Source organism: Pseudomonas sp. GD04158 (genome assembly GCF_029834875.1).
In the GTDB taxonomy this organism is placed as follows: domain Bacteria; phylum Pseudomonadota; class Gammaproteobacteria; order Pseudomonadales; family Pseudomonadaceae; genus Aquipseudomonas; species Aquipseudomonas hydrolytica.
The window spans coordinates 55600-112679 of sequence record NZ_JAODYT010000005.1 but is presented as its reverse complement, the minus strand read 5'-3'; the positions used below and the strand labels follow the sequence as shown (position 1 = coordinate 112679).

The 57080-nt window shown below is 61.3% G+C and carries 50 protein-coding genes (2 of these 50 only partly in view); 26 read left to right on the top strand and 24 right to left on the bottom strand.

What is annotated here, in order from left to right; all coding sequences use genetic code 11:
- From N7333_RS03775 to N7333_RS03760, 4 genes are all read right to left on the bottom strand, one after another.
- On the bottom strand, positions 1-2981 hold the 5' portion of the coding sequence (locus tag N7333_RS03775; RefSeq protein ID WP_129482748.1) for an efflux RND transporter permease subunit. 199 nt of this gene lie to the left of the window's left edge; only the first 2981 of its 3180 coding nucleotides appear in the window; its start codon is at positions 2979-2981; the stop codon falls past the left edge of the window.
- Positions 2982-3008: 27 nt separating this feature from the next.
- On the bottom strand, positions 3009-4247 hold the full coding sequence (gene mexE / locus N7333_RS03770) for a multidrug efflux RND transporter periplasmic adaptor subunit MexE (protein WP_012018579.1): 1239 nt from the start codon (positions 4245-4247) through the stop codon (positions 3009-3011).
- A 170-nt stretch (positions 4248-4417) separates the two neighbouring features.
- Positions 4418-5959 (bottom strand): Fic family protein, encoded by a 1542-nt coding sequence (locus N7333_RS03765; protein ID WP_129482747.1) that lies wholly within the window; start codon positions 5957-5959, stop codon positions 4418-4420.
- Positions 5960-6144: 185 nt separating this feature from the next.
- Positions 6145-7059, bottom strand: a complete 915-nt coding sequence (locus tag N7333_RS03760) for a LysR family transcriptional regulator (protein ID WP_003246923.1) — start codon at positions 7057-7059, stop codon at positions 6145-6147.
- Positions 7060-7276: 217 nt separating this feature from the next.
- On the opposite strand from N7333_RS03760, the gene N7333_RS03755 reads away from it, so the two are divergent.
- The 3 genes from N7333_RS03755 (at position 7277) to N7333_RS03745 (ending at position 10519) form a co-directional block, all read left to right on the top strand.
- Entirely contained in the window at positions 7277-8299 is a 1023-nt protein-coding gene (locus N7333_RS03755; protein WP_003246922.1) for a zinc-dependent alcohol dehydrogenase family protein, read from the top strand.
- A 60-nt stretch (positions 8300-8359) separates the two neighbouring features.
- Positions 8360-9253: a chemotaxis protein gene (locus tag N7333_RS03750; protein WP_003246921.1), complete on the top strand. Its 894-nt coding sequence runs from the start codon at positions 8360-8362 to the stop codon at positions 9251-9253.
- A 396-nt stretch (positions 9254-9649) separates the two neighbouring features.
- On the top strand, positions 9650-10519 hold the full coding sequence (locus tag N7333_RS03745) for an AraC family transcriptional regulator (RefSeq protein WP_129482746.1): 870 nt from the start codon (positions 9650-9652) through the stop codon (positions 10517-10519).
- A gap of 65 nt (positions 10520-10584) precedes the next feature.
- Here N7333_RS03745 and mgtE read toward each other — a convergent pair whose 3' ends face one another.
- The gene (gene mgtE, locus N7333_RS03740) at positions 10585-11970 is read right to left on the bottom strand and encodes a magnesium transporter (RefSeq protein ID WP_129482745.1); all 1386 of its coding nucleotides are present in this window, start codon (positions 11968-11970) and stop codon (positions 10585-10587) included.
- A gap of 552 nt (positions 11971-12522) precedes the next feature.
- Positions 12523-13728 (bottom strand): FAD-dependent oxidoreductase, encoded by a 1206-nt coding sequence (locus N7333_RS03735; protein WP_129482744.1) that lies wholly within the window; start codon positions 13726-13728, stop codon positions 12523-12525.
- Positions 13729-13848: 120 nt separating this feature from the next.
- On the opposite strand from N7333_RS03735, the gene N7333_RS03730 reads away from it, so the two are divergent.
- Positions 13849-15348, top strand: a complete 1500-nt coding sequence (locus tag N7333_RS03730) for a PLP-dependent aminotransferase family protein (RefSeq protein WP_129482743.1) — start codon at positions 13849-13851, stop codon at positions 15346-15348.
- Between the two features lie 33 nt (positions 15349-15381).
- Here the strand turns inward: N7333_RS03730 and N7333_RS03725 are convergent, their stop codons facing one another.
- Positions 15382-16635 carry an OprD family porin gene (locus tag N7333_RS03725; protein WP_129482742.1) on the bottom strand — a complete coding sequence of 418 codons (1254 nt, stop codon included), beginning with the start codon at positions 16633-16635 and terminating at the stop codon, positions 15382-15384.
- A 412-nt stretch (positions 16636-17047) separates the two neighbouring features.
- Here N7333_RS03725 and N7333_RS03720 point away from each other — a divergent pair, with 412 nt between their 5' ends.
- On the top strand, positions 17048-17374 hold the full coding sequence (locus tag N7333_RS03720; RefSeq protein ID WP_129482741.1) for a hypothetical protein: 327 nt from the start codon (positions 17048-17050) through the stop codon (positions 17372-17374).
- Entirely contained in the window at positions 17371-17790 is a 420-nt protein-coding gene (locus N7333_RS03715) for a DUF1810 domain-containing protein (RefSeq protein WP_129482740.1), read from the top strand. Before N7333_RS03720 ends, N7333_RS03715 begins: the two co-directional genes overlap by 4 nt.
- Positions 17791-17792: 2 nt before the next feature.
- On the opposite strand, the gene pdeM is transcribed toward N7333_RS03715, so the two are convergent.
- From pdeM to N7333_RS03695, 4 genes are read right to left on the bottom strand one after another with little or no spacing between them, the layout of a single operon-like run.
- The gene (pdeM, locus tag N7333_RS03710) at positions 17793-18473 is read right to left on the bottom strand and encodes a ligase-associated DNA damage response endonuclease PdeM (RefSeq protein ID WP_129482739.1); all 681 of its coding nucleotides are present in this window, start codon (positions 18471-18473) and stop codon (positions 17793-17795) included.
- Between the two features lie 13 nt (positions 18474-18486).
- Positions 18487-21099, bottom strand: a complete 2613-nt coding sequence (locus tag N7333_RS03705) for a ligase-associated DNA damage response DEXH box helicase (RefSeq protein ID WP_279858499.1) — start codon at positions 21097-21099, stop codon at positions 18487-18489.
- Complete coding sequence (locus tag N7333_RS03700; RefSeq protein WP_129482737.1) at positions 21099-22757, bottom strand: ATP-dependent DNA ligase; 1659 nt, start codon at positions 22755-22757, stop codon at positions 21099-21101. The genes N7333_RS03705 and N7333_RS03700 overlap by 1 nt, the downstream gene beginning before the upstream one ends.
- Positions 22754-23761 carry a ligase-associated DNA damage response exonuclease gene (locus N7333_RS03695; protein ID WP_003246911.1) on the bottom strand — a complete coding sequence of 336 codons (1008 nt, stop codon included), beginning with the start codon at positions 23759-23761 and terminating at the stop codon, positions 22754-22756. Before N7333_RS03695 ends, N7333_RS03700 begins: the two co-directional genes overlap by 4 nt.
- A 329-nt stretch (positions 23762-24090) precedes the next feature.
- Here N7333_RS03695 and N7333_RS03690 point away from each other — a divergent pair, with 329 nt between their 5' ends.
- The 3 genes from N7333_RS03690 to N7333_RS03680 all read left to right on the top strand — a co-directional run bounded on the left by N7333_RS03690 (position 24091) and on the right by N7333_RS03680 (position 27174).
- On the top strand, positions 24091-24411 hold the full coding sequence (locus tag N7333_RS03690) for a c-type cytochrome (protein ID WP_012018592.1): 321 nt from the start codon (positions 24091-24093) through the stop codon (positions 24409-24411).
- A gap of 91 nt (positions 24412-24502) precedes the next feature.
- Entirely contained in the window at positions 24503-24979 is a 477-nt protein-coding gene (locus N7333_RS03685) for a (2Fe-2S)-binding protein (RefSeq protein WP_041773080.1), read from the top strand.
- A gap of 2 nt (positions 24980-24981) precedes the next feature.
- A complete protein-coding gene (locus N7333_RS03680; RefSeq protein ID WP_129482736.1) occupies positions 24982-27174 on the top strand; it encodes a molybdopterin cofactor-binding domain-containing protein in 2193 nt (730 codons plus the stop codon).
- Positions 27175-27215: 41 nt separating this feature from the next.
- On the opposite strand, the gene N7333_RS03675 is transcribed toward N7333_RS03680, so the two are convergent.
- Positions 27216-28352: an XdhC/CoxI family protein gene (locus N7333_RS03675; RefSeq protein ID WP_252576767.1), complete on the bottom strand. Its 1137-nt coding sequence runs from the start codon at positions 28350-28352 to the stop codon at positions 27216-27218.
- A 232-nt stretch (positions 28353-28584) separates the two neighbouring features.
- On the opposite strand from N7333_RS03675, the gene N7333_RS03670 reads away from it, so the two are divergent.
- A complete protein-coding gene (locus N7333_RS03670) occupies positions 28585-29487 on the top strand; it encodes a LysR family transcriptional regulator (RefSeq protein ID WP_252576766.1) in 903 nt (300 codons plus the stop codon).
- Here the strand turns inward: N7333_RS03670 and N7333_RS03665 are convergent.
- A complete protein-coding gene (locus N7333_RS03665; RefSeq protein ID WP_012018597.1) occupies positions 29484-30005 on the bottom strand; it encodes a DinB family protein in 522 nt (173 codons plus the stop codon). The genes N7333_RS03670 and N7333_RS03665 overlap by 4 nt on opposite strands.
- Positions 30006-30328: 323 nt before the next feature.
- Between N7333_RS03665 and N7333_RS03660 the strand changes: the two genes are divergently transcribed.
- Positions 30329-32032 carry an ABC transporter ATP-binding protein gene (locus N7333_RS03660; RefSeq protein WP_129482734.1) on the top strand — a complete coding sequence of 568 codons (1704 nt, stop codon included), beginning with the start codon at positions 30329-30331 and terminating at the stop codon, positions 32030-32032.
- Positions 32033-32058: 26 nt separating this feature from the next.
- Here the strand turns inward: N7333_RS03660 and N7333_RS03655 are convergent, their stop codons facing one another.
- A complete protein-coding gene (locus N7333_RS03655) occupies positions 32059-32994 on the bottom strand; it encodes a LysR family transcriptional regulator (protein WP_012018599.1) in 936 nt (311 codons plus the stop codon).
- Positions 32995-33149: 155 nt separating this feature from the next.
- Positions 33150-34052 carry a LysR family transcriptional regulator gene (locus N7333_RS03650; protein ID WP_129482733.1) on the bottom strand — a complete coding sequence of 301 codons (903 nt, stop codon included), beginning with the start codon at positions 34050-34052 and terminating at the stop codon, positions 33150-33152.
- Positions 34053-34179: 127 nt separating this feature from the next.
- On the opposite strand from N7333_RS03650, the gene N7333_RS03645 reads away from it, so the two are divergent.
- The 3 genes from N7333_RS03645 (at position 34180) to N7333_RS03635 (ending at position 37083) form a co-directional block, all read left to right on the top strand.
- Positions 34180-35010, top strand: coding sequence for an oxidoreductase (locus tag N7333_RS03645; RefSeq protein WP_129482732.1), 831 nt, complete (start codon positions 34180-34182; stop codon positions 35008-35010).
- 33 nt (positions 35011-35043) lie between these two features.
- Positions 35044-35304 (top strand): DUF2790 domain-containing protein, encoded by a 261-nt coding sequence (locus N7333_RS03640; RefSeq protein WP_129482731.1) that lies wholly within the window; start codon positions 35044-35046, stop codon positions 35302-35304.
- Between the two features lie 1197 nt (positions 35305-36501).
- Positions 36502-37083 (top strand): hypothetical protein, encoded by a 582-nt coding sequence (locus tag N7333_RS03635; RefSeq protein WP_279858497.1) that lies wholly within the window; start codon positions 36502-36504, stop codon positions 37081-37083.
- A gap of 151 nt (positions 37084-37234) precedes the next feature.
- On the opposite strand, the gene N7333_RS03630 is transcribed toward N7333_RS03635, so the two are convergent.
- Positions 37235-38032, bottom strand: a complete 798-nt coding sequence (locus N7333_RS03630; protein ID WP_081672366.1) for an inositol monophosphatase family protein — start codon at positions 38030-38032, stop codon at positions 37235-37237.
- A 709-nt stretch (positions 38033-38741) separates the two neighbouring features.
- Here N7333_RS03630 and N7333_RS03625 point away from each other — a divergent pair.
- The 8 genes from N7333_RS03625 (at position 38742) to N7333_RS03590 (ending at position 48962) form a co-directional block, all read left to right on the top strand.
- Positions 38742-38945 carry a hypothetical protein gene (locus N7333_RS03625; protein WP_279858496.1) on the top strand — a complete coding sequence of 68 codons (204 nt, stop codon included), beginning with the start codon at positions 38742-38744 and terminating at the stop codon, positions 38943-38945.
- 607 nt (positions 38946-39552) lie between these two features.
- On the top strand, positions 39553-39993 hold the full coding sequence (locus tag N7333_RS03620; RefSeq protein ID WP_279858495.1) for a hypothetical protein: 441 nt from the start codon (positions 39553-39555) through the stop codon (positions 39991-39993).
- Between the two features lie 77 nt (positions 39994-40070).
- Entirely contained in the window at positions 40071-40298 is a 228-nt protein-coding gene (locus N7333_RS03615) for a hypothetical protein (RefSeq protein WP_279858494.1), read from the top strand.
- 837 nt (positions 40299-41135) lie between these two features.
- Positions 41136-42398 (top strand): TolC family protein, encoded by a 1263-nt coding sequence (locus tag N7333_RS03610; RefSeq protein ID WP_279858492.1) that lies wholly within the window; start codon positions 41136-41138, stop codon positions 42396-42398.
- Complete coding sequence (locus N7333_RS03605; RefSeq protein WP_279858491.1) at positions 42395-43855, top strand: efflux RND transporter periplasmic adaptor subunit; 1461 nt, start codon at positions 42395-42397, stop codon at positions 43853-43855. Before N7333_RS03610 ends, N7333_RS03605 begins: the two co-directional genes overlap by 4 nt.
- On the top strand, positions 43852-47001 hold the full coding sequence (locus N7333_RS03600) for an efflux RND transporter permease subunit (protein ID WP_279858490.1): 3150 nt from the start codon (positions 43852-43854) through the stop codon (positions 46999-47001). The genes N7333_RS03605 and N7333_RS03600 overlap by 4 nt, the downstream gene beginning before the upstream one ends.
- A 145-nt stretch (positions 47002-47146) precedes the next feature.
- Positions 47147-47479: a DUF2790 domain-containing protein gene (locus N7333_RS03595; protein ID WP_074918664.1), complete on the top strand. Its 333-nt coding sequence runs from the start codon at positions 47147-47149 to the stop codon at positions 47477-47479.
- 157 nt (positions 47480-47636) lie between these two features.
- Positions 47637-48962, top strand: a complete 1326-nt coding sequence (locus tag N7333_RS03590) for an OprD family porin (protein ID WP_279858489.1) — start codon at positions 47637-47639, stop codon at positions 48960-48962.
- A 178-nt stretch (positions 48963-49140) separates the two neighbouring features.
- Here N7333_RS03590 and N7333_RS03585 read toward each other — a convergent pair whose 3' ends face one another.
- The 6 genes from N7333_RS03585 to N7333_RS03560 all read right to left on the bottom strand — a co-directional run bounded on the left by N7333_RS03585 (position 49141) and on the right by N7333_RS03560 (position 54058).
- Entirely contained in the window at positions 49141-49584 is a 444-nt protein-coding gene (locus N7333_RS03585; protein ID WP_003246746.1) for a DUF411 domain-containing protein, read from the bottom strand.
- Positions 49574-50416, bottom strand: coding sequence for a cytochrome c (locus N7333_RS03580; protein WP_003139525.1), 843 nt, complete (start codon positions 50414-50416; stop codon positions 49574-49576). The genes N7333_RS03585 and N7333_RS03580 overlap by 11 nt, the downstream gene beginning before the upstream one ends.
- Positions 50417-50425: 9 nt before the next feature.
- Positions 50426-51517 carry a copper resistance protein B gene (locus tag N7333_RS03575; protein ID WP_003246748.1) on the bottom strand — a complete coding sequence of 364 codons (1092 nt, stop codon included), beginning with the start codon at positions 51515-51517 and terminating at the stop codon, positions 50426-50428.
- On the bottom strand, positions 51507-51818 hold the full coding sequence (locus tag N7333_RS03570) for a hypothetical protein (RefSeq protein WP_003246749.1): 312 nt from the start codon (positions 51816-51818) through the stop codon (positions 51507-51509). Before N7333_RS03570 ends, N7333_RS03575 begins: the two co-directional genes overlap by 11 nt.
- A gap of 12 nt (positions 51819-51830) precedes the next feature.
- Positions 51831-53663: a copper resistance system multicopper oxidase gene (locus N7333_RS03565; RefSeq protein WP_279858488.1), complete on the bottom strand. Its 1833-nt coding sequence runs from the start codon at positions 53661-53663 to the stop codon at positions 51831-51833.
- A 188-nt stretch (positions 53664-53851) separates the two neighbouring features.
- A complete protein-coding gene (locus N7333_RS03560) occupies positions 53852-54058 on the bottom strand; it encodes a co-regulatory protein PtrA N-terminal domain-containing protein (RefSeq protein WP_003246751.1) in 207 nt (68 codons plus the stop codon).
- 283 nt (positions 54059-54341) lie between these two features.
- Between N7333_RS03560 and N7333_RS03555 the strand changes: the two genes are divergently transcribed.
- From N7333_RS03555 to N7333_RS03540, 4 genes are read left to right on the top strand one after another with little or no spacing between them, the layout of a single operon-like run.
- Positions 54342-54602, top strand: coding sequence for a membrane protein (locus N7333_RS03555; RefSeq protein ID WP_003246752.1), 261 nt, complete (start codon positions 54342-54344; stop codon positions 54600-54602).
- Between the two features lie 44 nt (positions 54603-54646).
- Positions 54647-55483, top strand: coding sequence for a DUF692 domain-containing protein (locus N7333_RS03550; protein ID WP_004374664.1), 837 nt, complete (start codon positions 54647-54649; stop codon positions 55481-55483).
- A complete protein-coding gene (locus N7333_RS03545) occupies positions 55480-56274 on the top strand; it encodes a DNA-binding domain-containing protein (RefSeq protein WP_061239410.1) in 795 nt (264 codons plus the stop codon). Before N7333_RS03550 ends, N7333_RS03545 begins: the two co-directional genes overlap by 4 nt.
- 50 nt (positions 56275-56324) lie before the next feature.
- Positions 56325-56639, top strand: coding sequence for a hypothetical protein (locus N7333_RS03540; protein WP_004374672.1), 315 nt, complete (start codon positions 56325-56327; stop codon positions 56637-56639).
- Between the two features lie 19 nt (positions 56640-56658).
- Here N7333_RS03540 and N7333_RS03535 read toward each other — a convergent pair whose 3' ends face one another.
- Both N7333_RS03535 and N7333_RS03530 read right to left on the bottom strand, forming a co-directional pair.
- Complete coding sequence (locus N7333_RS03535; RefSeq protein ID WP_003246756.1) at positions 56659-56859, bottom strand: heavy metal-associated domain-containing protein; 201 nt, start codon at positions 56857-56859, stop codon at positions 56659-56661.
- Positions 56860-56956: 97 nt separating this feature from the next.
- Positions 56957-57080: the end of a UvrD-helicase domain-containing protein gene (locus tag N7333_RS03530; RefSeq protein WP_033725463.1), read on the bottom strand. Its footprint extends 1304 nt past the window's final position; the window shows 124 of its 1428 coding nt (coding positions 1305-1428); its start codon lies beyond the right edge, outside the window — the gene reads right to left on this strand; the stop codon is at positions 56957-56959.

Below are 57080 nucleotides of genomic sequence, written 5' to 3'. Positions count from 1 at the left end.
ATGATGAAGGCGATGGATGTCATCAGGATCGGGCGCAGACGCAGGCGGCAGGCTTCCAGCACCGCTGCGACGCGGTCGAGACCCTCTTCCTGTTTCTCCTTGGCGAACTCGACGATCAGGATGGCGTTCTTGCAGGCCAGGCCCACCAGCACGATCAGGCCGATCTGGGTAAAGATGTTGTTGTCGAGCCCGGCAATGATCACCCCGGTGATGGCGGTGAAGAGCACGATGGGCACGATCAGGATCACCGCCAGCGGCAGGCTCCAGCTTTCGTACTGGGCGGCCAGCACGAGGAAGGCCAGCAGCACGCAGAGCGGGAAGATGAAGATCGCGGTATTGCCGGCGAGGATCTGCTGGTAGGTCAGATCGGTCCACTCGAAGGTCATGCCGATCGGCAGTTCCTCATTGAGCAGCTTGGCGATGGCCGCCTCGGCCTGGCCCGAGCTGTAGCCCGGCGCGGCGGCACCGTTGATCTCGGCGGTGAGGAAGCCGTTGTAGTGCATCACCCGATCGGGACCTGCGCTGTCATCGACCTTGACGAAGGTCGACAGCGGCACCATCTCGCCACGGTTGTTGCGCACCTTGAGCTGACCGATCTGCTCCGGTTCCAGACGGAATTGCTGATCGGCCTGGACGTTGACCTGGTAGGTGCGGCCGAAGCGGTTGAAGTCGTTGGCGTACAGCGAGCCCAGGTACACCTGCAGGGTGTCGAAGATGTCGCTGATGGCCACACCATGGGTCTTGGCCTTTTCGCGGTCGATGGCGGCATCGACCTGCGGCACGTTGACCTGGTAGCTGGTGAACACCGACATCGGGTTCAGCTCCGGCAACTGGCGGGCCTTGTTGAGGATGTTCTGGGTCTGCACGTACAGCTCGTCATAGCCCAGGTTGCCACGGTCCTGAATCTGCAGGCGGAAGCCACCGATGGTGCCCAGGCCCTGTACCGGCGGCGGCGGGAAGATGGCGAGGTAAGCCTCCTGAATCACACCGAACTGGCCGTTGAGCTCGGCGGCAATGGCGCCGGCAGACAGGCTCTCGTCCTTGCGCAGGCCGAAGTCCTTGAGCGTGACGAAAACGATGCCGCTGTTCGGGCTGTTGGTGAAGCCGTTGATCGACAGACCGGGGAAGGCCACGGTGTTTTCCACGCCCGGATGCTTGCTGGCGATTTCGCTCATGCGCTTGATCACCACTTCGGTACGGTCGAGCGTCGCTGCGTCCGGCAACTGGGCGAAGGCCACCAGGTACTGCTTGTCCTGCTGCGGCACGAAGCCGGTCGGGGTGCTGGAGAAGCCCAGGTAGCCGAGCACCAGCAGGCCGCCGTAGACCAGCATGGCGATGCTGCTGCCACGCAGCACGCGGCGCACGGTGCCGACGTAGCGGTTGCTGGCGCGCTCGAACATGCGGTTGAACGGGGTGAACAGCCAGCCGGCGAACAGCCTGTCGAGCAGGCGCGAGAATCCATCCTTCGGTGCGTGATGGTCCTTGAGCAGGATGGCGGCGAGGGCTGGCGACAGGGTCAGCGAGTTGATCGCCGAGATCACCGTGGAAATGGCGATGGTCAGGGCGAACTGCTGATAGAACTGGCCCGAGAGACCGGAGATGAAGGCCGTCGGCACGAACACGGCGCACAGCACCAGAGCGGTGGCGACGATGGGGCCGGTCACCTCCTTCATGGCCTGGCGGGTGGCCTCGACCGGGGATTTGCCCAGGGCGATGTTGCGCTCGACGTTCTCCACCACGACGATGGCGTCGTCCACCACGATACCGATGGCCAGCACCAGGCCGAACAGCGACAGGGCGTTGAGCGAGAAGCCGAACATGTGCATGACCGCGAAGGTGCCGATTAGCGATACCGGCACGGCAGCCAGGGGGATGATCGAGGCGCGCCAGGTCTGCAGGAACAGCACGACCACCAGCACCACCAGCACCACGGCTTCGAGCAGGGTGTGCACCACCGCCTCGATGGAGCCGCGCACGAAGATGGTCGGGTCATACACCACTTCGTAGTCCATGCCTTGCGGGAAGGACTTCTTCAGTTCGGCCATGCGCTCGCGCACCGAGTCGGAAATCTCGATGGCGTTGGAGCCGGGGCGCTGGAATACCGGGATGGCCACGGCCGGCTGGTTGTTCAGCAGCGAGCGCAGGGCGTACTGGTTGGAGCCCAGCTCGACGCGGGCAATGTCGCGCAGACGGGTGATTTCGCCGTTGTCGCCAACGCGGATGATGATGTTCTCGAACTCTTCCTCGGAGACCAGGCGGCCCTGAGCGTTGATCGACAGCTGGAAGCTGTTGCCGGCATCGGAAGGCGGTGCGCCGAGGGCACCGGCGGCGACCTGGCGGTTCTGCTCGCGGATGGCGGTGACCACGTCGGTGGCGGTGAGTCCACGCGAAGCTACCTTGTTCGGGTCGAGCCACACGCGCAGCGAGTAGTTGCCCATGCCGAACAGCTGCACGTCGCCGACGCCGTCCAGGCGCGCCAGCTCGTCCTTGACGTTGAGCGCGGCGTAGTTGGACAGGTAGAGCATGTCGTAGCGCTGATCCGGCGAGGTCAGGTGCACCACCATGGTCAGGTCCGGGGAGGCCTTGTCCACGGTCACGCCGAGACGCTGCACTTCGGTGGGCAGGGTCGGCATGGTGCGGGTGACGCGGTTCTGCACCTGCACCTGGGCGTTGTCCAGATCGGTGCCGAGGGCGAAGGTCACGGTCAGCGTCAGGCGGCCGTCGATGGTCGACTGCGACGACATGTAGAGCATGCCCTCGACGCCGACGATGGCCTGCTCCAGCGGCGAGGCGACGGTTTCACCGATCACCTTGGGGTTGGCACCGGGGAAATCGGCACGCACCACCACGGTGGGCGGCACCACTTCCGGGTATTCGCTGATCGGCAGCTGGAACAGCGAGATGGCGCCGCCGATCAGGATCAGCAGCGACAGCACCGCGGCGAAGATCGGCCGCTGGATGAAGAATTGCGAGAAATTCATGGGTCTTTCCTCTGGGCGCGGGTTGGATCAGCCGCGCGGCGAGCGAGCTTCGATTTTTTCGGCGGCGATGCGCGGGGCCTGGCTGCCATCGACGGCCTGGCGCATGCGGGCCAGCTGTTCGAGGGTGCTGTCATCGGCCATGGATACCGGCTGCGGGTCGACGATGGAGCCGGGCATGGCGCGCTGCAGGCCGTTGACCACGATCTTCTCGCCTTTGCTCAGGCCGCTACGCACGATGCGCAGGCCTTCGAGCTTCGGCCCCAGTTCGATGGAGCGATAGGCCACGGCATTGTCCTCGCCCAGCACCAGCACGTACTTCTTGCCCAGATCGGTGCCGACCGCCTCGTCCTTGATCAGGGTGGCGGCGTAGGGCTTGCTGCCCACCAGCTTGAGGCGGGCGTACAGACCGGGGGTGAAGCGGCCGTCCTGATTATCGAACACGGCGCGACCACGAATGGTGCCGGTACGCGGGTTGACCTGGTTGTCGAGAAAGTCCAGCTGACCCAGGTGCGGGTGGCCGGCTTCATCGGACAGGCCCAGGTACACCGGGCTGGCGCCGCGGGCGTCGGCGCCGGACTGGCGGGCCAGCTCGACGTACTTGAGGAAGGCGCGCTCGTCGGCGTCGAAGTAGGCGTAGACCTTGTCGGTGGAGACCACCGAGGTCAGCAGGCTTTCGCCGGCGCCGACCAGGTTGCCTTCGGTGATTTCGGCGCGGCTGACGCGACCGTCGATGGGCGAGGTGATGCGGGTGAAACCGAGGTTGAGGCGGGCGTTGTCCAGTTCCGCCTGGATCGCCGCGACCTGCGCCTGGGCCTCGGTGGCGGCGCTGGCGCGGGCATCGGCGAGTTCCGCGGAGATGGCGTTGCTCTGGCGCAGGCGTTCGCCGCGGCGGGCTTCGTTGGCGGCGCGCGCCTGGTTGGCACGGGCCTGCTGCAGCTGGGCTTCGAGGCGCTTGACCTCGGCCTGGAACGGACGCGGATCGATCTGGAACAACAGGTCGCCTTTCTTCACCAGGCTGCCTTCGCTGAAGGCGACGCGGTCGATGTAACCGGAGACGCGCGGGCGAATCTCGACCGATTGCGGCGCTTCGAGACGCCCGGTGAACTCATCCCATTCGTTGACCGGCTGTTCGATCACTTCGGCCACGCTGACCTTGGCCGCGGGCATCTGGTTTTGCGCCTGCGGCGCCTGTTCACAGCCGCTCAGCAGGACCAGGCCGGCGAGGGCGAGGGGAAATATCCAGATGTTCTTGTGTAGCTGTTCCATGGGTGACTCCGCCAGACGGATTTGTGAATGGGCGGAGTCTGCTGCGCGGCATGGCCAGCGACGAATCGAATGCCATGAAGTTGAATATCAGTGCTAATGATTATTGGCAGCTCATGGCGATGTTGCAGCCCGCCGCTTCGTCCCTGGCAAGGGCCCGGCTGCAGTTGCGCTCATTCATCGCTCTGTTCTGGCGGCGTTTCGAAGGCCGAGCGCACGGCCTCCACGACCCGCTGCGCGCGCTGGGCGTCCTCCAGCTGCGGGTAGGCCTTCTTCAGCTTGCCGGACAGCTGCCAGCCGTTCTCCCTGAGCGAGCGGATGATGCGATTGGCGTCCTGATCCGGCATTTCCAGCACCTCTTTCAGGCGCTCCTGGGCACGCTGGAAAACTACCAGCACTCGCGCTTCATCCGCCATCTCGGTGCGCACGGTGTGTTCGATGACCTGTGCGGTGTACAGCACGTGTTCGCTCAGGTCCGGATAGCGCCAGGCGAACAGGGCGTCGTCGTAATCGTCGAACACCAGGTTGCTCTGGGTGCCATCCTCGTAGGCCTTGAGCTCGCCAAAGCGGTAGGCCGCGGCATAGCGCTGCATGAAGGGCCGCGAAAACACCTCCAGCGTGCGGTCGTAGCGCGCGCGAAAGTCGATCGAGCTGGTGATCGTGGCCGATACGGGCAGGATCACGCCGTCAGGCAGCGCCTTGTCACGAATCAGCACGTCGTTGATCAGGAAGCGGTGCAGCCGGCCATTGCCGTCACGCATCGGGTGGATGTAGACGAAGGCGAAGGCGATAGCTGCGGCTCGGGCCAGCGGTTCGGCGCCGCGGGTGGCCGTCTCGAACGCTTTCAGCCCGTCGAGCAGCTGCGCCAGGTGGTCGAAGGGCGGGGCGATGTAATGCACGATGTCCTCGCGCATGGTGGCCTGGCCGACGAACACCGGCGAACGCCGCAAACCCAGGCCGAACGCTTCGCTGCCGAGAATGCCCGCCTGTAGTCGCTGCAGGCTCTGGTTGCCCAGCGGATCCTCGATATGCCCGCAGTACCTGGCGATCACCTGGGCGAAACGCTGGATGCGGTCGGCCTGGTCCTGCTCTTTCTCGATCAGGAAGCTGGCGCGGGATTCCTTGAACGTCAGCCAGGTAGCCGTGCGCAGCAGGATGTCTGCGCCGAAGGCCTGATTCAGTTCGCGCAGTGCCGCATCCAGGTCGAACTGCAGCGCCTGCTGCAGTGCCTCGGTACGGCGGATCAGCGGGCAGAAGTGCGGTGTGCCGGGCAGATTGTCGTTGATGCGCCAGCGCCGCGCGCGCAGCGGCTCGACCCGGGTCAGGTAGTGCTGCGCCGAAATCGCATCGACGTAGCCACCGTTGGTGACGTCCGGCACATCCAGGCGCTGCCCGGTCAGCCACTCATAGAGGAAGCCGGTGCGGCGGGCATACTGGCCGAACGGCGCTTGCCGGCACCAGGTTTCGATGGGCTCGGGGCCGACGGCGGCGAACAGGCGGGCGAAGAACTCAAGGTGAATTTCCTCGTACTTCAAGCCGAACTCGAAATGGCCGGCGAAGCTGTCCGCTGGCTGGTAGCTGGCCGGATACCTGTTTTCGATAAGGCCGTCGCTCTCGCGACTCATCCGCGAGCTGCCGATCAGCGACTCGACACGCAGGGGCTGGACCGGCGCAATACCGTAGCGTTCGGCCAGTGCCTTGAAGCCAACCTGCATGAGTGAATTCCTTAATTGGAGTGAAAAATCGATAACAAAAAGCCGTTGCCGCGCGAAAACGATAATCCTCGCCGCACAAAAACGCTAATGGATAGTTGGATTTGACAAGAAATCGTTGGTTCTAGTCGAAAATAATAACGAGCTAGTGCCGGCACGCCCGATGAGCCGCGAGCGGCAGGGCAGGCTTACAGGCTGTCCGGATCGCCGCAGAACATCTGGATGCGCGAACGCAGCCAGCGTTCGGCCGGATCGTTGTCCTGAGCACCGCGCCAGGCCATGTGCAGTTCGAACGAGGGGGTTTCCAGTGGCAGCTCCTCGGCGCGCAGGCCGCCGGCGGCCGTCAGGGCGGCAGCGGTGTAGTCCGGCACGCTGGCGACGATGTCGGTTTCCGCCAGCAGACTGGCCAGGCCGTTGAACTGCGGCACGGCCAGTACCACATGGCGTTTGCAGCCGACCTTCTCCAGTTCCTCATCGATGAAGCCGGTGAGGTCGCCCGCGTAGGACACCAGGGCATGAGGGCGGGCGCAATAGTCCTCGAGGCTCAGCGCGCCGGGGGCGGTGTCGGCGCGCAGCAGTTTGGCCTTGCTGCGCCGCAACACCTTGCGTTTGGCATTGGCCGGCAGCTCCTCGGTGTAGGACACGCCCACGGAGATTTCCCCGGAAGCGAGCAGCCCCGGCATCATCAGGTAGTTGGTGCGACGAACCACCAGAACCACGCCCGGGGCCTCGGCGCGCAGACGGCGGAGCAGGGCGGGGAGCAGGGCGAACTCCACGTCGTCGGACAGGCCAACACGAAACACCGCCTTGCTGGTGGCCGGGTCGAAGTCGGCAGCGCGACTGACCGCGGTGGAAATCGAGTCCAGTGCCGGCGAGAGCAGGGCGAAGATTTCCTGCGCGCGGGGTGTCGGCTCCATGCTGCGGCCGGTGCGCACGAACAGGGGATCATCGAACAGGGTGCGCAGGCGGGCGAGGGCGGCACTGATGGCCGGCTGGCCCAGGAACAGCTTCTCCGCAGCCCGGGTAACGCTGCGCTCGTGCATCAGGGTCTCGAAGACGATCAGCAGGTTCAGGTCGAGGCGACGCAGGTCGTTGCGGTTCATCCGGGTACCATCCGAGGAAAACGGGCCTTGTCAGCACGGCGTGGCAATGAGAGCCTTTGCCTGGGCAATAGTACGGGCAGTGCGTGACGGAATGAAAGTCGCCGAATCACTGCCAGGCATGAAGACTATCGATGGAGTCTGATAGTGCTGCCGACCCACAGCGGATAGAGTCCACAGTCATTGAAGTGTTAATCCGCGATCAAGCTCGAGGTAAGCGATGTCCCGCATGATCCGTTTCCATAAGTTCGGCGATGCCGAAGTACTCCAGTACGAGGAGGTTCCAACGCCCGTGCCCGGCCCAGGTGAAGTGCTGGTGCGCGTGCAGGCCGTTGGCCTTGGCTGGAAAGACGTGCTGTGGCGGCAGAACCTGGCGGCCGAGCAGGCCAAGCTCCCGTCGGGCATCGGCTTCGAACTGGCCGGCAGCGTGGCCGCGCTGGGCGAAGGCGTCAGCGACTTCGAAGTCGGCACCGCCGTGGCCGGTTTCCCGGCCAGCACACCGAATCGTTATCCGACCTGGGGTGATCTGGTGCTCATGCCCGCTCACGCCCTGACCCGTTATCCCGACGTGCTCAGCCCGGTCGAGGCCAGCGTTCATTACACCAGCCTGTTGTTCGGCTATCTGGCGCTGAATGATCTTGCCCACCTCAAGCCGGGGCAGCACGTGCTGATCACCGAGGCCAGCCATTGCATGGCGCCGCAGACCGTGCAACTGGCCAAGGCGCTGGGCGCCAAGGTCATCGTCTCCACCGGTTCGGCCGATGATCGCGAGTTTCTCCGCGGCCTCGGCGCCGACAAGGTGATCGTGACCGAGGAGCAGGACCTGGTTCTGGAGGTGGAGCGCTACACCGAAGGCAAGGGCGTCGAGATCATCCTCGACCAGTGTGCCGGTCCGCAGATGAAGCTGCTGGGCGACATCGCCGCGCCACGTGGCAAGCTGATCCTGTACGGGATCAACGGCGGCAACGACACGGCGTTCCCGGCCTGTGCGGCGTTCAAGAAGCATCTGCAGTTCTTCCGTCACTGCGTGCTGGATTTCACCGGTTGCCCGGAGCTGGGCATCGAGCCCAACAACGAGGCCGTGCAGCGAGCGCTCACGCACATCAACCAGATGACTGCCGACCGTCTGCTGACGCCGGTGATCGACAAGGTCTTCGCTTTCGAGGACTTCGTCGCGGCTCATCGCTACATGGAAACCTGCCCGAATCGTGGGCGAGTGGCTCTGCAACTGGCCACGGATTAAAGTCCGTGGCCTTGCGGTCGCTATATCCAGCAAGCCTACCGTTCGTTCAAGGATCGTTTCATGAGTCTCGTCACCGGTGACGCGCTATCGCTGTTGTTGTTTCGTCTGCATAGCGGCAGGTTGCTGGGGATCAACCTGCTCAAGGTCAACGAGATCATTCCTTGCCCGGCTCTGACCAAACTGCCCAATCGCCATCCGCACGTGCGCGGCATCGCCACGCTGCGCGGTTCGGCACTGACGGTGATCGACCTGGCCCGCGCCATCGGCGAACGCGGTGTTTCCAGCGAAGACGAAGGCTGCCTGATCGTCACCGAAGTGAGTCGTTCGCGGCAGGGGCTGCATGTGAAGAGCGTCGAGCGCATCGTGCAATGCTCGACGCGTGACGTGCGTCCGCCGCCCGCGGCTGCCGGCAACCGCGCCTTCATCACCGGGGTGACGCAGATCGACGGCGCCATCGTGCAGATCCTCGATATCGAGAAGGTGCTGCACGACATCGCGCCGGCGCTCGACCAGGCGCCCATCGAGGGCTTGCTCGAGAGCAGGGACCAGCAGTTGCTGCAGGGGCGCCGAGTGCTGCTGGTGGACGATTCCCAGGTTGCGTTGCAGCAGACACTCAACGTGCTGCGCCAACTCGGCCTCGACTGCACGGCCGTGCGCAGTGCCCAGGCGGCGCTGGAGCAGCTGCATGATTATCAGCAGGCCGAGATGCCGTTCGAACTGCTGGTCTCGGATATCGAGATGCCGGAAATGGACGGCTACAACCTAGTGCGGGAAATCCGCCGCAGCGCCGATATCGCCGCCACCTACGTGCTGCTGCATACCTCGCTGGACAGCACCATGAACACCGAAAAGGCCCGCTCGGTGGGCGCCAACGCGGTGCTGACCAAGTTCTCCTCGGTGGACCTGACCCAGGCATTGCTGGACGCCTTCCGGCAGATGGACGGGCGCTCCTGAGCGGGATGATCCTTGCTGCCGGGCGGCAAGGACTGGCCTGATCGGTTACCTGACTCCAGCTCGACCCCCTCTGTGTTCAATCGCTTGAGCGCTTGCCCGGCTGGCGTGAGTTCGTCTGCGCCGAGCTCGACGCCGGGCGAACACACCCCTGTGCGTTGAGTGGCCAGCCCTGCCGAAGCCGGACGGCCAGGGGCGTCGACAGCGAGGCGGCGCCGAAACGGCCGTGGCTGCGTCCGCGCGGCAGATTCTGGGGGCGCCACTTCCAGCCAGCCAGGGGTTGTCATGGCGCATTGAGATTGAACTGAGCGGCTGGGGCGATAGTCCCAGAACAGGGGCGTGCGAGCCCCCTCGTTCGTTCCGTTCATCTCAAACAATCAGGATCAGGTCATCTTTCCCATGGATGTGCTTTCCGAGTTCTTTGAACGTACCACTTTGCAAGGGCGTCTGTTCTTTGCAGGCGCGGTTGAAGGGACCTTGGTGCTGGACAAACCACCTGGCATGGCGTTTATCCATGTGATCGAGCGCGGCGGGGTGGACATGGTCCAGCCTGGTCTGCCTCGTGTCGCCATCAACGAACCCAGCGTGCTGTTCTGCCCCAGCACCTGTTGCTACCAGTTGCACGTGCGTGACCCCGCTGGTCTTGAGCTGATCTGCGCCTCGTTCCAGTTCGGGCGTAGCGGTCAACAGCCTTTCCCTCTGGGGCTGCTGGAGACCCTGGTGTTTCCCCTGGCCGCCCTGGAGCAGCTAGGCCCGGTGATCGCCACCCTGGTCAACGAGTTCCGCAATCCGGCACCGGGCCGCAGCAAGGCGCTCAATCTGTTGTTCGAATACGTCTTCGTGCTGCTGGTGCGCCGTGCGGTCAACCAGGGGCGGATCACCAGCGGCTTGCTCTTCGCTCTGCAGGATGGCCGCCTCGGGCCGGCGCTGCTCTGCATTCACCAGGAGCCGGCGATACAGTGGAGCGTGGAGCGCCTGGCGGATCTGGCGAAGATGTCGCGCTCGAAGTTCGCCGCTTTGTTCACCGAGGTGATGGGCATGGCGCCCATGGCCTACGTCACCGCGTGGCGCATGAAGGTGGCGCAGGACATGATGCGCGACGGTGTGCCGATCAAGATCGTCTCCGATGCGGTCGGCTACAGCTCGCAGGCTTCATTCTCGCGAACCTTCGCGCAGCAGGTCGGCCTGCCGCCGGGTGAATGGCTACGCCAGGCCGTCCATGAGCCGCCACCGCAGCTGTCGGCGCGAATCTACCGCAACTGGCCGTAAAGGCGCCCGCATCTGGCCATGCCGGTCTACCGAGCAATGGCCAGGTGCGGAGCGTGTTCGTATGCTCAGCCCGCGGCCTGGGTCAGCAGATCGCCGAGCAAGGCGTAGGCGAAAGCGAAGTAGATGAATACGCCGAGCAGGTCCATAACCGAGGTGATCAGTGGCGAGGACAGCGTCGCCGGATCGGTGCCGATGCGCCGGGCGAGGAACGGCAGTAGCGCACCGATGACGCCGCCGAGTACCGTGCACACCAGCATGCTCAAGCCCACCACCATCAGTACGTCGAAGCCGACACCTTTGGCGAAGTAAGCCAGTACCACTTCCAGTGCCGCGATGGCGACGCCCAGCGCGGCTGCCACCGGCAGTTCATGCTTGATGATCAAGCCCACATCGCGCCATTGCAGCCTGAGATCGCCTAACGCCATAGCTCGGATTACCAGGGTGGCCGACTGGCTGCCGGTGTTGCCGCCCATGTCCACGATCGGGGCGATGAAGGCGGCCAGCACGATGACCTGGGTGAGAAGCTCCTCCTGCGCCGCAACGAAGGTGCTGGTCACGACGCCGAAGAAGGTCAGGATCACCAGCCAGAACACGCGCACCTTGAACATCTGCCGCAGCGGTGAGGCCAGTACGTCCAGATCCTGGGCGCCCAGGCTGGCCGTACCCCCGAAGCGGGCGAGCTGGGTGGCGTCCTGCTCCTTCTCGATGTCCATGGCATCGTCCACCGTGACGATGCCGATCATGCGCTCGCCGCCATTGGTGACCGGCAGCGCGAGCAGGTCGTAATGACGGATCAGCTCGGCGGCCTGCTCGCGTGTCCAATGGGCACGCGCGAAAACCGGATCGCGGCGCATGATCGTGCCGATGCTGGCCTGCGCATCGGCAAGCACCAGGTCGCGCAACGACACGGTACCGCTGAGGCGGTGCTCCTGGTCGAGCACGTAGAGGCTGTAGATGGTCTCCTTGTCCGGAGCGGTGGCGCGCACATGGGCCAGTGCCTCGGCCACGGTCATCTGCGGAGATACATGGACGTAATCCGAGGTGGTCACCGAGCCGACCGTGCCTTCGGCATAAGCGGCCAGGCGTAGGATGTCGTCGCGCTCGACCTTGGCCAGGGCTGGTAGCAGCTTGTGCTTGTCCTGCTCGCCGAGACGGTTGTAGAGGTCGGCACGGTCGTCCGACGGCATGTGTTCGAACAACTGCACCACGGCTTCGCGGGACATGGCGCGCAGCATGCTGTCCTGGCGCTGTTCGGGCAGATGGACGAAAAGCTCGGCGCGTGTCGGCGCAGCCAGAGTCAGCAGCAGGGCGAGCGCCTGCTCCGGGGGCAGTACATCCAGTGCTTCGGCCAGGTCGGAGGGATGTGTGTGTCTGACGAAGCTGGCAAAGCTCGCGGCATCCAACGAGCGGGACAGGGTGCGAATCGAGAACAGCAAGTCTTCGCGGTTCATGGGCATGCTCCTTTGCGGCCTTTGGCAGCCGCAGGCATGCCCGGTCAGTCAGACCATGGACAGGCCCCGGTGCCCGCAGGCCGATAACGGGTAAGGAAGGGGATGTAAAAAGGGCAAGATCGACTAGGTTCGGGGTCCATGACGCTCTCCAGCGGGTTGATGAAGGCCAGGGCTCGAGCCCCGACGGTGTGGCGTCGCTTGTTACTTCAGCGCGGATGCGCGGCCGCTATCGCCAACGGCTTCGTTGGCGAACACCAGCTGACCGCACTGCGGCATGAAGGGGAGGGAGTGGTTGGAGACGACCGAAGATCGATCGCTGCATGCCACTACCTGCCAGGCCGGCAAGGTAGTGGCGAGGAGGGACTCGCGGTTACCTTGCCTGGGGTAGGTCGATACGGGATCGACTATGGGAACTGTCCATGGCAAGAACTCCTGGAATTCGAACGGGCGGGATCTTAGGTCTTGCATGGATGCCTGACAACTTTCCCGCGCTCCATAATGCACGCCGTTCAGCTTGGGTTTAGGCGCGGCGGGAGGGCGCCGCGCCCGTGCTCAAGCCACCACCGGAATCAACGGGTCGGCCGCGGCCAGGGCGACGGCCCGCTCGGCTTGTGGCGGATAGATCCACTGGGTGTTGATCTGGGTCTTGAGCTCCTTGCCTTCCTTGCCCGTCAGCACCACCTTGCGCTCCCAGCCTTCGGTGAATACCGCGCCCCAGGCGCCGAGGTCCAGGCAGGTGACGTACTTGGGTTGACGGTAGGGAATCGGCTCGACACCGAGCAGATCCGCCGCGGCGTTGTTGCCGGCCGAGCGACCGAGGGCGATGGCGTGCTGGCAGGTCATCAGCGCATGGTTGCCAAGGTCGTCCACCGCGGCATACGCGGTATCGCCCGTGGCGTAGACGGCGTGCTGGCCCAGTACCTTCAGGTTGCGGTCGACGTGCAGGCGGCCGAAGGCATCGCGCTCGCCGTCGATGTGCTGGGTCAGTGACGAGGCTTTCACCCCTACGGTCCAGATCACGGTGTTGGCCTCGATGCGTTCGCCGTTGTCGAGCTGCACGCCTTGAGCGTCGACCATCGACACCGGGCTGCCCAGCTTCCAGGTCACACCCAGCGTGTCACTGGCTTCGGCGATCACCGAGGCGATCTGCTCGCCCATGACGCTGCCGACCTGCTTGCCCATATCGACGACGATGACGTGGAGGTCGGCCTCGTCACCCAGAATGGCGCGCAGCCGCGCCGGCATCTCCGTGGCCGTTTCGATACCGGTGAAACCGCCACCGACCACCACCACGGTATTACGCGCCTGGCTGGCCGGCTTGTGGCGCAGGCCCTGCAGATGGGCTTCGAGCCTTTGCGCCGACTCGAGGCTGTCGACATCGAAGGCGAAGCGATCGATGCCAGCCAGCGGCGGGCGCGCCACCTGGCTGCCGGACGCCAGGATCAGCCTGTCGAAGCTCAGTTCGGCCTGGGCGCCGCCTGCGCCGCGATAGATAACCCGCTTGCCCGCCGCATCGATGCGGGTAGCGCTGCCCGGCACGAACCGCACGCCGACCGCATCGAACAGCGGCCCGAGCGGGGCTACGGCGGTGGAAACGTCGGCCTCGTAGAAGCGCGGACGCACGCGCAGCTCGGCCTGTGGGGCAAGCAGGGTGACGTCCACATCCAGGCGTTTGTGCTGGTCCAGCAGGCGGATCGCGCTCAGGGCACTCCACATGCCGGCGAAGCCGGCACCGATGATCAGGATTTGCTGTTTCACGTTGTGATTTCCCGTAGTGAGTGAAGGTGTTGGCTGACTGCGGAAAGGATTCTGCCGCTGGCTTGGATCAAGGTATTGATCCATTATTCGTGAAAACAAGTGATCCACTTTGGAGCCGACATGCCGCTCGAGAAGGCTGCGCCACAGGTGGTGTTCCTGCCGCTGGGAACACCGGAGGAGGGAGCCAGCCTGCAGGGCTGGCTGTACGAGTCGCTGCGCCGCGCGATTCTCGGTGGCCGTCTGCCGGCAGGCAGCAAGCTGCCCAGCACGCGCGCCATGGCCGAGCACTACGGCCTGGCCCGCGGCACGGTGCAGGCGGCCTATCAACAGCTGCTTTCCGAAGGCTACCTGCAGGCACGTACTGGCAGCGGGACGCGGGTCAGCGAGGTGCTGCCGGACCCGACGCTGAATGCGGGCTACGTTCGGCGCAAGGTGGTCGCCAAGGTGGAAGAGCAGCGCGTCGCCCCCGAAACGCCCTGGCTGAAACGTCTGGCCGAGATCGAGCCGATCTTCTCTCGGCGAACGTTGCCAACCGGCGTGCGTCCGTTCTTTCCTCACCGTGGCGATATCAACGCCTTTCCCATCGACCTGTGGCGCAAGCTGCACACGCAGCAACTGCGCAGCTCGCGCCTGACCATGCTGCTCGATTCGGATCCGGCGGGCTTGCCCTCGCTGCGCGAGGCCATCGCCGGCTACCTGGCCATCGCCCGTGGGGTACAGGTTTCGCCGCAGCGCATTCTGGTGCTCGGCAGCGTGCAGCAGGGCCTGGATATCTGCCTGCGCTTGCTGGCACCAGGCGACTCTCAGGTCTGGATGGAAGACCCGGGTTATCCCGGCGCGCGGCAGTTGATGGACATCTCCGGTATCCGCCGCGTGGACGTGCCAGTGGACCGAGCCGGCATGCAGGTGGAAGAGGGCATGCGCTTGGCGCCTGGCGCGCGCCTGGCCTACGTCACGCCCTCACGCCAGGCACCACTGGGTGGTGAGCTGTCGCCGGCGCGGCGCCTGGCCTTGCTGAAATGGGCGGCAGAGCAGGGCAGCTATATCTTCGAGGACGACTACGACAGCGAGTACCGCTTCATCGCCAAACCTATTCCGGCGTTGCGCTCCATGCCGGGCGCCGAGCACTCGGTGATCCTGGCCGGCACGTTCAGCAAGCTGCTGTTTCCGGCCATTCGCCTGGCCTACCTGGTGCTGCCTGAACATCTGACGGAGAGTTTCACCCGCGCGGCGGCGCTGATGTCGCGTCATGCCAACAGCCTGGCCCAGGCAGTGCTGGCCGACTTCATTCATGAGGGGCATTTCGATCGTCACGTGCGGCGCATGCGCAAGATCTATGCATCGCGGGCCGATGCCTTCGCCGAGGCGGCGCACAAGCACTGGCAAGGGTTGATCGAGGTGCCGGAAATTCGCGCGGGCATGGATATCGCCTGCCATTTGCAGGTCGAGAACGAGCGGGAGGCTTTTGCCCGTTTGCAGGCGGCCGGCGTCGATGCCTTGCCGCTGTCGCAATACTGCGTCGGGGTCAGAGCACCGGGCTTGGTGATGGGCTTCGCGCCCTATGCGGAATCTGCCATCGAGGATGCCGCCAGGGCCGTTGCGCAAGCCCTGCGCGGCTGAGAACTGCCCCGGCCGAGGCCGGGGCAGGCGCCATCAGAGGATGCTCAGCGGGTATTCGATGAAGGCGCGAATCTCGTTGAGATCCGGGCCGACATCGGTGCTGGAGCGGTAGATGGAATTGCGCAGACGCAGGTGCAGATCCTTGGCCGCACCGCTTTGCACGGTGTAGCTGACCTGGTTGAAGATCTCGCGCTCGGTGCCGTTGTTGTCGCTGCCGGTATCGATGTTGTCGCCGCGTACGTAGGCGAACTTGTAGCGCAGCCCCGGCGCGCCGTACTGGGCGAAGTCCAGCTCGTAGCTGGCCTGCCAGGAGCGCTCGTCCTTCAGGTTGAAGTCCGAGTAGTAGGAGTTGGCCAGGTAGATGCTGGCGCCGCCATCGCCGTAGTCATAGGCGAAGCCGGCATCGCCGCTGTTGCGCTGGTGCGCGACGATGAAGGCATGGGCGCCGATGCTGTACTTGGCCGCCAGGCTCCAGATGGTGTTGCGGTCCCCCTGGCCATCGCCGCCGAGATCGATTGCGGCCACCGAACCGGTGTCGTACTTGGTGCGGTAGATGTTGAAGTCGAAGTTCAGCGCCTGATCCGCAGCCAGTGCCAGGTTGTAATTGAGGTTGGCGTAGTAGCGCTTGTACATGTCCTCGAGATCGGCGTGGTAGACCGCCAGGCTCAGGTCATCGCTAAGGGTGTAGCTGCCGCCGAGCACGTCGATGCTCTTGAGGCGGTTGGGGTCGCGTGCCGAGTCGCCCATCGGGCTGTCGGCGGTGAAGCGACCGGCATTCAGTTCCAAACCTTCGATCTCGTTGCTGGTGACCAGCGTGCCGGTGAAGGATTGCGGCAGCAGGCGGCTGTCGTCATGGGCCAGAACCGGCAGGGAAGGGAACTGGTTGCCGTACCTGATCACGGTATTGGAGACGCGCAGCTTCACCGCGGCACCGGCCTGGGACAGTTCGTCCACCGGACGGCCTTCGCTGTCGGTATCGAAGAATGGGCGATAGTTGCGGCCACGACCGCTGTCGAGCTTGATGCCGAGCAGGCCGAAGGCATCGACACCGAAGCCGACGGTGCCCTGGGTGAAACCAGACTCGAAAGTGGTGATGAAGGCCTGGCCCCAGGTCTTGGCGTCGGCGGCGTTGTCCTTGTAATCACGGTTGAAGTAGGCGTTGCGCAGCAACAGATTGAGTCTGGCGTCCTCGACGAAACCCTGGGCTTCGGACTGGCTGCTCGCATGAGCCAACTGGCCGCCAAGCGCGAGGCTGCAGGCCAGCGCGAGACAGTGCTTCTTGTGCATGGGTGCTCCCGGTGTTGGTGTGCTTTCTTGTCAGGCCTCGCAGCGAGGCAGGACCTGGTCCGGACGGACCGTTTAGAGATATCACCGAGACGGTGCAGGCACTATTGATGGTGGTCGATGATCACTATCGATTCGCTCGATGACGCGCAGTCAGCGAACAGCGCTAGTCTGCACACCGATGAAGATTCCAGGGGCAGTGGTTCTCCACAGACCATTGCCCAGGCTCCGCTTCATCTCCTTTGGTTACGAGTTGCGGCCGCACCGGATATCCGGCGCGGCCTTTTTTTTCGTCCAGGATGCAGCGGGCCGCGGATGCGTAGCTGCGGGCAAGGCGATGGCCGGCAGCCCAACGCGTCAGAACGTCTGAAGGGCGCATCTGTCAGTTGATAGGTCACCCTCAGGAGTAGTTGCCATGAACAAACACACCGATAACGACCTCCACGACTGGCAGCGCTATGTGTCGCTCGGCAGCGGGCTGGCGCTGCTGGGCTCCGGTTTGCGGCGCGGCGGCTTGCTGGGCGTAGCCGGTGCCGCGCTGGGCGGATGGTTGCTGTCCCGCGGCCTTGGCGGGCATCACCCGCTCAAGCGCGCGGCTCTGGCCGACCCACTCGCGCCAGGTGCCGAAAAGGCCCGCTACGCGCACATGCCGCTGGATTCCGAAGTGCACAGCCCGGACTTCGCCACGCAGAGCGCACTGCCCGATACCACGCCGATGGGGCACGAACGGTCGGCGCGATGAACGAGCCGTTCGATCTGGCGCGTTTCGTCGAGGCGCAGCAGCGCGATTATCAGCAGGCCCTCGACGAGCTGCGTGCCGGCGCCAAGCGCAGCCACTGGATCTGGTACGTGTTTCCGCAGCTGCGCGGCCTGGGCCGCAGTGAAATGGCCGAGCACTACGGCATCTCCGGCCTCGACGAGGCGAGGGCCTACCTGGCGCACCCGCTGCTGGGCCCCCGCCTGGAAGATTGTGCCCGGGCGCTGTTGCTCCATCGCGCCCGCCCGGTACGGCAGATCATGGGCTCGCCGGACGACCTCAAGTTGCGTTCGAGCATGACCCTGTTCCAGGCGGCCGCACCCCAGCAGCCGCTGTTTACCGAGGTGCTGCAGGCGTTCTACGACGGCGAGCAGGATGCTGCGACCTTGCAGCGTCTGTAGCCTCAGGGCGCGCTGTGCTGGACGGGCCAGATACCGCCGTCGCCGACCACCACGATGCGCTGATCGGGTTCTGCACGAAAGGTCATGCTGCCGGTGAAGCTGCCGAAGGCGGGCAACAGGCTGACTTCGTTACCCAGGACGAAGCAGGGCAGGCGCAGACGCTGCCGCCCCTTGCCGTGCAGCAAGTAGGCCGGATGCAGGTGGCCGGCCAGCACATGATGACTGGCGTGCGCGCGAGGTTCGTGCTGCAGGGCGAAGGGGCCGAGCAACAGCGGTTCTTCCACCACTGCGATGCGCAAGTCTTCCGGCGGGTCGCCCGCACGTTTGTCGTGGTTGCCACGCACCAGGGTCATGGCCAGCTCGGCATGCCGTTCGCGCCACTCGGCCAGCGCCGCCAGGGTGGCCGGCGTGCGTGAGCCGGGGGCATGGAGAAAATCACCGAGAAAGATCAGCTGGCGACAATCGAAACGCTGCAACAGGGCGTCCAGCCGCTGCAGGTTGGCGGCGGTAGTACCCTGTGGCACCGGCTGGCCCAGGGCGCGATAGGCGGCAGCCTTGCCGATGTGGATGTCGGCGATCAGCAGCACCTGCTGCTGCGGCCACCAGATGGCCTTGTCCGCCAGGAGCCAGAGTTCGGCGCCGGCCAGCGACACGATCAGATGGCCGGGGTGGTGCTCGCTCATGAAACCTCTCTAGTCAGCGGCGTTTTTTCGGGCGCTGCGCCGGTGGCCGGGGCAGGCCGTCCTTGCCCTGACGCGGAGAGCGGCCTTTGCGCGGCGCCGGGCGCTCGTCGTCGATGGCGAATGCCGGGTCCTGATAACCACCCGGGCCGGCGGCCTGCTCCAGATCGGCCACCATGCGCCGGATACGGTCAGCGAGTTTCTCCGAACTCAGGCTTTCGCGAAAGCGTTCCACCAGCAGGGGGAAGGCGAACGGCGTGGCGCGCTTGACGGTACGGATATCCAGCCGGCGCGATTGCAGACGCTGCAGGGTGTGTTGCAGGCGCTGCACGTCCAGCTCCTGGCGCAGCACTTCTTCCTGGGCCTGGCCGAGCAGCAGGTTGCCCGGGTCGTACTGGCTGAACACGTCGAAGAACAGTCCACTGGAGGCCTGTAGCTGGCGGGTGCTCTTCGGCGCGCCGGGGTAGCCGCTGAACACCAGGCCGGCGATGCGGGCGATCTCGCGAAAGCGCCGGCGCGCCAGCTCCCCGGCGTTGAGGCTGGCGAGCACGTCGGAGAGCAAGTCGTCCGTGCTGAACAGCGCGGGCGTGAGCCGCGCGGCGAAATCCACCTCGCTGGGGCACAGCAGCTCCAGGCCATAGTCATTGATCGCAATGGAAACGCTCAGCGGTTGTTCGCGGGCCAGGCGCCAGGCCAGCAAGCTGGCCAGCCCCAGATGCACCGAACGACCGGCGAAGGGGTAGAGGAACAGATGCCAGCCTTCGCGGGACTTGAGCACCTCCGCCAGCAGGGTGGCGGCGCCGGGCAGGGCGGACCAGGCCTGCTGCACGTCGAGCAATGGGCGCAGCAGCTGCATCTCCGGGCCGACGTATTCTTCCTGGGCAGCGGCGTCGAGCTTGGCCAGCACGGCGTCCGCCAGTTCGCTGGAGAGCGGCATGCGTCCGCCGTTCCAGCGCGGGATCGCGGCCTTGCGGCTGGTGGCGCGGCGCACGTAGACGGTCATGTTTTCCACCCGCACCAGTTCCAGCGGGCGACCGGCGAAGAGGAAGGTATCGCCGGGGCGCAGACGGGCGATGAAACCTTCCTCGACGCTGCCCAGAGAGCCTCCGCCACCGCCCTTGCTCCAGTATTTCACCGCCAGGCTGGCGTCGCTGACGATGGTGCCGATGCTCATGCGATGACGCCGCGCCAGGCGTGCATCGGGCACCTGCCACAGGCCGCTGGCGTCCGGCTCGGCGCGGCGGTAATCGGGGTAGGCGGTCAGCGAATGGCCGCCGTGGCGGATGAAGGCCAATGCCCACTGCCACTCGTCATCGCTGAGGCTGCGGTAGGCCCAGGCGCTGCGCACCTCGGCCAGCATGGCATCGGCGTGGAAACCGCCGCCCAGGGCCATGCTCACCAGGTGCTGGACCAGCACGTCGAGCGGTTTGTCCGGCGAAAGCCGTGCCTCGACCTTGCGCTCGGCCACGGCGCTTTGTGCGGCGGCCGCTTCCAGCACTTCCAGGCTATGGGTGGGCACCAGCGTGGCGCGGGACGGGCGCCCCGGGGCATGGCCGGAGCGGCCGGCGCGCTGCATGAGGCGGGCCACACCCTTGGGTGAGCCGATCTGCAGCACCCGTTCCACCGGCAGGAAATCCACCCCGAGGTCCAGGCTCGAGGTGCAGACCACGGCTTTCAGTCGGCCTTCCTTGAGCGCCTGTTCGACCCAGTCGCGCACCTCCTGCGACAGCGAGCCGTGGTGCAGGGCGAGCAGGCCGGCCCAGTCCGGGCGCGCCTCGAGCAGGGCCTGGTACCAGCTTTCCGCCTGCGAGCGGGTGTTGGTGAACACCAGTGCGGTGCTGCTGGCCTCCAGCTCCTCGACCACCTGCGGCAGCATGCGCAGTCCCAGGTGCCTGGCCCAGGGAAAGCGCTCCAGGCCGGCCGGCAGCAGGCTGTCGATGCGCAGATCCTTGGCCAGCTTGCCCTGCACCAGGCGCCCGGCGGGCATCAGCACCTCGCGGGCATGTTCGAGATTGCCGAGAGTGGCGGACAGCGCCCATACCAGCAGCGACGGATGCCAAAGGCGCAGGCGTGCGAGGGCCAGTTGCAGTTGCACGCCGCGCTTGTTGCCGAGCAGCTCGTGCCACTCGTCGATCACCACCATGCGCAGGTGGGCGAAGGCGTCGCGGGCATCGGCGCGGGTCAGCAGCAGGGTCAGGCTTTCCGGCGTGGTGATCAGCGTACTCGGCAGCTTGCGGCTCTGCCGGGCGCGTTCGGCACTACTGGTGTCGCCGGTGCGCAGGCCGATGTCCCAGGGAATCTGCAGTTCATCCAGCGGCGCCTGCAGGGCGCGCGCGGTGTCGGCGGCGAGCGCGCGCATCGGGGTGATCCACAGCACCGTCAGCGGCGCCATGACCGGTTTCTTACGCGGGCGAGGGCTGGTGGTCTCGGCAGGAGAGGGCGTGGCGAAACGCTCCAGGGCCGCGAACCACAGGGCGTAGGTCTTGCCGGCTCCGGTGGAGGCGTGCAACAGGCCGGACTCGCCTGCCTTGACCGCCTGCCAGACCTCCCTCTGAAAGGCGAAGGGCTTCCAGCCGCGCTGGGCGAACCAGGCGCCGGATAGGCTGCGGCGGCTAACGGGTTGATCCATCAGAGCAGCCCTTGCAGCGTGGCCAGGGTGTCGGCGTCCTCCACCCGCTTGTCGGTACGCCAGCGCAGCATGCGCGGAAAGCGTACGGCGACGCCGCTCTTGTGCCGCTTGGACAGGGCGATGCCCTCGAAACCCAGCTCGAACACCAGGGTCGGAGTGACGCTGCGCACCGGGCCGAATTTCTCCACGGTGGTTTTGCGGATGATCGCATCGACCTTGCGCATCTCGTCGTCGGTGAGGCCCGAGTAGGCCTTGGCGAAGGGCACCAGCACGCGCTCGCCAGGCGTGGAGTCGTCCCACACGGCGAAGGTGTAGTCGCTGTACAGACTGGCCCGGCGACCGTGGCCGCGCTGGGCATAGATCAGCACCGCGTCGACGCTGAACGGGTCGATCTTCCACTTCCACCACAGGCCCAGATCGCGGGTGCGGCCGACCCCGTACAGGGAGTCGCGGCGCTTGAGCATCATGCCTTCTACGCCCAGCTCACGGGAGGCTTCGCGCTGGCGGGCAAAGTCCTGCCAGTCGCGGCCGGTGAGTTGCGGCGAGAGCTGCAGACGGGCATCGCCGACCTCCGCCACCAGCAGTTCCAGGCGGGCGCGGCGCTCGTCCTGGGGGCGCGAGCGCCAGTCTTCGCCACGCCATTCCAGCAGGTCGTAGGCCAGCAGCGCGGCGGGTACCTCTTCCAGCAGTTTCTTGCTCAGGGTCTTGCGGCCGATGCGCTGTTGCAGCAGGGCGAAGGGCTGAATGCCGAACACCGCGCCGCTGCCTGGGGTGGGCTCCTTCCAGGCCACCAGCTCGCCATCGAGCACGCTACCGTCCGGCAGCGCCTCTGCCAGTTCGCGCAGCTCCGGGAAACGCTCGGTGATCAGCTCCTCGCCGCGGGACCACAGCCACAGGCGCCCGTCGCGCTTGACCAGCTGCGCGCGAATGCCGTCCCACTTCCATTCCACCAGCCAGTCGCTGGCCGGCCCCAGCTGAGCGTCGAACTGTTCCAGCGGCTGCTGCAGCGGATGGGCGAGGAAGAAGGGGTAGGGCTGGCCGCCGCGCTGGGCGTGTTCGTCCTCCGACTCGGCGGCGATCAGCGCCAGGTAGCGCTGTGCGGTCGGCCGATGCGACAGATCGGTGTACCCCACCAGCCGCTGCGCCACACGCTTGGCGTCGATCTGCGCCAGGCCGGCCAGGGCACGGGTCACCAGCAGTTTGGAGACGCCGACGCGAAAGGCGCCGGTGAGCAGCTTGAGGCTGACCATCAGGCTTTGTCGATCCAGCTGCGCCCATAAAGGTGGCAGACGCTCGGCCAGCTCCGCGGGCGGCAGGCCGCGCAGGGGCAGCAGTTGTTCTTCCAGCCACCAGGCCAGCCCCTGTTCGGAGGCGTGCTGCGATTCGGGCAGGAGCAGGGCGATGGTTTCCGCCAGATCGCCGACGGCCTGGTAGCTCTCCTCGAACAGCCAGTCGGACAGGCCGGAAAGCCGGGTGGCCAGCTCGCGCAGCACCCGCGTCGGCACCACCTGACGTGGGCGGCCGCCGGCCAGAAAGTACACCGCCCAGGCCGCATCCGCTGACGGCGCTTCGGCGAAATACTCCTGCATCGCCTGCAGCTTGGCGTTGCTCGAGGTGGTGGCGTCCAGCCGCGCGTAGAGTTCGGCGAAGGCTTTCATGGGCTCGGCTCCACGTCGTCTTCATCGCCGTATTCGGTCTGGAAGGCGCGGGCATCGAGGCCTTGCTCGCGCAGATGACGCACCAGCACGTTGACCTGGCCATGGGTGACCATCACCCGTTCGGCACCGGTCTGCTCGATGGCCCACAGCAGGCCGGGCCAGTCGGCGTGGTCGGAGAGGGCGAAGCCGCGGTCCACGCCACGCCGCCGGCGCGTGCCGCGCAGCAGCATCCAGCCGCTGGCGAAGGCGTCGCTGTAGTCGCCGAAACGGCGCATCCAGGTACTGCCGCCGGCCGAGGGCGGCGCGAGGATCAGCGCCTGGCGCAGCAGCGGGTCGTTCCTGGCGATATCACCGGCGTAACGGGTTGGCGGCAGGTGTACGCCGCCGGCGCGATACACCTCGTTCAGTGGCTCGACGGCGCCGTGCACCAGGATCGGCCCGATGCTGGCGTCGATGCCGTGGAGAATGCGCTGGGCCTTGCCGAAGGCGTAGGCGAACAGCACGCTGGCCTTGCCGGCGGCGGCATTGGCGCGCCACCAGGCGTCGATACCGGCGAAGATCTCGGCCTGCGATGGCCAGCGGTAGATCGGCAGGCCGAAGGTGGATTCGCTGATGAAGGTATGGCAACGCACCGGCTCGAAGGGTGCGCAGGTGCCGTCCGGCTCGACCTTGTAATCCCCGGAAGCGACCCAGACTTCGCCCTGGTATTCCAGACGCACCTGCGCCGAACCGAGCACGTGCCCGGCGGGATGAAAGCTCAGGGTTACACCGTGGTGCTCGAGGCGTTCGCCGTAGGCCAGGGTCTGCAGGCGGATATCGTCGCCCAGGCGCGAGCGCAGAATGCCTTCACCGGGCGCCGCCGCCAGATAATGACCATTGCCGCGGCGGGCGTGATCGCCATGGGCATGGGTGATGATCGAGCGTTCCACCGGTCGCCACGGATCGATGTAGAAATCACCGGGCGGACAGTAAAGACCTTCGGGACGGGCAACGACCAGATCCATGAAATCCTCTTGGTGGCTTGCTAGAGCTTAGAACGCCCGGGAGGAGATTAGGTTCGGATTTCAGGCGGGGCCAGGCTCAGCTGGGCATCTGCCGTCTCGGCAAGCACGGCCGAACTCCAATCGCCGAAGCATGCTCAGTGGCCTGCGCCCTGTCGATCGACCGATGAGAGAGCAGAATGCGGGTTGCCATGAAAGGTCGTCTGACCTGCCCGGGCCATGCCAACGCCTGAGTATTAAGTTTGCCTTCAAGGCTCTTGCACCATTGTGCGGTTTTCCGAAGCGTAACGGCTATCTAGTCTTCTTCCGATGGATAAGACGAGGAGATAGCTATGCGCAAGATCCCTGTTGTTACTGCCATCACAAGCGGTCTGTTGTTGCTACCGATGGCCCATGCCGATGTAACCCAGTTGCTGCAGAACAACGCTTGCACGGCATGTCATCAGCCTGCAGCACGCACAGTGGGCCCTTCCTGGCAGGAGATAGCGCAACGTTACGGGGACGGCAGCAAGAGTGCCGAACAACTTGGCAGCAGCATAAAGAGTGGTAGCTCAGGCTCTTGGGGCGCCATACCTATGCCTGCGCAGGCCCAGCTCAGTGATGCCGATGCAACGAGCATCGCTGAATGGATTTTGACTGCACCTCACCAGTAAAGACGGCACCTTCCCATAACACTGACCCGCCAGATGCGCCCCCGAGCGCCTCGAGGAGGCGGGCTCCAATCGGATTAGCGAGGACTCCCTCATGGCCCACATGATTAAGGTCAACGGCAAAGAGCACCAGGTGGATGTCGATGACGATACCCCGCTACTGTGGGTGCTACGCGATGTGCTCGGGATGACCGGCACCAAGTTCGGATGCGGCATGGCATTGTGCGGCGCATGCACCGTGCACATGAATGGAAACGCGGTGCGCTCGTGCATTATGCCGATCAATGCGGTGGTGGGTTCCGAGATCACGACCATCGAAGCGATTGGGGAAACGCCGGCCGGCAAACGCATACAGGACGCCTGGTTGGCTCATGAGGTGGTCCAGTGTGGCTACTGCCAGTCGGGTCAGATCATGTCCGCCAGCGCTTTGCTGGCGCGCAATGCCAATCCAAGCGACAGCGACATCGACGGCGCGATGGCCGGCAATATCTGTCGCTGCGGAACCTACGTACGCATACGCGAAGCCATCAAGTCTGCTGCCGGGCAGCCCGTTGCGCAGGTGGAGGGGTAATCATGAACAGTTTGCAGGACTTCCCCATGAAAACCTCGTCCCAAGAGCCCCTGGCCCTGAGCCGGCGTCATTTCCTCAAAGCCAGTGCTGCGGTCGGGGGCGGGCTGTTGATCAGCTTCTCGCTGCCCCCGCTGATGCGCGATGCTCAGGCTTCGACAGGGAGGAGTTTCGCGCCCAACGCCTATGTCCGTATTGATCGCGAAGGCGGTATCTACCTCACGATCCAGCCAGTGGAAATGGGGCAGGGGACTTACACCTCCATGCCAGCGCTGATTGCCGAAGAGCTTGAAGTCGGCCTTGAACAGGTGCACATCGAGCATGCGCCAGCCGATGACAAGCGTTATCCAAATCCCATGCTTGGTTTCCAGGTAACCGGTGGCTCGACCTCGGTACCCGGCAACTGGAAACCCCTGCGCGAGGCAGGAGCTGCTGCTCGGGTACTACTTGTCGCCGCTGCCGCCCAGCAATGGGGAGTCGCGCCTGACAGTTGCAGAGCTGAGGCAGGCGAGGTGTTGCATCCCTCCAGTGGACGCAAGTTAGGCTACGGCGAACTGGTGGACGCCGCGGCCAAACTGCCGTTGCCGGAAACGATTCCGCTGAAGGATCCCAAGGATTTCAAGCTTATAGGCACACCGGCCAAGCGCACCGATTCGCCTAGCAAGGTCAATGGCACGGCGGTGTTTGGCATCGACGTACACCCCGAGGGTATGAAGGTGGCAGCGATCACCATATGCCCCGTGGTCGGCGGAACACTCGATGCGGTCGACTCCGCCCCGGCGATGGCTGTGCGTGGGGTGCGCGAGGTGATTCGCACCGATAATGCGGTAGCGGTCATCGCCGATCACATGGGCGCAGCGCGCAAGGGCTTGGCTGCTCTGCAGATCAAGTGGAACCCTGGGGCGAATGCCCAGCTTTCCAGCGCGCAGTTGTTGAGCGATATCCAAAAGGCTTCAGAGCAAGCGGGAGTCGAAGTCCGCAACGATGGCAATGCCGAAGAGGCGCTGCAGAAAGCGGCAACGCGACTGGACGTGGTCTATCAGGTGCCGTTTCTTGCTCACGCCTGCCTGGAGCCGGTCAACTGTACCGTGCATGTCCGCAAGGATGCCTGTGACATCTGGGTGGGCATTCAGGTGCCAGCTCGCGCCAAGACAGCTGCGGCAGAGTTGACCGGTCTGCCCGAGGAGGCCGTGCAGGTTCACAACCATCTCATCGGCGGAGGGTTTGGCCGGCGCCTGGAAATCGATTTCGTGATCCACGCGGTGAAGATCGCCAAGCAGGTCGATTACCCGGTCAAGGTCATCTGGTCTCGCGAAGAGGATACCCGCCACAGCACGCTGCGACCGTTTCATTACAACCATCTGAGCGCCGGACTGGATGAGCAGAATCGTCCAGTAGCCTGGACGCACAAGGTCACCGGCGGCTCCATCCTGGCACGCTGGGCCCCACCGGCCTTCGTCAATGGCATCGACCGCGATGCCGTGCGTGATGCCAGCGGGCCGTATGCATTCCCCAACGTCAAGGTGCAGTACGTTCGTCATGAGCCGCCGGCTGGTATCACCCCGGCCTTCTGGCGCGGCGTCGGCCATACGCAGAACGCCTTCATGGTCGAGGGCCTGCTCGATGAGCTGATCCATGTCGCCAAGGCCGATCCTTTCGAGTATCGCTATCCGCTGCTCCAGGAACATCCACGCGCAATCAAGGTGTTGCAGCTGTTGCGAGAGAAGTCCGATTGGGACAGCCCCCTGCCACAGGGCCATGGCCGCGGCCTGGCACTGACCTACTGCTTCAGCACCTATGCGGCGCAGGTGGCCGAGGTCAGCGTGAGTGCCAACGGCGATGTGCGGGTACTGAAGGTCACCACCGTTGTCGACTGCGGCATTCCAATCAATCCCGATAGCGTGGTGGCGCAGATTCAGGGCGGAACCTTCTTCGGTCTTACCGCGGCGCTGTTCGGCGATATCACCTTCAAGGATGGCCGCGTGGAGCAAGGCAACTTCGATACCTACCGGATGCTGCGGATCAATGAGGTTCCAGAGCTGATCACGCATACGGTTGAAAGCAGCGAGGCCCCGGGTGGCCTCGGTGAGGTTTCGACGGTGACTATCGCTCCGGCCGTGGTCAACGCCATATACGCCGCAACCGGCAAGCGCTTGCGCAGTTTGCCCATTAACACGCAGGAGCTGCGTACTACCTGACTGAGTTCAGATGGCCGATAGCGGATCGACAGGGAGCATGGTCAGCCGCGCAGGGTGGGCACGCAATCGTGAATAGGTGCTTCACGCATCCTGAGCATGCCCCCCTGGCGTCCGTTCGTATACGCGGTCAGTTCCGACAACACCGATAGCGCCACGCTCTCGGGCGTGTCGCCGCCTAAATCCAGGCCCATGGGGTAATGCAGGCGCTCATAGCCCGGATAATGCCGACTTGAGGGGCCGATATCGGCGAGTAGCCGCTCGGTGCGGCTACGTGGGCCCAACTGGCCGATGTAACGTGGCCGCATGCGCAGTGCGTGCTCCAACCAGTGCCTGTCCTGGCGGTAGCTATGCGACATGATCACTACTGCAGCTGCATTGAGTATCGCGCCCAGGTCCGCTTGTTGCTCCAGCTCCAGATGCACCACCTGAACGGCGCCGGGAAAGCGCTCCTTGCGAGCAAAATGCCTGCGGGCGTCAATCACCGTAACCTGCCAGCCGTGCTGGGAAGCCAGACTTACCAGCGGCTGCGCATCGTGACCCGCACCGAAAACTACCAATCTAGGAGGCGGCATCAGGTACTCGAACAGCACCTCCACCTCGCCACCCTCCAGGCTATAACGCTGGCGGGCCGAGCGTTGATGCAGCATGACGGCCCGCAAGTCGACCTCCAGCGCTTTCGCGAGGGAGTCCTGGCGGATGCTTAGGTGCACAACACCGGTTGGATCGATCGCGACTCGGTCGGCCAGGCGAACGCTCTCATCGCTGCTCGCGATCACTGTGGCAAGAGCCGCCGGAGCGCCCAGTCTGTGGACTTGCCGCAACAGACAGAGCGGCAAAGGTACTGCGTTGTGTTGAACTCGCTCCAACAGAATATGGACAGTGCCGTTGCAGCCCAGGCCGAAGGTCAGATCCTCTTCCTCGTCGGCTTCGTCACCTTCGGCACCGGTACTGTAAGTGCGGACTGTGGGTTTGCCTGAATCGGTAAGCCACCAGGCTTTGCTGATGAGATCACGCTCCAGACAGCCGCCGCTCACCGTGCCGACAGCACCACCGGCAACCGGGATTAGCATGCGCGCGCCAGGGCGGCGATATGCAGAGCCTTCCACCTTCACCACGGTCGCCAGCACAGCGTCCTGCTTATTCGCCTCCAACTCATCCGTCGCCAGCAACAACTGCATTATGTCTGTCATGACGCCTCGCCGCTTATTCGGTCATTGCGTCGAGTATTGCCCAGCACATGTCGCACCATTAGCCATCGCAACTGCATGACGCTTTAAGAGAGCCTTAACAATGTGGGAGCGCCGGCCTGCCCTCTGGCTTGAACTGCAGCAACCCACACAGGCAAATTGAAGAGCGTGCAGAAAGGTGGTGCTTTAATGCTTGTCAGGTTGCACTCCACGAGGTCCGCCCATGAATCGCAACGATTTACGCCGTGTCGATCTGAACCTGCTGGTGATCTTCGAAACGCTGATGTTCGAGAAGAATCTCACCCGCGCAGCAGAAAAGCTGTTCCTGGGCCAACCCGCGGTCAGCGCCGCTCTGGCGCGATTACGTGATCTCTTCGACGACCCGCTGTTAGTACGCAACGGGCGCGGCTTCGAGCCAACGGCACGCGCACTGGCAATTCTCAAAGAGCTGCAGCCGGCAATGGATACCATCTCCTGCGCGGTCAGCAGGGCCCGCGAATTCAATCCGGCCACTAACCGGGACACGTTCCGCATCGGCCTGTCCGACGATGCAGAGTTCGGACTGTTCCCTGCGCTGCTTAATCAATTGCGGGAAGAAGCGCCAGAAGTCGTGATCGTCGTTCGGCGCGTCAACTTCCTTCTCATGTCGCCCATGCTGGCCTCGGGAGAAATTTCCGTTGGAGTCAGCTACACCGCTGAACTGCCTGCCAACGCGAAACGCCGGAAACTGCGTGAGTTGAAGGTCAAGGTGCTAAGAGGCGATAGTCGTCCTGGGCCGCTGACGCTGGACGATTACTGCGCACGGCCGCATGCACTGGTGTCCTTTTCGGGCGATCTGACTGGCAATATCGATAACGACCTGGCCAAGTTGGGGCGCTCGCGCCGGGTCGTACTGGCGGTACCGCAATTCAGCGGGCTGCGCTCTATTCTGGCCGGGACGGAATTGCTGGCATCGGTGCCCGATTACGCCGCTGCGGCCTTGATCGAAGGAACCCACCTACGCGCCGACGACCCTCCGTTTCCGATAGTGACGTCGGATCTGTCCATGGTCTGGGGTGGGGTAACCGACAATGACCCCGCCGAGCGTTGGCTCAGGAGCAAGATAGTTGAGCACATGAGCGGTTAGCAGTTAGTCAACGATCCGGGCTGCGCTTCGGTCAGATACACACAAAGGTCTGTCATCGGGGGCATGGCCGGTATCTCGAAGTACATCTGCACGAGCCAGCCTCTGTGATAGGTCGCATGATTGACGAGATGCAAAACCATGGCTTCGGCAGTCATGTTGCCGCGATTGCCGGAGACGAAGGCAAAATCGATGCTACGGGCCAATGTCGCTTCGCTCTGCCTGGCATACCACTCAATGAGCCAGTTATCGACCTCCAGTTGAGCTTGACGCAATTCGGAGAGGTCTGGATAGGGCATCGCCTGACGTGACGTGAAACCATGCTCACGGCCTTCCAGGTGGGCTTGCCAGATTCGATCCACCACGTACATATGGTTCAGCACTGCAATGATGGTCTTGATAGGGCCTGCATGTTCGCGAGTGAGTTCCTCGGCGGGGAGTTCAGCGACACTGTTCAGAAAAAGCTTGTCTGCCCAACGCTTGTATTCGATGAGCATGCTGCCCATGGCGGTATTGGCCATGATGAGCCCTCCCAAAAGTCGAGCGGTATCTTTGGTTTCGCGCAAGCCACACGGGTATGGCCGAGGCTCTCAATCAGATCGATCGCGAGCAGATGGAGTGTAGGTACATCACAGACTCACGTCAGGCCTGAGCGACAAGCGAACTGTCGGTTCTGCACCTCGAAATTCCCCGGCGTACTGAAGCCCAACTGATCAATCGCTCTATTCGTAAGTAGCACTTAAAAGCCTCTGAGCTTCCAGGCGTATTGTTCAATCAGCGTCTGCAGTCGACCATCTTCGCCCAAGTCGCGCCGCTGCGATTGAACAGTCTTCGGAGGAACGTTATGGACGCTTACGTCAGACCCATAGCCTATCGCAGGGTGCTTGGTTTCGTAGCCAGCCTCTGGATGCGTCGTAGTGGATACTTCTTTCTCGGTCTGACATTGACGCTGGCCGCCACGGGTTTCGACCTCTTGCTACCCTGGGCATCCGCGCGGTTGATTGAAGGTGTGGCCGAGAGTGCTGACCAGGCGCTTGTCTGGCAGAGCTGGGTAGTGCTTCTGGTGGCCTTTGCGGGGTTTGCGATCAGCCGGAATCTCGCCCACCGTCTATGGATTCCGCTGGCCGCTCGAAACATGCAAACAGTTCTGCTGCAGGGATTCGATCATGTTCTGTCGGCGCCAGCCGATTGGCATGCGACCCAAGCCACCGGCGAGACGGTAAGACGCATACGTCGCGCGATGGACGGGTATGACGCCGTCACTGACGCGACTACCATCCATCTCGGGCCCGCACTGGTGGTGTTGCTTGGCCTGATCGTCATGATCGGCTGGCGAGAGCCTATTGCCGGTGTCTTGGCACTGCTGGTTGCACTGGCCTTCATAGCGAGCAATCTGCTGGTGGGTATGCATTGGATTCGGCCGGCCAGCTTGCAGGCCAATGCTACGGACAGTCATCTCAGCGGAATCGTCGCTGACGTTCTGGCCGCTTCGGTAACGATCAAGGGATTTACGGCAGAACGACGTGAAAGCAATCACATGGAAGAAATTGCCAGACTCTGGGGTAGGTCGTCAGCCACTGCCTGGCGGCGTTTCGTCGATCTGGGGCTGGTGCAAAATCTCCTACTGCTTCTGTTGTTGACGGGTTTGAGCGGCGTAGCGCTCTACACATGGGCGAGGGGCGAGACGGGGCCAGGCGATGTCGCTTTTGCCGTAACGTCTTTTCTTCTGATGGCTGGCTACCTGCGGGGCTTCGGGGAAAACCTGCGAGTTGCGCAGAAGGGCCTGGAGGATGCAGCAGATGCCCTGTTGCTGACGGCTTTGCCGCGAGAGGAAACGCGCGAGCCAGTTCTTGTCGATCTTTCCTGGCGAGGAGAAGTGGTGTTCGATGGGGTGAGCTTTGCCTACCCCCAGGGACGGGTATCCGTGTTGAATCGCCTGGATTTACAGATCAAGCCAGGCGAAACAGTCGCCATTGCCGGCGCCAGCGGGTCTGGAAAGTCCACCATTGCGCGTTTGCTGCAGCGCTTTTACGAGCCTTCAGCTGGGCGCATTCTGCTGGATGGTCACGATATTGCGCAGCTGCCGCTGGCTACGCTGCGACAGCAAGTTTCAGTCGTAACCCAGGAGCCCACGCTTCTGAATCGCTCGATCTGGGAGAACATTGCCTATTCGCGCCCGACGGCCAGCAAGGCGGAGGTGATCGCTGCGGCCAAAGCCGCCTGTGCGCACGACTTTATCCTGCAGTTACCGCATGGCTATGAGACGCAGGTCGGTGCTTACGGCGCGCGTCTCTCCGGCGGTCAGCGCCAACGTTTGGCATTGGCGCGCGCGCTCCTGGTAGATGCCCCCGTACTGATAATGGACGAAGCGACCTCTGCACTCGATCCACAGACCGAAGCCGAGGTGCTGGCGAGCATCGCTGCCTTACGTCCGCAGCAGACCCGTATCGTAATTGCCCATCGGCCTGCGGCCATATTGGCGGCAGATCGAGTCGTGTGGATGAATAAGGGCAGGGTGAGCGAAAACTCGACCAGCGTGCTGTTCTGAAGCCTGCCGTGCGGCATGAATGAGGTTCAGAGCAGTAGCGGTGCTTCGATCTGCTGCTGATGCGTGGCGTCACGCTCGTGGCGCAGAAAGTCGATCAGCGCACGTAGTTTTGCGGGAACGCGGCGACGGTCGGGGTAATAGAGGTGAAGGGCAGGGAGGGTAGGGCTCCAATCGGCCAGCAGACGCACGAGTCGCCCCTGTGCCACCAGCGCCTCGATGTAACCGTTGATCATGTAGGCAACTCCCAGCCCCTCCAAAGCGGCACGCACGAGAATTTCCGAGTCGTTGAGTATCAATCTGCCTCTCGGTGTCAGATCGTACTTTTCATCACCGCGAGAAAAATTCCAGCGCTCGATCTGGCCGCTCGTGGTGTGGCGGTAGCCGATGCAGTTATGCATCGTCAACTGCTGGGGATGCGTCGGTACGCCGTGCTGCACCAGATAAGTAGGCGAGGCAATGACCTGCGCCTGAAGCGTAGGGCCGACAGCGATGGCAACCATGTCTTTTTCGACTGCGTCGCCGAAGCGGATGCCTGCGTCGAAGCCCTGGCTCACGATATCAACCAGAAGATTCTCCACCCGAATTTCCAGGTTGATCTCTGGGTAAGCCGCCATGAAGCGCCGTAACACGGGTTGCAGAATGATCAGATAGGCTGCTCGCGGCACGTTGATCCGCAGCAGGCCTGATGGGTGATCGGCTTCACGGCCCAGTTCCTGGGAGGCCGATTTGAGCAGCTCGAGCGCTGGCTGCACGCGCTCCAAATAACGCTCGCCGATTTCGGTCAGGCAAACGCTGCGGGTAGTGCGGTTGAAAAGCACTAGCCCAAGACGCTGTTCGAGGTTGCGAATGCTCTGGCTTACCGCCGAAGGCGATACTCCGAGTCTCACTGCCGCTGCAGAAAAACCTTTTTCCTCAGCAACGGCAATAAAGGTGAGCAAACCATCTAGGTGGTCTTGACGCATAAGCCGCTCCGGCATCGTTCGGGAGCCGAATGTACTTTATTGCCAGCGTGCCGATTATGCAGATGAGCTTAATAGGGCATGCGGCTAGCTCAGCTGGAATTACAACTAACATATTATTAGAACGGGTCAGTGGAAATTGCCAGCGCCGAATGGGCTCATGAGCCATGTCGACGAGTGTCTCGGGCGAATTCGATGAAGGCCTTGAGCGCCGCCGGAACCTGTCGTCGGCTCGGATAGTAAAGGTGCAATCCGGGATAGAAAGGGCACCAAGACTCCAATACCTGGATCAAGCGCCCCGAAGCGAGATGTTCGCTGACCATGCCCTCGAAAACGTAGGCCAGGCCAACGCCCTGAAGCGCCGGGTCAACCATGAGACCTACGTCGCTCAGAATCAGAGGTCCCTCCACATCGATTTCCAGCTCTACGCCGGCCTGAGAGAACTCCCAGCGATAAAACGAACCGCTGGGAAATCGATGGCGGATGCAAGGTATGCCGTGCAGGTCCTGGGGTTTCTGTGGAGTAGGGTGTTGCCGTAGAAATTCTGGCGAGCCCACGACCACCGAGCGCATGTATGGGCCAATAGCCAGGGATACCATGTCCGCCTCTAGCCGCTCGCCAAACCGCACTCCTGCATCGAAGCCTGCTGAGACCACATCCACCAGCGCATCGTCGGTAACGATGTCCACACGTACGTCTGGGTAGGCCTGAAGAAACTTGCTGACCATTGGCAGCAACACCAGCTGAGCCGCTGGCCGGCCAGCCGTAATGCGCAAGTTGCCGGAAGGCTTGTCACGAAAATTGTTGAGATCCTCCAAGGCATCGTCGATATCGCGAAAGGCTGGCCTGACCCTTGAGTAGAGGCGTTCACCGGCCTCGGTCAGCGCCACACTCCGAGTCGTGCGGTTGAACAGGCGTACCCCCAGGCGGGTTTCCAGTGTTCGTAGTGCGTGACTCAATGCCGATGGCGAGAGCCCGAGGTCAATCGCAGCCCGGCTAAGACTGAGGTGCTGAGCGATGCTGAGAAAGATCGACAGATCTGCCGCGGATACTGGCTTCATATATGAGCGAAATTCACAAGGCCATTCAATTTTATTGGGATTATCACAGCAATAACGGGATTTTAAAGTGGCGTCAACTCATCAAGAAGGCCCGCAATGGTGCAGGCCAAAGACAGGAGGAGTTGATATGCGTACTTGGTTCATTACTGGTGCTTCCCGCGGTCTTGGCTCTCTGATTGCAGAACACGCTCTGCGTGCTGGTGACGCGGTAATTGCTACGGCCCGCAAACCTGAAGAAGTCGTGTCGCGCCTTGGCAACCATCCCAAGCTGCTGGCGGTGCGTCTGGACGTGACCAGCGAAAGCGAAACCCAGCAGGCCGTGGCTGAGGGCATCAAGCGCTTCGGGCGTATCGATGTCGTGATCAACAACGCCGGTTTCGGCGTGCTTGGCGCAGTCGAGGAGACGAGCGCCAGCGAAACCGAGCGCCTGTTCGCCACCAACGTGTTCGGCGTGTTGAATGTGATCAGAGCGGTACTGCCGCACATGCGTCGCCAACGTTCCGGCCACATCATCAACATTTCCTCCATTGGTGGTTATCAGGCGTACGTAGGGTGGGGCGTATACGGCTCGACGAAGTTCGCCATAGAAGGCATCACTGAGGCGCTGCATCAGGAGGTCGCGCCGCTGGGCATTCACGCGACCGTGGTCGAGCCGGGCTTTTTCCGTACCGACTTTCTCGACGAGCAATCGCTGATCAAGACCGCACTGGAACTGGCCGACTATGACGACACGGTTGGCGCAATGCGGCGCTTCGCGAAGGACTACAACCACACCCAACTAGGCGATCCGGTGAAATTTGCCGAAGCCATGCTCGCTTTGGTCAACGCGCCCAAGCCGCCTCAGCGCCTGCCGCTTGGCAGCGATACCGTGGCTCGTATCGAAGCAAAGAACGAGTTTGTCGTCAGCGAACTGAACGAGTGGCGAGACCTGGCCATGTCGACCGATTTCCAGGCCTGAAGTGACCGCCCAAATCCTGTTGAGGAAAGTCTCATGAAAAGCATCATGTTCTTTGCACTCGGCGCCCTGATGACCACTCAGGCGATGGCAGCCGCCAAAGCCAGCACACCGGCGCCAGACGCAGCGAGCGATTACTACTACGGCATGCATCTGGATGTGGCTCGCGTGGTATCGCATGGGGAAATTCCAAACGTCTGCCGTGCGGTGCCGGTGGAGATGACCTATGAAGACTCGCAAGGCGTGCAGCACACTATCCGTTATCAGGTGATGGGGACCGGTTGCAGCGGAGGCTGACTGCCAAGTTGGAAGACCAGAGAGAAACCGGGCTCGTCCCGGTTTCTTTTTTACGTCGAAAGCGGAGCCTCTACCTCGGCGATCTGCGTAACGCATATTCGCATAATGTATATTATGTTAAATTACGTATATCCATGAGGGCCTGTGCAGCCCCCACGTTTTAGTGATCTGAACTAAAGATTCGAATTTCTGGTAACTACAGATTCGAAACGGGATTGAGCTCTCCGTTTCTAACCTTCGGTTCACTCTGTGCCCTCCCGTTTCCAATCTTTGGTTCACGAAAAAATCCGATTTCTAATCTTCAGTTCATGGATTGCCGTTCCATTTCGAATCTTTGGTTCACGTGTTTCGCCGTTTCTAATCTTCAGTTCACCGGAGCGTCCATTCGATTCGGTCACGCATCTCTCGATCAGTTGATCCCCTAAGCACCCGGTACTAGCCTGAATGAGTACAACGCACGTCGCGCTCGGGTACGCACGCCGATGGCTCTTAGGGCTTAGAGCCGGGATCAACGTCATGAAGATCGCGCCACAACCTCTTTTTGAGGTGCTTACTCGCTTCAAAAAGCTCGAGTTTCAATCCCCAGAGCTGCGATATGAGCTACCTGAGGTGCGCGCATTTCTGGAAGGGTTTCCAGCGGCGTTTCGCGCCAAGGAGGGATACGTTGCAGTACGTGCTTTCCTAAAAACCTGCAGCGACAACGAGACAACATTCAACAGCTACCGAAATCATGCAGAGTGCTTACTTCTTTGGTCGCTCCTGGAGGCCCAGAAGCCGCTCCTCGAGTTAAACCACTCGGATAGCAAGAGCTTCATAGCATTCTGCCTTAAACCGCCGAACAGCTGGGTTGGGCCGGTCGTAAGGGGTAGGTTCACTCGCATTGGCAGTAGGATGGCGCATGAGTCAGACAGCTACATGGTCAATGGAGACTGGCGGCCGTTCAATTGGCACAGTCCAAAACGCGATCGATCTGCCTCCTCAGGATCCGCACCTCCTCCGCTATCCGGTCCACCAGTGGGCCTATCTCAGGCAAGCCTTAATAAGTGCATATCTGTGTGCAAATGCCTCTTTGTCTATGCCGTTGGTGAGGATCTAACCAACGTCAACCCATTCGCATCTAGACGCCTTCCTACTCGTGGAGGCCGTATCCTGCGGAACGATGGAGCGCGTTCGCTGAGCAAGGATCAATGGCTATACGTGATTGATACAGCAGCTGGTATGGCTTCAGAAGACGTCCGACATGAGCGGACGTTATTCATCCTCGCCACCGTTTACGCCATGTACCTGAACGTATCCGATTTATCAGGTACAGGGCGCGACGCTCCGGCGATGAAGGATTTTCGCAGGGACGCTGCTGGTCTCTGGTGGCTCTATTTGCGTAAAGGCGGCCGGTTGATAGACAGAGTTCGTGCGCCGCAGGAGTACCTGGATGTTTACCTTGCACGTTACCGGCGCATTTTAAACCTACCTCCCCTGCCCTCCGACGACGAGGCCGTACCTCTGCTATGTACCCTGGGAGGGCGACCAGGATTGTCCGACCACCACATCCGCGGACTCCTCCAGCCGGTGTTTGATTTAGCCCTTGTTCGAATGCGGCAGGACGGGTGGAGTGAAATGGAGGTTGATCAGTTACGATCGGCATCGCTCCAGTGGATCCGTAACACCTCTGCCAGGCTTGCCTCACCGAACCTCAATGTTTTGGAGTTACAAGCCGCTCTTCGCATCCGTGATGTAATCCGCTACACCGCCACGGTGCCTAATGAAGAAAGTGACAGCTAAGGGACCTGCTGCCCGCCTAAATCTGCAAATAAATCTGCAGAACAGCACATCTGCCGGCACTGGAACCCTTATTCTAGAGGCCTTAAGCTGTCATGGTGAAAAGTGCAAAAATATATGCATATTCATCAGTAAAGATCGTTCGTCCGAGCCCTCAAAAGAGCTTTCCCCACTCTCTGTGGGCTAACGCGCTACACACACTGGGGGCGCCACCAAAGCAACGTAGCGACACTATTTTCATCCGGGCCTCTGAGTCGTAAGTCACTGTTACGCCATCTTCGTTAAGCAACACACCGCCAGCCCCGATTAGCAGAGCATGGCCACCAACGACGTCATGAGCCGAGACCGGCACGAGAGAAATTCCCGCAATAGCGTCGCCGGCGGCTACGCGAGCCAAGCGATACGCAATGCTGGGGGAAGGAACAAAAGCTGCGGGCGCGCACAGCTCGGCGTTGAGTTCTGGCTTGTTAATTGCCGCAGTGCTCACCAGGACCTGGCAGCCCGCGTCCAGAGCTCGATGCGCAAGCTGAGCGCTCACTTTGTGGTTATTGCGGATAACGCTTCCGCAGCCTTCCGCCCATGAGATGCAATCGGGCCCCAGATCTGGAGTGACCGGTGCGTAGACCACACCGAGAACGGGCGTCGCATTGCGCAGAAGCCCTACTGAAACTGCAGATCCTTTATGCCCTTGTAGAAAATCGCTGGTTCCATCGTTGGGGTCTACAACCCAACAATACTCGTGGCCAGCCAGGCTGGAGCCTGTTTCTTCTCCCCAGAAATCGCATGGCAGAAGGTCAAGGAGCCCCCTGCGCAGTACCACTTCGATTTCGGCGTCTACTTCTGCCTTGTCGCCGTAGCCACGCGGCCCGCCTGGAAGATCCCACTCGGCTGCAAGGAGCTTCCCTGCCAACAGCACCTTCTCAGTGACGAGCTTTAGCAATTCCTGGTTCATGGTCGGGCACCTGCGCTAAAGACCCTGCACTCAGTGTTGCACATCTGTGGGGTTTGCTATGGGACTGCTCCCCTGCCCCCTTTACCAACTGTCGGATACCTGCTGGTAAGCGCTTACCAGCGGGGAAAGCGAAACGGATATCGAACACCGAAGACATGATGGGGATGTTGCTCCGCGTACCACATGATGTGCGACCGGCAAAAATCACGGAACGCCTCAGTCGTCCACAGCTGACGCAACTCAGATCTGGTTAGACGTAGTGAACCATCTTCTCTGTGCTTGGAGCTAAATACTCTTCCTGTGTACGGGTTGCGCTTCGGCCATGCCCGGTTTGCATTCCGAAGATGCCCTTGCGGTTTTGAGGGGTAAGCCTACAGCCAGTCACCAGTACGGAGCGCGAAGCTCCGTACTATGAGAAACCCTCGCGCCTCACGGACGAACATGAATCCAGAAGCGCAATTAGGGGTCATGCCGAGATAAAGGAAAATTAGGACATAGTGGTTTGAATCGCTCCTAGTTTCGTAGACACATTCAAGCGGCTGCTTCTTGCCGGGAATGGTCGATGATGAGTGCTGATTCCGTCCCTGATAGCTGAGCTCTAAGCAAATTCCATTTTGGTAAGCCGTGTGACCTTGCTCGCATTCGCGGGCTGGTGAGTTACGGACTGGCAGCTAGTCTTTGAGCATCTCTCACGCAAGGAGGCGTACAAATGGGTCTTACTGTCACCCGAAAAGTCGGCGAAACCATTCAGCTCGACATTACCCCGGGCACTACGGCTGATGAGATGTGGGACGCGATGCAGGCTGGCATTACCATCCGCCTGATTCATTCGCAGTCAACACGGGCAGAGCTGGATATCAGCGCCACCAGAATGCTGCAAATCTTTCGGCCGGAGCAGCACGGCATGGAGTGAGTAGTCTGGAGTGCGTAGGGCTAGATAAATTCTTCCGGCCAATATCTGCCTGTCGCAAGCGGGGGATTACGGCCACTAAGCGCCAAACAAAAAGCCCGCCATAAAGCGGGCTTTTTCATGTGTCTCCAAGGGGAGGCGGATGCCAACAAAGTCTCGGAGCAAGTAGCCTTAGGATACACCCCGGCCAAAGCTGCGACTACTGGCTTCAACGACGTAGTCAAACACTTGGGCCTCCAGATCTTCGCCCTCGGTGTGATGAAGAATAGAGGCATATGCTTCGTTGCAGCGAGCGCTAGAACGATCACAGCGTATCTCGACGGCATTGATACCTGGGGCCTCGTAACCTTCTTTGGTTTCCCACCCTCCCCAGACCAGCAGATGCCCCGCATGGTGCTCTACTCTCAAAGGAGGACGTACAACCTGTGGAGGCGACTCCACAGTTGCTGGTGACCCAAACCTCAAGACTGCATAGGCAGTGAGCAAGGAAGAGACGAGGGCAATCGCGATGTATCTGACGTAGCGCATGTTCGAGCTCCATTCGAAGGGAATGCCATCCTGGCGAAGTGAGTCTAGTGCAATAGATCGAGCTTGTTGTGAGGAGATCAGCATGTGTGGCGGCGTAGAAGCTCGCGAGGCAGACAAAATATGGAAGATCTATTTTCCGAATCCCAAGGCCGCTATGCCGGTTTTACTAGAGGGCAGCGGGCAGCTCGATTGGATTAGCTGGGGGCGTAGGAAGGACGAGTCGGGAAAAGGTCCACAGGGCGGCTGGGCAAGGCTCAGTACAGTCCAAGCCGGCGGCTGGGAGAAATACAGTCCGCGACATGGCTACGCGATGGTTCAGCGGTTCATGGAGAAGGAGGGGCGGCCCGGCGAAAAGAATCGAGTATCGCATTGGTTCGATGTCCCAGAATCCAGCGCGCTTGAATGTCTTGTAATTGGGGAGGGCGAGGAGAGACGCGTCTATGTGATAACCACCGAACCTCCTGCAGATTACGAATGGCTCCATGATCGCTGGCCGCTGGTGGTAAAGATCCCCGGGGAATAATTTCGAGATCAGGTCAGATAATGTCAACTACTGGGCCGTAGCAGACTTTCAGGCTGGGGTGATTAAGTAGGGCTCATATGAATAACGACGAACAGTATTTTATGCAGTACAAAGCAATATACAAGAAAGTTGACGAAAAACTTGATATTAGAGGAAGTGTTTTGACTGCGCTTGTGCAAATTTGCATAAACAATAACGGTACTCTGCCACTGGTGGCGCGAGAAAGATTCAAATTTTGTGTGCCGGACTCCTACTACGACTATATAGAGATAGTAGCCAAGGAGGTCCTTCAGGCGAGTCATTAATTTGTGTAGCGGTGAGCCATTTAGAGCAACACTTCACAGTGATCGCCATCGGTCAGAGTTGGCCAGTTACTAGCGCTGCTTTCGGCCAAAAGGAGGCCCATAACTTGGGCGGCTCTGAACCAAGGGGGCTCAGCCCTTTTTGCCACGTCCTGCGAGGCAGAACATCAAGTATCGCTCTAAGCCCTGACCAGGCATTATAGAGTGATTATAGAATCCTCTTTGGCCTGAACTCTATCGCTTGCTCGATTGAAATCTCACCCGCTACAAAATCAGCTCGCCCTGTGAGACTAGACACTCTATTTGATCCAAATCAACGAAGTGCTGTTATCGTCAAAAGGAGCATTCATGGCTCGGGGGCAATCTGCTATCGTCGGCCTATTGCCCCGCCTGGTGAATTGCTGTGCGTCGGATTGGATTGATCCTGCTAATGATTGCTAGCCTCGTGCTGCCGACCTTCGGCGGTGTGGCTTTCAGCATGCCGGCACAACCTTGCCCGATGCAGAGCGCCGATCATCAGGGCCATGCAATGGCCGATGCTCCGTGCTGCGAGCAAATGGACAAGTCTGATGGGGTGGCCAAGAAGTCCCCTTGCAAACCCGGCCAGGAATGCAAGACCGGAGGACTTCTCCAGACCACCGTGATCAAGAGCATATCCCCTCTCCCCTCACGCCCCGAGATATTGCTGACCCAGTCGGTGATTAAGCGAGAGCCCGCAGGACTCTGGCGCCCTCCTCGTTTCGTCTAATGCAGTGATCATCCCGCGCCTTACAGTCAGGCGCATCGTCGCGGTCACGTTTCGTAGTCGCGACTTCGATCAATCGCATTGGAGGCGAAAGCATGTCCGCTTTCCTTTTTCCACGCCGTGGCTTTCTCGGTGTGTTGGCTGCCGCATTCTGGGCAGCTCCCTGGCTTGCCGCGCAGGCGCAGCCCCTAACCTTCGAACGAGCCCAAACTCTGGCCGAACAGAGTGCCCCTGAGAACCTCGCGCGCCAGGCGCAGGTGGCATCGGCACAGCAGGCTGTAGGGCCCGCAGACGCCTTGCCCGATCCCAAGCTGATTATAGGCATCGACAACCTGCCGATCGAAGGCCCTGACCGTTACACACTTAATCGTGACTCCATGACCATGCGCCGCATTGGACTCATGCAGGAGGTACCAAACGGCGACAAGCGTCTGGCCCGTCGCCAACTGGCCGAAGCCTCCATGACGCGGGCCGAGGCCGAGCAGCGTGCCATGCAGTTGGAAATCAAGCGCCAGACGGCAGTGAGCTGGCTGGACGTGTACTACGCCGAACGCAGTGTTGGCCTCTTCGATCAACTGGACCGTCAGATCGAGATGCTCCGCTCGACCGTGCAATCGCTAATTGCCGGCGGTAGTGCTCAGCCTGGCGAGCTGTTGCAGGCCGACCAGGAAGCTTTGGCGTTACAAGATCGGCGAGATGAACTGAATCGCGATGTGGCAGTAGCTCGTGCCAAGCTGCGCCGCTGGATAGGCAACGAGGCTGACCAGCCTTTGCAAGGAGGTGTTCCCAATCTGAACCTGGTGGCACCGCACCTGCAGCAACGCATTGCCTCACACCCTGAGTTGCGCGCTGCCTCCGCCCGAGTCGGCGAGGCTAGCGCCGAGCTGAACGAGGCCATCGCCGAGAAGACCCCCGACTGGGGTGTTGAGTTTGCCTACAACAATCGCGACAACCAGTTCGGCGATATGGTGATGGTGCAATTCACGTTCGACCTGCCGTTGTTCGTAGGCACACGTCAGGGGCCCAAGATCAACGCCAGACAACAAAGCGTGTCGCAGATGGAAGCCGAGCAGGAAGCATTACTGCGCGCCCATCAGGCTGAGCTGGAAGGCGGTATTGCCGAGCTTGAGCAACTGCGCAGGACCTTGTCACGCACCGAAAAAACCTTGATCCCGCTTGCAAGCAAACGGGCCGATCTCGAACTGGCCGCCTACCAAGCCGGTAACAGCCAGCTCACATCCGTTATTACTGCCCAGCGCGACCTGATTGAGGCGCAGCTGCGGCAGATTGAACAGCAGCGCAAGTTGAGCCAGCTCTCCGCAAGCCTGTACTACGCCTATGTGGAGGGCCTGAAATGAAGATATCGACATTTGGTTTTGCGGTCGCCGTGCTGACCGTGGGCATTGGCGCGGCGGGCGGTGGCTACTGGCTGGCCCAGTGGCAAGCCAAACACGAGCTACTACCTAGCTCCGCACCGACGGAAGAGCGCAAGGTGCTCTATTGGTACGACCCTATGCAGCCTGAGCAGCGCTTCGATAAACCGGGCAAGTCACCTTTCATGGATATGGAACTTGTCCCTAAATACGCAGGATCCGAGCAGGATCCGTCTGTCCTGAGCATCCCCGCTCAAGCCGTGCAGAACCTCGGAATGCGAACCTCGATGGTGATCCGAGGTGTACTGCCCTCGGATATCGAGGCGGTGGGTTCCCTGGCCTATAACCAGCGAGAAGTGGCGAACCTCCAGGCCCGCGCCGGCGGATTCGTCGAGCGGGTTTACGGTCGCGCCCCGGGCGATGTGCTGCCTGCCGGAGCCCCCCTGGTCGACCTGCTGATTCCCGAATGGTCCGCCGCGCAGTTGGAGTTCCTGGCGGTACTGCGTACCGCTGACACTCGCTTGATAAGTGCGGCCCAAGAGCGCCTGCGCCTGCTTGGCATGCCTCAAACGTTGATCGAGCAGGTCCGCCGCAGCGGCAAACCACGGGCGGTGCAAACCCTCACCACACCTATCAGCGGCGAGCTCCAAGCCTTGCAGGTACGCGCCGGGATGACCGTCGAAGCCGGGCAGGATCTGGCGTTGATTAACGGGCTATCCAGTGTCTGGCTCGATGCGGCGATACCCGAGGCCATGGCCGGAAGTATCCAGGTCGGGGACGAGATCCGCGCCAACCTGACGGCCTTTCCTGATCGACCGCTGCTGGGCCGCGTCATAGCCTTGCTGCCGAGTGCCGATCCGCAAACACGCACGCTCACGGTACGCAGCGAGCTACCCAACCCTGCCGGTAAGTTGCGCCCCGGCATGTTCGCCGCCGTACGCCTGAACAGTGCCGTCGAACAATCCACGCTTCTTGTGCCGAGTGAAGCCGTGATTCGCACCGGGAAGCGTGCGTTGGTGATGCTGGTAGAAGGCGATGGGCGCTACCGCCCCCTGGAAATAACCTTGGGCCGCGAGGCTGATGGGCGTCTGGAGGTGTTGTCCGGTCTTGAGGAGGGTCAGGCGGTCGTTACCTCCGGCCAGTTCCTCATCGATTCGGAGGCCAGCCTACAGGGTGTCATGGCCAGCCATGCCGAGCAGGACAATAAGAAGGAACTACATGAGGCCCATGGCGTGATTCGTGCCCTGGACGCTGAGGAGGTCACCCTGGAGCACGGTCCATTCGAGAGCCTGAACATGCCCGGCATGACCATGGCATTTCCGCTGGCCAGCCCTGAAGTAGCTGCGGGACTCAAGCCTGGGGATCACGTACGCATCGGTGCTCGTCAGACGGACTCTGGCTTGGAAGTAGAGCGGCTCGACAAGCAAGGAGAGCTGCCATGATCGCGCGCCTGATTCACTGGTCGATAGGCAACCGCTTCCTGGTGCTGCTGGCGACCCTGTTCATCACCGCTTTAGGGATCTGGTCGTTGCGCAACACGCCAGTGGACGCTTTGCCGGATCTCTCAGACACCCAGGTCATCATCAGAACCAGCTTTCCCGGCCAGGCGCCGCAGATAGTCGAGAACCAGGTGACCTATCCGCTGGCCACCACCATGCTCTCGGTTCCGGGGGCGAAGACGGTGCGCGGCTACTCGTTCTTCGGCGACTCCTTCGTCTACGTGCTGTTCGAAGACGACACCGATCTCTACTGGGCACGTTCGCGCGTGCTGGAGTACCTCAACCAGGCCCAGGAACGCCTGCCTGAGGGCGTCACCACCACTCTGGGCCCGGATGCCACCGGCGTGGGCTGGATCTACCAGTACGCGTTGGTCGACCGCAGCGGCCAGCATGACCTGTCCCAGCTGCGTGCGCTGCAGGACTGGTTTCTCAAGTACGAGCTCAAGAGCCTGCCCAACGTGGCCGAGGTGGCCACCCTCGGCGGCATGGTCAAGCAGTACCAAGTGCTGCTCGATCCGCAGAAGTTGGTGGCTTACGGGGTAACTCAGCAGGAGGTCGAAGCGGCGCTGAAGAGCGCTAACCAGGAAACCGGCGGCGCCATCTTGGAGCTGGCGGAGCGCGAGTACATGGTGCGGGCCTCGGGCTATTTGGAGAGCCTGGATGATTTTCGCAATGTGCCGCTGCGGGCTTCGGCAAGCGGAATTCCGGTGCTGCTAGGCCAGGTGGCCACCATTCAACTGGGGCCAGAGATGCGTCGCGGCATTGCCGAATTGGACGGCCAGGGTGAAGTGGTCGGTGGCGTGGTCATCCTGCGCTCCGGCAAGAATGCCCGGGACACCATCGCTGCCGTGAAGACCAAGTTGGACAGCCTGAAAGCCAGCCTGCCCGCCGGCGTCGAGGTGGTCACTACCTATGACCGTTCGCAACTGATCGACCGCGCCATCGATAACCTCAGCTACAAGCTGCTGGAGGAGTTCGTAGTGGTGGCCTTGGTCTGCCTGATATTCCTCTGGCACCTGCGCTCGTCGCTGGTCGCGATCATCACCCTGCCCCTGGGCATCCTGATGGCATTCATCGTCATGCGCTACCAAGGCGTCAATGCCAACATCATGTCGCTGGGCGGGATCGCCATCGCCATCGGCGCCATGGTCGATGCCGCTGTGGTGATGATCGAGAACGCGCACAAGCACATCGAGGCCTGGAAGGCGCGACACCCAAATGAGCCGCTTCAGGGTGAGGCGCACTGGCGAGTGATCGGCGAAGCCGCGGCCGAAGTCGGACCGGCACTCTTTTTCAGCCTGCTGATCATCACCCTATCGTTCCTCCCGGTCTTTACCCTGGAGGCCCAGGAAGGACGCCTATTCGGCCCACTGGCCTTTACCAAGACCTATGCCATGGCCGCCGCCGCCGGCCTCTCGGTCACCCTCGTACCGGTGCTGATGGGCTACTGGATTCGTGGGCATATCCCCAGCGAACAGCAAAACCCCTTGAACCGCTGGCTGATCGGCGCATACCGGCCGGTGCTGGAGTGGGTGCTGGCCTGGCCCAAGGTGACCTTGGCGCTGGCCGTGCTGGTCTTTGTGTCCAGTCTGTGGCCCCTCAGCAGACTCGGGGGAGAGTTCCTGCCACCCATGGACGAAGGCGATCTGTTGTACATGCCTTCGGCCTTGCCCGGCTTGCCCGCGAGCAAGGCAACCCAGTTGCTGCAGCAAACCAACCGCATGATCCTCACGGTGCCAGAGGTGGCCCGGGTATTTGGCAAAGCCGGGCGAGCGGAGACAGCTACCGATCCGGCACCGCTGGAAATGTTCGAAACCACCGTGCAGTTCAAGCCGCACGAGCAATGGCGCGCGGGGATGACGCCGGAGAAGCTGATTGAGGAGCTGGATCGGGCGGTGAAAGTCCCGGGGCTGTCCAACATCTGGGTGCCGCCAATTCGCAACCGCATCGACATGCTGGCCACGGGGATCAAGAGCCCCATCGGCGTGAAGGTCTCCGGAACCTCCCTGGTCGATATCGAGCGCATTACTCGCGATATCGAGGCGGTGGCCAAAGGCGTGCCTGGGGTGAGCTCCGCGCTGGCAGAGCGCCTCACCGGCGGACGCTATGTGGATATCCAGATCGATCGCCTGGCCGCGGCACGCTACGGCCTGAGCATTGCAGACGTACAGGCGGTGGTATCGGGTGCCATTGGCGGCAGCAATATCGGCGAGACGGTCGAAGGACTGGCCCGCTTTCCGATTAACCTGCGCTATCCCAAGGAGTGGCGGGACAGTCCCCAGGCGCTAAGGCGTATGCCGATCCTCACCCCTGCCGGCCAGCAGATCACCTTGGGCACCGTCGCCCAGGTTAGCCTGACCGAAGGGCCGCCGATGCTACGCAGCGAGAACGGGCGCCTGTCCGGCTGGGTCTATGTTGATGTCCGTGGGCGCGACCTGGCATCGACCGTACGTGAGCTACAGCAACGCGTAGCTGAGCGGGTACAACTCGACGCTGGCATGACCGTTTCTTACTCCGGTCAGTTCGAGTACCTGGAGCGCGCCAATGCGCGGCTGTCCTGGGTGGTGCCGGCGACCTTGTTGATTATCTTCGTGCTGCTCTACCTGACCTTCAGCCGCTTCAGCGAGGCCCTTCTGATCATGGCCACCCTGCCCTTCGCCCTGTCGGGGGGCATCTGGCTGCTCTATTGGTTCGGCTTCAACCTGTCGGTGGCCACTGGGGTCGGTTTCATTGCCCTGGCCGGCGTCTCGGCCGAGTTCGGGGTGATCATGCTGTTGTATCTGAAGAACGCCTGGCATGCTCGGCTGGACTCTGGACGCAGCGGTGATCCGGCCCTGCTTGAGGCCATTCGTGAGGGCGCGGTGCTGCGCGTGAGGCCTAAGGTGATGACGGTGGCCGTGATCATCGCCGGCCTGCTGCCGATCCTCTGGGGCGGCGGTGCCGGTTCCGAAGTGATGAAGCGCATCGCCGCGCCCATGGTCGGCGGCATGATTACCGCGCCGCTGATGTCCATGCTGGTTTTGCCGGCCGCCTACTGGCTGATGCGAAGGCAGCGTACACAGAAGGTTCGCGCACCACAGGAGATATAGCTTTACAAACCCGGGCAAGCCACGCGCCAAGCTGACTCGCCCGGGTAACGCGGCAGGAAGCATTACGGCGATGTAACTTTGACTTCATTTTTATGACAGGTTGAGCGGATATATTTTAATCACCACCTTGAAGGAGTGATTAAATATGAAAAGCCTCAAAGTTATTGCAGCCCTTGCCGTTATGGTTGTTTCCTCTGCCGCTCTGGCAGAAGGCGGCGCTGATCGTGTTTATGGTCGGATGATTCAGGCCAATGAGCAGGCCATGCAAGAGTATGCTGCCGCTAACGGAAAGAATCCGCCTGAAGTTATTCATTACCGCTACGGCATGAAACTCGATATCGCCAGGGTCGTGGCCACTACCCCGACGGACTCTAGCTGCGGTGTGATGCCGGCCCAGATGACCTACGAGGACTCCAATGGCGATCTTAATATTCTTGAATACCGGGCAGCCGGGACAGGTTGCCTTAATCAAAACTAGATAAATGACATCGCGCTGACTGAAATGTAATTTCCAAGTCACCCTGACGTTATTTGGCATGTGGAAATATGACCAAGGCGTGCCTGGCTATGCCCGGCGCGCTTGGCACATATATGCGACCACACAATGACAACTGCCAATAACATCAGGAGCATTTATGAATAACAGAACCCTGTTAGGACTTTCTCTGCTCACTCTGAGCGTCAGTACCGGGCAAGCTGCAATGGCCGCCGACGAGAAAGGCGAGGGATTTATCGAAGGCAGCAGCCTGACCATCCTCAATCGAAATCTCTACTTCAACCGTGACTTCCGCAAAGGCCAGTCCAGCAGCTCGGGTAATGGCTATTCGGAAGAGTGGGCGCATGGCGTGATAGGCAGATTCGAGTCTGGTTTCACCGAGGGCACCATAGGCTTTGGTGTCGATGCCTTTGCCATGCTAGGGCTCAAGCTTGACACCGGCGACGGCCGTTCTGGAGCAGGCGGCTCAGTCGACGTGATGCCTTACAACAGCCTCGGGCAGGCTGAGGACAACTACTCCAAACTGGGGGGCGCGGTGAAAACTCGGTTCATGGATACCGAGATCAAGGTAGGCGACGTCTTTCCCCTCAGCCCGGTCGTCCAATACGGTGATGCACGGCTTTTACCGGAGAGTTTCCGAGGTGTCACCGTGGTCAACAGCAGCGTGGAAGGACTGTCGCTTCAGGGCGGTCGCCTCCACTCGATGAGCCAACCCAATACCAGCAGCATGCGCGACGGCTTCGCTACCTTCTACGCGGGCGAAGTGGACTCGCCATGGATCGCCTATTTCGGTGGTGATTACACGCTTAATGACAACGTCGGCTTTAGTCTCTACACCAGCCGCCTCAAGGATGCCTGGAATCAATATTACGCGGGCACCACGCTGAGCTACCCGCTTGCGGACGATGTCGCCTTGATCGGCGGGCTGAACTACTACAAGGCGGTCGATGAAGGGAGGCAGCTCCTCGGGAGCTTCGATAACAACATCTGGAGCGGCAAGGTCGGCATCCAATTCGGCGCTCATACAGTGCTGGTGGGTCTCCAGCGCAACAATGGCGATGATGACTTCGACTACTTGCGCCAATCGGACTCCATCTACCTCGACAACTCCATCCAGTACAGCGACTTCAACTCGCCGAAGGAGAAGTCATGGCAAGTGCGCTATGACCTGGATATGGAGCCTTTCGGTGTGCCTGGATTGAGCTTCATGACTCGATATGCCCAGGGCTGGGATGTCGACTACAGCAACGCCAACGAAGTCTATATGCGCCGTGATGACAACGGCGATCCGTTGACCAACCAGAAGCGCTGGGAGCGGGACATCGAGGCCAAGTACGTTGTGCAGTCTGGGTCGTTGAAGGACATGTCCTTTCGCATTCGACAAGCCACGACTCGCGCCACCGACTTCGAGTCGGATTTGGATGAGTTCCGCCTGATTGTCGAGTACCCGCTGGAAGTTCTCTAACCCTGGCAAGCGAGCGGGTTGATTGCCCCGCTCGCTCCTTGGTCCTGCTGTCCCCTCGTAGTGCTCCTTTGGTTTGGAGACAGCCCTTGGCGCCCTAGGGCGCCTTTTTTACTTAGGTTAAAGGACGTATGAAAATGAGTCGGCCACTACACACAAGCGGCCGTGCTGGCAGGCAGTATTACTGGGCGGGATATTCTGCAACGACCTGATCAGAACCCGTCTTGGTCAAGCCAATGACCTGGTAGGCATGCTGTACGCCATCGACTTCCATGCCGGGGGAGCCCGCCGGCATCCCGGGAACAGCGATGCCCAGCAGATCATCGCGCTTGGTGAGTTCGATGACCTGAGCCGCCGGCACATGACCTTCGACGAACTTGCCGTCAATCACCGCGGTGTGGCAAGACGCTAACCGTGGCGCGACGCCCAGTCTTTGCTTCACTGCTGTCATGTTGCTTTCAACATGGTCGACGACTTTGAAGCCATTCGCTTCGAGGTGTGAAATCCACTTCTTGCAACATCCGCAATTGGCATCACGATGGACATCAATCGTCAGGGCATCAGCTGCTTGAACCGCAGACGTGACGGAGAGAGCGGCCAGTAAGGCCAGATATTTAGCTTTCATGTACGTGCTCTTTGCCATCGGCGTGGGTGTGGGTCTTGGGCGAGGCGTTCGGAGCCTGCTCGGCGTGATGATCACCTCCGTTGGACGACGCCTCATCTCCAGCATGGTGGTCATCGCCACTCATATCCGAATGGTGACCTGCCTTAGGTGCGGAGCCACCCTCGCTATCCGTAGCCGCGGCATCGTGATGACCAGGCTCTCCAGCATCACCTGATCCATGATGGTCATCGCCACCGCCACTATTGTCATGATGGCCAGGCTTGTTGTCGCCGTGCTGTCCTTCATGGTTATGCATCTGCGTTTCCCCACCACCGTGCTGATGGCCGCCACTGGATGCGACGAGTGTTTGGTATTGCTTGGCATCCATCGTCGGCAGTTGGTTGAGGAAGGCAACCATGCCCCAGATGTACTCGTCTCCCATGCTCTTGCCCCACGCAGGCATACCCGTTGCCTTGATGCCATGCTTGATCACCCAGAACGCTGCTGACGGATTGCCATCGACACCGATCTTGGCGAGGTTGGGGGGCGCAGGATAAAGCGATTGGCTTAGCTCGGTCTCCGCCACACCTGGCGCCAAATGACAGCCGATACACATGGAGTTGTAGTTGCCCGCACCGGCGCGAATAAGAGCTTGATCATCCAGGTTGGGAACCTCGATGTCCCGCGAACGGACTTCGATAGAGCGGTCACGGGCCATCGTGAGAAACGCATGCACTGCAGGAAAATGGGGATCGTCGGCCCCCACGTTGACCACGCCAAAGTAGGCGCCGGCCAGGACAGCTGTGCTACCGACCACGCCGGCCGCCACCAAAGTTTTAATTGTTCTTTTCATGTCAGGTTCTCAAAACCACATCCGGATACCGGCGACAAAACGCGCCTCGTCTACATCACCGCCCTCGTCGCGCACCATGTCTGCCGTGTTGCCATAGGAGCGGCTCCAGGAAACCCCGATATAGGGGGCAAACTGCCTGACAATCTCGTAACGCAGACGCAAGCCGAGCTCGGTATTTGCCAACCCAGACCCCACACCTCGCTCAGGATCGTTCTTGCCGTAGAAGTTCATTTCGGCAGTTGGCTGGAGAATCAGCCGGTTGGTCAGCAGAATGTCGTACTCGCCCTCCAGTCGGGCAGCAGTTTGGCCATTCTCGCCGACGAAGGCCGTGGCTTCGGCCTCAAAGGCGTAAAGCGCCATGCCCTGGATACCGAAGGCGGCCCAAGTCTGCGGCGACTCCGGTTTGAAGTCCTGGCGAACGCCCGCGACGACATCCCACCAAGGGCCGATCGAGCGGCCGTACAGCAGCTGTAATTCAGCATCCTCGGTCACGCCGTTGGTACGCTCGCCTTCGGAGCGGAACCAGACCCGGTTGATATCACCGCCTACCCAGCCCGACGCATCCCAGGCCAGGGTGCTGCCCTCATCTGCGTCCTGGTATTCGAGCTGATCGAGCAGGAAAAAACTGTTGATGGCGCTGTCGTGAACCTTGTGGCCAGGTAATGGCGGGAAAGCCGCTTGGCGATCAGCATCCGTCAGAACGGGAATCGGCGTACGGCTGGTGGTTCTCGGGGCTTCAGCGGAGCCATGGTTCATCTTTGAATGATCCATGCCCTCCATCTGTCCTTGCATGGCGCCATGCCCCATCTTGCTGTGATCCATAGCCTGGGCCTTCTCTTGGCTCTGGCCGTGGCCCATCTGGCTATGATCCATGCTGCCCGAAGCACCCTGCATGGCACCATGGTCCATCTTGCTGTGATCCATGCCCTCCATCGGCGCTTTGGCGGAACCGTGGCCCATCTGGCTGTGGTCCATCGACATGGAGCCGTGCCCCATTGCCGAATGATCCATTTCTTCCGCAGCCTGGGTAACGCCGCCGCTGAGTGCACTCAGCGACACGGCCAGCGCTATGAGGGACGGGCGTGAAAACCTAGTGGTCATGGTTCGAACCTGCTTCGGCTTCGGTGCCGCCATGCTTATCCATCATCTTCTCGTGCCCCATATCGTCATGGTTCATACCCTCATGATCCATGGCGCCATGATCCATCTGATGGCCAGCGGCCTTGCCTTTCGATTGATCTGCAGGCTTGTCACTGGCGTCGGGCGCAGCCGACTCGGCAGCATGTTGTTCGTGCTCGCTGTGCCCCTCACCTGCCAATGACGTCGGCGCGTGCAGAACAGCCAAAAGACTGAACATCGCTGCGCTGCCAAACAGGGCATTACGCTTCATAAAAGTACTCATCAGAAATCTCCTTTACTCATCCACACGGACTTCACGGAACATGCCCGTTTCCATGTGGAGCAACAGGTGGCAGTGATAGGCCCAACGCCCCAACGCATCGGCGGTCACCCGATAGCTGCGCTTGGAACCTGGCGGCATGTCGATGGTGTGTTTACGCACCAGGAAATTGCCGTTCGCATCCTCCAGATCACTCCACATGCCATGAAGATGGATCGGGTGAGTCATCATGGTGTCGTTGACCAGCGTGATGCGAACACGCTCGCCGTACTTGAGGCGCAGAGGCTCGGCGTCAGAGAACTTGATTCCATCGAAGGACCAGGAGAATTTCTCCATATGCCCGGTGAGGTGCAGCTCGATGGTGCGACTTGGCTCACGCCCGTCCGGATCAGGGAAGGTGCTGCGCAGGTCAGAGTACGTGAGGACGCGTCGGCCGTTGTCTCGCAAACCAATACCTGGGTCGTCCAACTTATGCGTTGGTGTCATGGTTTGCATATCGACCAGCGGGTTGTTGGTCTCTGAGGCTGGGTGTGCCTGCATGGCACCTGCCATGCCTGCCATGCCTGCCATGCCTGCCATGCCTGCCATGCCCGAATGATCCATTCCAGCCATCTGGCTGTGATCCATGCCGGCCATGCCACCCTGCATGCTCCCATGATCCATGCCCGACATACTGCCGTGATCCATCCCGGCCATGCTCCCATGATCCATGCCGCCCATGCTGCCGTGGTCCATGCCCATGTCACCCATGGCAATCAGTGGGCGCGGGTCAGGGCTTGGTACCGGTGCACTCAACCCTTCCTGTACCGCAAGGGTGCCGCGCGCATAGCCAGTGCGGTCCATGGATTGGGCAAACACGGTATAGGCCTGTTCGCTGTCTGGTTCGATGATCACGTCGTAGGTCTCGGCCACGGCGATACGGAACTCGTCAACGCTGACCGGTTTGACGTGCAGACCATCGGCCGCAACCACAGTCATCTTCAGGCCCGGGATGCGCACATCGAAATAGGTCATCGCCGAGGCGTTGATGAAGCGCAGGCGGATCTTTTCGCCCGGTTTGAATATGCCGGTCCAGTTGCCATCAGGTGCCTGGCCATTCATCAGGTAGGTGTAGGTGTAGCCACTGACGTCAGCGAGATCCGTCGGGCTCATCTTCATCTCGGCCCACATCTTGCGATCGGCTACCGCAGCGGACCACCCCATCTCGCTCACGTCATTGATGAAATCACCAACGGTGCGCTTGTGGTAGTTGTAGTAGTCCGACTGCTTTTTGAGCTTGGCCAGTACCCGCGCTGGATTTTCATCGGTCCAGTCGCTCAGCAGCACGACATAATCACGGTCGTAACTGAAGGGCTCGGGTTCCTTGGCGTCGATGACCAGCGCGCCGTATACGCCGACTTGCTCCTGGAGCCCCGAGTGGCTGTGATACCAGTAGGTGCCGTTCTGGTTGACCTTGAACTTGTACTCATACATGCCGTCGGGGGCGATGCCATGGAAGCTCAGGCCCGGAACGCCATCCATGTTCGCCGGCAGGATAATGCCGTGCCAGTGAATGGACGTGTCCTCCTTGAGGCGGTTGCGTACGCGCAACGTCACGGTCTCGCCCTCCCGCCAGCGCAGGATTGGGCCTGGCAGCGAGCCATTGATCGTCATGGCGGTACGCGCTGCGCCGGTGATGTTTACCGGAGTCTCTCCGATAAACAGGTCGAAATCGTTACCGCTCAGCACGTTCGGCTGACCTGGGCTGGTTACCGCCCAGACCGGCGTGCGCCACATGCCCATGCCGCCGAGAATACCGGCGGCGGCGAGGCCTTTGACGAAAGTACGTCTTGTGGTTTTGCTTTGCATGCCGTTATGTCCAATCCGTCAGATGAGCCGGTGATGTGCATCCGGTCTCGGGTTCATTGACTGCTCCAGTATTGGGAGATTTGATCTTCAAGCCTTGCGTGCTGCGCAAGTCCCCCCGACACCAAGCAGTATAAAACTGCCATATCTCAACCATCCGGGTGATTACATTTCTGTAAGGTTGAAGGGGCTCAGCAGTTGGCGTGTTCCGCCTGTTTGGCTTGGCTGCCGGCGACGGGAGCTCCATCCTTCTGCTGCTTGGCCAGCTGATACGCTTCCAGCGAGACCTGACGGGCCTGCTCCATGCGTGCAAACGTGCGATCGGCACCGCCTTCGGCCATCGCCAGAGTGGAAGCACTCAGGGCAGCAACTACAAACAGGGTTTTGATCGATTTCATTTCGTGAATCCTCGTAAGTTTAGAAGCCCCCGTAACTAGTGGGGGCGAGCCTTAAGCTCGCTGTTACGTTAACCACGAAGCCCTGTCAGCAACCTGATCTGAACATTACAGTTCTGTCAGGTTGCTATTTCTTTCTTGTAGGCCCTCCTGAAGGCTCGGTACTGTCTTCTTGCCCGAGAAGCCTTGCGGATTCCATGGGCCTGCTCGGCAGCAATGCCTGAGCTAACTCGCTCATTCGCACCGACGGATCGCGACCATCAAACAATCAAGAGAAATAGCCACTATGTCGAACAAATCCAACGTAGCTACCGGTGCCGCCCTGGCTCTGGTAGCCGCCAGCCTGTTCTCCACCCTGCCCGTCCAGGCGGCCCAGGACACCAAAGCAGCAGAAGTGAAATGCTTCGGGGTCAATGGTTGCAAAGGGCAGAACGACTGCATGACCGCGAAAAACGACTGCAAAGGCCAAGGCGAATGCAAAGGCCAGGGGTTCAAGTTGATGACCCAGGCCAAATGTGACGAAGCCGGTGGCAAAACCAGCGAATAAGGCGGTTCAGGGGAGTGCATGCCACTCCCCTGCTGGAGTCTCGAATGAGTAAGCGCAAAACTCTGGGTTTCGGTCTTGGCCTTCGCAACGAGTATTACCGGCAGATCCTGGAGGAACGGCCTGCGGTCGACTGGTTCGAGATCATTTCCGAGAATTACCTGGTGGAGGGCGGCAAGGCTCTCTACTTCCTTGATGCGATCGGCGAGCACTACCCCCTGGTGATGCACGGAGTATCTCTTTCGATTGGCGGCTCACATGCCTTGGACATAGACTACCTACGACAGCTCAAGCAGCTGGCGGATCGGGTGCAGCCTCAGTGGGTGTCTGATCACCTGTGCTGGAGTCGAGGCAACGCCCATCAACTTCACGATCTGCTACCGCTGCCGTTTACCCAGGAGAGCCTGCTGCATGTCGCGGCCCGGGTGCGCTTGGTGCAGGATGTTTTGGAACGTCCCATCGTGCTGGAGAACGTTTCCTCCTACGTGCAGTGGACAACATCCAGCATGAGCGAGTCTCAGTTCCTCTCGGAGCTCAGTTACCTGACCGGGTGCGAGCTGCTTCTCGACGTGAACAACGTCTACGTCAGTTCGCGCAACCAGGGTTTCGACCCTTGGCAGTTCATCATGGAATTGCCGCACGAGCGGATTCGGCAAATTCACCTGGCCGGGCACAGCGATTACGGGCAGTACCTCATCGACACCCATGACCAGCCCATCGCTGATCCGGTTTGGTCTCTCTACAGCAAGACTTTGAGCTACTTGGGCCCGACATCGACCTTGATCGAGCGGGATGACCAGTTTCCGCCGCTGGAAGAGCTGTTGTCCGAATTAGCACATGCCCGTGCTATCGCCAAATCTGTGATATCGGGGGCCACCCCTTGAGCCTGATCGCCCTACAGACTGCATTTGAAACTTACCTGACAGGTGACAGTGGCCTGCCCTCCAACGAGCTTTTGGAGCAGATCCGAGGTAGCACAGCGCTGAGTGCTCTCGAAGGCCTGCAGATCTACCACAACGCTTACCGTTCGCGCCTGCTTGCGGTCTTGCGAGAAGACTTCCCTGCCCTGCTTCACTGGATCGGCAACGAATCATTCGAGCAGCTCGCACTGGCCTACTTGGCCGCCTGGCCACCACGACATTTCAGCATTCGCTGGCTGGGCGAGAAGCTGCCCGAGTTCATTAGCAGCTACGTCGAAGAACCCCAACTATCGCCGATGCGCGAACTCGCGGAACTGGAATGGGCCTTCACACTGGCCTTCGACGCTCAGGATGTCGAAGCGCTTTCGCTGGAGACCATGAGTGATTTTTCGGCTGAAGACTGGATTTCACTCAGGGTTTCCCTGACTGCATCTGCCCGGTGGTTGCAGCTGCAGTACAACACGCTGGAGTTGTGGAAAGCCGCCAAGTCCGGCAGCTTGCTGCCTGATGTTACCCGCCTGCCAACGAACCTAGCCTGTCTTGTTTGGCGTCATGAACTCGTCTGCCAGTACCGGAGCCTGGAGCCAGCGGAGGCTTCGGCATTGCAGTTTCTCATCGAGGGCGGATCGTTCGCTGAACTCTGCGAGTCGTTGAGCGCCACGCATGGCGAGCAAGCTCCCTTGCAAGCCGCGACCTGGTTGAAGTTGTGGGTCAACGACGGTTTGCTAAAGCGCGGCCAGCTATTACACGAATGACCCGGAACCTTTAGGCTAGCGCTCTCTCTTTGGCCACTCCGAGCGCTTCTATGACTCACCGCATCATTCATTTCAAACAGCAAGCCTTGCTTGACCCGGAGACCTATCAGGCAATGCTGGCCGACGGCGTTGGTCACTGGGAGCGGCTTGCAGGAGAAGTCGTCGGCATAGAAGACGAAAAAAGCCACGAGTTCGCTGCATTGAAAAGCCTGTTCAAGCGCAAGCGGTACTCCTATGACACGCTGGAAATGCGCGAGCCAGGCGATCACTCAAACTGGCTTCGCGGCCGAGATGGTTCAGAAGGTATGACCAACGAGGTCACCAGTATCCCAGGGCTAAAAGAGCTCTCAGAACTGGAGATTTAGTGGGATAGCAGGTCAGCGCTCAAGCGCTGACCTGGGCCGAATAGCCAAGCTCCTGGATGAGTTCGCGGATCGATTCGGCACTTTCTGTGCTCTCAACGGTGACCTTGCCGGCCGCTCGATCCACTTCTACTCGTGCATCCTGATCCAGAGCTTGAATGGCCTTCGTGATTTTGCTCACGCAACTGCCACAGCCCATCCCCGCAACACTCAGACTAAACATGTCTTTCACCTCATTTCGTCCGCGGCTCAAGTTACCGCACGGACAGCATCGACCTTGACACGATGGCAAGGTCAAGCCCGTAAGCGCTACAAAAGGATCAGCCGTTTACCACGGGCGTAAGGATGGGGGTTGGTGAACACACCACGACATGCCTTGCGCCCCTCGTCAGTGCGACGTATAGATTCTGGGGGGTCATAAGCTCAGGATGCAGGACAACCGAG

What these genes read in the sequence shown, in the direction of transcription:
- N7333_RS03550 (WP_004374664.1), top strand. Translation starts at nt 54,647, where the DNA reads ATGAGTAAGCGCAAAACTCTGGGTTTCGGTCTTGGCCTTCGCAACGAG.
- mexE (WP_012018579.1), bottom strand. Translation starts at nt 4,247, where the DNA reads ATGGAACAGCTACACAAGAACATCTGGATATTTCCCCTCGCCCTCGCC.
- N7333_RS03760 (WP_003246923.1), bottom strand. Translation starts at nt 7,059, where the DNA reads ATGAACCGCAACGACCTGCGTCGCCTCGACCTGAACCTGCTGATCGTC.
- N7333_RS03660 (WP_129482734.1), top strand. Translation starts at nt 30,329, where the DNA reads ATGGACGCTTACGTCAGACCCATAGCCTATCGCAGGGTGCTTGGTTTC.
- N7333_RS03640 (WP_129482731.1), top strand. Translation starts at nt 35,044, where the DNA reads ATGAAAAGCATCATGTTCTTTGCACTCGGCGCCCTGATGACCACTCAG.
- N7333_RS03580 (WP_003139525.1), bottom strand. Translation starts at nt 50,416, where the DNA reads ATGAAAAGAACAATTAAAACTTTGGTGGCGGCCGGCGTGGTCGGTAGC.
- N7333_RS03595 (WP_074918664.1), top strand. Translation starts at nt 47,147, where the DNA reads ATGAAAAGCCTCAAAGTTATTGCAGCCCTTGCCGTTATGGTTGTTTCC.
- N7333_RS03765 (WP_129482747.1), bottom strand. Translation starts at nt 5,959, where the DNA reads ATGCAGGTTGGCTTCAAGGCACTGGCCGAACGCTACGGTATTGCGCCG.
- N7333_RS03690 (WP_012018592.1), top strand. Translation starts at nt 24,091, where the DNA reads ATGCGCAAGATCCCTGTTGTTACTGCCATCACAAGCGGTCTGTTGTTG.
- N7333_RS03725 (WP_129482742.1), bottom strand. Translation starts at nt 16,635, where the DNA reads ATGCACAAGAAGCACTGTCTCGCGCTGGCCTGCAGCCTCGCGCTTGGC.
- N7333_RS03750 (WP_003246921.1), top strand. Translation starts at nt 8,360, where the DNA reads ATGAGTCTCGTCACCGGTGACGCGCTATCGCTGTTGTTGTTTCGTCTG.
- N7333_RS03560 (WP_003246751.1), bottom strand. Translation starts at nt 54,058, where the DNA reads ATGAAATCGATCAAAACCCTGTTTGTAGTTGCTGCCCTGAGTGCTTCC.
- N7333_RS03610 (WP_279858492.1), top strand. Translation starts at nt 41,136, where the DNA reads ATGTCCGCTTTCCTTTTTCCACGCCGTGGCTTTCTCGGTGTGTTGGCT.
- N7333_RS03555 (WP_003246752.1), top strand. Translation starts at nt 54,342, where the DNA reads ATGTCGAACAAATCCAACGTAGCTACCGGTGCCGCCCTGGCTCTGGTA.
- N7333_RS03730 (WP_129482743.1), top strand. Translation starts at nt 13,849, where the DNA reads ATGCCGCTCGAGAAGGCTGCGCCACAGGTGGTGTTCCTGCCGCTGGGA.
- N7333_RS03590 (WP_279858489.1), top strand. Translation starts at nt 47,637, where the DNA reads ATGAATAACAGAACCCTGTTAGGACTTTCTCTGCTCACTCTGAGCGTC.
- N7333_RS03630 (WP_081672366.1), bottom strand. Translation starts at nt 38,032, where the DNA reads ATGAACCAGGAATTGCTAAAGCTCGTCACTGAGAAGGTGCTGTTGGCA.
- N7333_RS03600 (WP_279858490.1), top strand. Translation starts at nt 43,852, where the DNA reads ATGATCGCGCGCCTGATTCACTGGTCGATAGGCAACCGCTTCCTGGTG.
- N7333_RS03675 (WP_252576767.1), bottom strand. Translation starts at nt 28,352, where the DNA reads ATGCAGTTGTTGCTGGCGACGGATGAGTTGGAGGCGAATAAGCAGGAC.
- N7333_RS03615 (WP_279858494.1), top strand. Translation starts at nt 40,071, where the DNA reads ATGAATAACGACGAACAGTATTTTATGCAGTACAAAGCAATATACAAG.
- mgtE (WP_129482745.1), bottom strand. Translation starts at nt 11,970, where the DNA reads ATGAACCGCGAAGACTTGCTGTTCTCGATTCGCACCCTGTCCCGCTCG.
- N7333_RS03695 (WP_003246911.1), bottom strand. Translation starts at nt 23,761, where the DNA reads ATGGATCTGGTCGTTGCCCGTCCCGAAGGTCTTTACTGTCCGCCCGGT.
- N7333_RS03540 (WP_004374672.1), top strand. Translation starts at nt 56,325, where the DNA reads ATGACTCACCGCATCATTCATTTCAAACAGCAAGCCTTGCTTGACCCG.
- pdeM (WP_129482739.1), bottom strand. Translation starts at nt 18,473, where the DNA reads ATGAGCGAGCACCACCCCGGCCATCTGATCGTGTCGCTGGCCGGCGCC.
- N7333_RS03705 (WP_279858499.1), bottom strand. Translation starts at nt 21,099, where the DNA reads ATGGATCAACCCGTTAGCCGCCGCAGCCTATCCGGCGCCTGGTTCGCC.
- N7333_RS03755 (WP_003246922.1), top strand. Translation starts at nt 7,277, where the DNA reads ATGTCCCGCATGATCCGTTTCCATAAGTTCGGCGATGCCGAAGTACTC.
- N7333_RS03745 (WP_129482746.1), top strand. Translation starts at nt 9,650, where the DNA reads ATGGATGTGCTTTCCGAGTTCTTTGAACGTACCACTTTGCAAGGGCGT.
- N7333_RS03650 (WP_129482733.1), bottom strand. Translation starts at nt 34,052, where the DNA reads ATGAAGCCAGTATCCGCGGCAGATCTGTCGATCTTTCTCAGCATCGCT.
- N7333_RS03700 (WP_129482737.1), bottom strand. Translation starts at nt 22,757, where the DNA reads ATGAAAGCCTTCGCCGAACTCTACGCGCGGCTGGACGCCACCACCTCG.
- N7333_RS03655 (WP_012018599.1), bottom strand. Translation starts at nt 32,994, where the DNA reads ATGCGTCAAGACCACCTAGATGGTTTGCTCACCTTTATTGCCGTTGCT.
- N7333_RS03685 (WP_041773080.1), top strand. Translation starts at nt 24,503, where the DNA reads ATGGCCCACATGATTAAGGTCAACGGCAAAGAGCACCAGGTGGATGTC.
- N7333_RS03570 (WP_003246749.1), bottom strand. Translation starts at nt 51,818, where the DNA reads ATGAGTACTTTTATGAAGCGTAATGCCCTGTTTGGCAGCGCAGCGATG.
- N7333_RS03605 (WP_279858491.1), top strand. Translation starts at nt 42,395, where the DNA reads ATGAAGATATCGACATTTGGTTTTGCGGTCGCCGTGCTGACCGTGGGC.
- N7333_RS03625 (WP_279858496.1), top strand. Translation starts at nt 38,742, where the DNA reads ATGGGTCTTACTGTCACCCGAAAAGTCGGCGAAACCATTCAGCTCGAC.
- N7333_RS03620 (WP_279858495.1), top strand. Translation starts at nt 39,553, where the DNA reads ATGTGTGGCGGCGTAGAAGCTCGCGAGGCAGACAAAATATGGAAGATC.
- N7333_RS03575 (WP_003246748.1), bottom strand. Translation starts at nt 51,517, where the DNA reads ATGACCACTAGGTTTTCACGCCCGTCCCTCATAGCGCTGGCCGTGTCG.
- N7333_RS03715 (WP_129482740.1), top strand. Translation starts at nt 17,371, where the DNA reads ATGAACGAGCCGTTCGATCTGGCGCGTTTCGTCGAGGCGCAGCAGCGC.
- N7333_RS03645 (WP_129482732.1), top strand. Translation starts at nt 34,180, where the DNA reads ATGCGTACTTGGTTCATTACTGGTGCTTCCCGCGGTCTTGGCTCTCTG.
- N7333_RS03535 (WP_003246756.1), bottom strand. Translation starts at nt 56,859, where the DNA reads ATGTTTAGTCTGAGTGTTGCGGGGATGGGCTGTGGCAGTTGCGTGAGC.
- N7333_RS03670 (WP_252576766.1), top strand. Translation starts at nt 28,585, where the DNA reads ATGAATCGCAACGATTTACGCCGTGTCGATCTGAACCTGCTGGTGATC.
- N7333_RS03680 (WP_129482736.1), top strand. Translation starts at nt 24,982, where the DNA reads ATGAACAGTTTGCAGGACTTCCCCATGAAAACCTCGTCCCAAGAGCCC.
- N7333_RS03720 (WP_129482741.1), top strand. Translation starts at nt 17,048, where the DNA reads ATGAACAAACACACCGATAACGACCTCCACGACTGGCAGCGCTATGTG.
- N7333_RS03665 (WP_012018597.1), bottom strand. Translation starts at nt 30,005, where the DNA reads ATGGCCAATACCGCCATGGGCAGCATGCTCATCGAATACAAGCGTTGG.
- N7333_RS03565 (WP_279858488.1), bottom strand. Translation starts at nt 53,663, where the DNA reads ATGCAAAGCAAAACCACAAGACGTACTTTCGTCAAAGGCCTCGCCGCC.
- N7333_RS03585 (WP_003246746.1), bottom strand. Translation starts at nt 49,584, where the DNA reads ATGAAAGCTAAATATCTGGCCTTACTGGCCGCTCTCTCCGTCACGTCT.